Source organism: Pseudonocardia lutea, from assembly GCF_042658055.1.
GTDB classification, from domain to species: Bacteria; Actinomycetota; Actinomycetes; order Mycobacteriales; family Pseudonocardiaceae; genus Pseudonocardia; species Pseudonocardia lutea.
This window is the reverse complement of sequence record NZ_JBHSQK010000011.1, coordinates 114274-171117: the sequence shown is the minus strand read 5'-3', so window position 1 is coordinate 171117 and position 56844 is coordinate 114274. Positions and strand designations below refer to the sequence as shown.

Sequence of the window (56844 nt, the reverse complement as noted above, 5' to 3'; positions counted from 1 at the left end):
ACCTCCCAGTCCACCCGCGCCTGCCCCGGCGGGTCGAGCACCTTGCGGCCGAGCTGCACCCGGCGGTCGGTGTTGGTGTAGGTGCCGTCCTTCTCCAGGTACGACGACGCGGGCAGCACGACGTCGGCGAACTCGGCGGTCTCGGTGAGGAAGATGTCCTGCACGACCAGGAAGTCCAGCGCGGCCAGCGCCTTGCGCACCTTGTTGATGTTGGGGTCGGACAGGAACGGGTTCTCGCCGAGCATGTACATGCCCCGCACCCCGCCCGGCTCGAGCACCGAGCCGATGATCTCGGTGACCGTCAGGCCACGGTTCGGGTCGAGCTCCGTGCCCCACGCCTCCTCGAACCGGCGGCGCGGGCCGTCCTTGTCCACGCCCTGGTAGTCCGGATAGAACATCGGGATCAGGCCGGCGTCCGAGGCGCCCTGCACGTTGTTCTGCCCCCGCAGCGGGTGCAGGCCGGTGCCCGGGCGCCCGACGTTCCCGGTGATCGAGCACAGCGCGATGAGGCAGCGGGCGTTGTCCGTGCCCGTGGTGTGCTGGGAGATGCCCATCCCCCAGTAGACGACCGCGGCGCCCGCCTCGCCCCACACCCGCGCGACCTCGCGGATCAGGTCCGCGTCCACGCCGGTGATCTGCGCGGCCCGCTCGGGCGGGTAGTCCGCGACCGTCCGGGCCAGCTCCTCGTAGTTGGTGACCCGGGCGGCGACGAACTCCCGGTCGATCAGCCCGAGCCGGATCACCTCGTGCATGAGCGCGTTGTAGAACGCGACGTCCGTGCCCGGCTTGACCTGGCAGTGGTAGTCCGCGTGCTCGGCCACCGTGCTCGCCCGCGGGTCGACGTAGACGATCTTCGTGCCGCGCCGCCGGGCCTGCTTGAAGAACGAGCTGGCCACCGGGTGGTTGGCCGTCGGGTTGGAGCCGGTGATGATCACGACGTCGGCGTTGGCGACGTCGCCGTAGGTGGTCGACACCGCGCCGGAGCCGACGCCCTCGAACAGCGCGGCGACCGAGGAGGCGTGGCACAGCCGGGTGCAGTGGTCGACGTTGTTCGTGCCGAACCCGGCCCGGATCAGCTTCTGGAAGAGGTAGGCCTCCTCGTTGGAGCACTTCGCCGAGCCGAAGCCGGCGATCGCGCCGGGCCCGCCGCGGGCGTGGATCTCCTTCAGCCGGGTGGCGACGAGGTCGAGGGCCTCCTCCCAGGTCGCCTCGCGGAAGTGCGGCAGCACCTCGTCGTAGTCGACCAGCCCGCCGGGCTTGCGCTTCCGGTCCCGGCGGTTCTTGCTGAGGGGCTCACCCCGGCCGCCGCCGCTGCGGCTCCCGCCGGCTCCCGCGCGGCCCCGGTCGTTCCCGGCACCGTCCGCCGCGTCGCCGCGCACGTCGGCGGACAGCGGGCCCTTCGGGTACGACGAGTCCTTGCGGATCAACGGCACGGTGAGCCGCTGCGGGGAGGCGGCGTAGTCCCAGCCGTAGCGGCCCTTGACGCACAACCGGCTCTGCGAGCCCGGCTGGTCGCGTCCCTCCGCGAACGCGATCGCCCCCCGCTCCCGGTCGACGTGGTAGGTCAGCGCACACCCGACGCCGCAGTACGGGCAGACGGTGTGCACGGAGTCGAGCTCCTCGCGCGGGCGGATCGGGATGCCGTTGATCGCCTTGTTGGTGATCGCCCCGGTGGGGCAGGCCTGCACGCACTCGCCGCAGGTCACGCAGGAGCTCGCGCCCATGGGGTCGTTCAGGTCGAACGCGATCCGGGTGGAGTGGCCCTTGCCGGACCGGCCGATGACGTCGTTGCCCTGGATGTCGTCGCAGGCCCGGACGCAGCGGTCGCAGAGGATGCAGGCGTCGTGGTCGACGGCGATCACCGGGTTCGACGTGTCCGTGCCGCGGCCGGACCCGCACGGCAGGCCGGTGGTCTCCCGGGCGACGCCGTACCGGTCGGCCAGGGCCAGCAGCAGGTTGTCCCCGGTCGTCGTCTGCTTCGGGTCCTCGGCCCGCGGGGGTTGGTCGGAGAGCAGCAGCTCGGTCAGCGTGGCCCGGTTGCGCTCGAGCTCGGGGGTGGAGGTCGTGATCTCCATGCCGTCCTCGCACGGGCGCACGCAGGCCGCCGCGAAGGCCCGCCCGCCGGTGTCGACCACGCACATCCGGCACACGCCGACCGGGTCGTAGCGCTCGTCGTGACACAGCACGGGGATCTCGACACCGACCTGCCGGGCCGCGTCGTAGATGGTCGTGCCCTCGGGCACCTGGACGGTGCGGCCGTCGATCTCGGCCGTGACGGTCCGCGTGGTCGCGACCGGTTCCTGCACAGCGGTCATCTCTCGCCCTCGCCGTTGAGAGTCGTGACCCGCACCACCCTAACCGAGCGCGGCGGCGGGGAGGAGCCGCGGCTCGGCTCTCCAGCAGGCTCAGCTCTCCAGCAGCAGATCCGGGAGGTCCTCCGGCCGGACGCGACCGGCCTCGTCGAGGCCCCGCCCGGCGTAGTAGCCCGCGATCATGCCCTGCAGCCGGTCGGCGGTCAGCGTGGCGGTGCGCCCCGAGCCCAGCGCCAGCGGGGTGTCCAGCAGGCGGGCCGGCAGCCGGTCGTCCGCCGCGCTCGCGCCCTCCCGGAGGTTGAACGCCCGCTTGGCCCGCACGATCCGCCGCGCCGCCGCCCCCAGCTCCTCGCCCGTGACGTCCCACCCGGTCACCGCGGCGAGCAGCGCGGCCCACTCGGCGAAGGGGTCGGTGAACACCCCGCGCAGGAACTTGCAGAGGATCATCGAGTCCATGACCGCAGCCCGGTCCTCGGTGCCGATCGCGGCCGCGACGTGGGCCGCGCCGCCGGCGAGCCGGTCCAGCTCCCCGGACAGGTCCGCCTCGTACGCGCCGGAGCGGTTGTGGTCGGCGCCCCGCGCGTTCACGGCCAGGCCCAGCGCCATCGCCTGCAGGGTCCGCGGCTCGTAGCCGGGCAGCTCCAGCCCCTTGACCTGCGGGGCGAAGTCGATCGAGCCATGGCCGACGACCTCCGCCGCGCGCCGAGAGCCCCGGGCCAGCAGCTCCCCCAGGCCCGGCTCCGCGGCGCCGATCGCGTCGAGCGCCCGCAGCAGCGCCGACCCGTCGCCGAACCGCAGCCAGGGCGCGTCGAGCAGGCCACGCTCCACGCACTCCATCGCCCAGGCGATCGTGCCGCCGGCGGAGATGGTGTCGATCCCCAGCTCGTCGCAGCGGGCGCTGGCCGCGAACACGTCGTCCGGGTCGGACACCCCGCACAGCGGGCCGAGCGCGAACACGTTCTCGTACTCCATGCGCTGCCGGCCGCCGCCCTTGCGCGAGTAGATGTGCTCGCAGCCGATGGAGCAGGACGCGCAGCTGTTGCGGGCCACCCCGCGCAGCTCGTGCAGCTCCTCCGCGGCGAGCCTCGGCGCCCCCTCGAAGGTAGCCGCGGTGAAGTTGCGGGTCGGCAGGGTGCTGACGGCGTTGAACGCCAGCAGGTTGGCCAGCGTACCGAGCTCCCGGTACTTGGCCGTCGCCGGGCCGAAGCTGCGTTCCCGCAGGTCGCGGGCCGCGCCCAGCACCGCGGCCTGGTCGGCCACGCCGACCCGGGTCGCGGCGCGCACCAGCACGGCCTTGACGTTCTTGGCCCCGAGCACGGCGCCGAGCCCGCCCCGGCCGGCGTGCCGGCCGTCGTGGCTGATCGTGGCGTAGCGGACGCCGCGTTCCCCGGCCGGGCCGATCGCGGCGGTGTTCCAGCCGCGGCCGAACCGGGCGCGCAGCCGCGCCTCGGCCTCGGCCGCGGGCAGCCCGGCCAGATCGGGTGCGGGTTCGAGCCGGGCCCCGGGGCCGTCGACCAGGACGACGGACAGCTCCTCGGCGCGCCCGCGGAGCACGATCGCGTCGTGCCCGGTGAGCTTGCCGGCGATCGCGAACCGGCTCGACGCCAGCGCGTCGGTGAGCAGGCCGGTCAACGGCGACTTGGCCACCACGGCGAACTTCGCGCTGGTGGTGAGGGGAGTGCCGACGAGCGGCGAGAACACGAAGGCCAGGGGCGCCTCCGGGCCGAGCGGGTCCACGCGGGGCGGCGCGAGGCGGTGCAGCAGCCAGGTCCCCAGGCCGACGCCGCCGAGGTACGAGCGCAGCACCTTCTCGTCGAGGTCGACCGGCCTGCTGCGCGCGGCCCGGCCGTCGATCTCGACGAGCAGGGCCCGCCCGAAGTACCCGCCCGGCGTCACACCACGACTGTAGGCGCGGCCACACCGGGTGCGCAGTCAGCCGCCGGCGTCCGCGGACAGGAAGGCGACCTCGTCCCCGCGCACGAGCGGGAGCTGCGGGTCCCGGCTGATCCGGTCGCCGTTCAGCGCCGCGATGACGTGCCGGCCCAGCGTCAGTCCCAGCCCGTCCGCCGCCTCCCCGAGCGTGGCCGCCGCGACGGACCGGCGGCCGCGCCGCCCCGCCGCCGCGAGCGCGCCGAAGCACTCCACGGTGATCTCCGGACCCGGCCGGGCGCGGGCCTCCGCGTAGTCCTCGGGCGTGTTGACGTTGACCACCGAGTCCAGCTCGGGGTCCTGCGCGGCCAGCTCGGGGTCCGCGCGCAGCGCCTCGTCCGCGGGCAGGTCGGTCGCGCAGTGCCTCAGCAGCATGCCGGGGCGGAGGTCGCCCTCGGCGACGAGGCCGGTGATCAGGCCGGCCAGCGCGCTGCGGTACCCGGCGGCCAGGGGCTGGCGGTAGCCGCGGGCGACCGGGAGGACGAGATCGATCCCGGGATCGGCCAGCCCGCGCAGCACCCGCCGGACGAAGGCGGGATGCAGGAACGGCAGATCGGTCGAGCACACGAAGGCCACCGCGGCGCGGTCCGCCACCGCCGCCAGCCCGGCGGCGACCCCCTGCATCGGCCCGAGCCCCTCGCGCGGGTCCTCCACCACCTCGACGCCGCCGGGCAGCGGGGGCAGGTCCTGGCCGGGAGCCCGCACCACCACGACCGGGCCCTCCACCGTGCGTCCCAGCAGGGCGGCGGTGCGGTAGAGCAGCGTGGAACCGTGCCACTCCAGCGCGGCCTTCGGCCGGCCCATCCGGGTCGAGCGGCCCCCCGCGAGCACCACCCCCGCCGCGGTCTCCACGGGGTGAGGCTAGCCCGGGCGACGGTGCGGCGGCACGAGGTCCTGCGGCACCCAGCCGCTCAGACGGCGTCGCGCATCTCGGCGAGCGGGATCACCTGCGCGGTCGCGGGTCGGCGGTGCGTCCAGCGAGTTCGGGTGCGAACGGGCCGGGACGCACGAGCGTCCCGGCCCGTCCCGGCACCATCCCGTCGCCGTCCCCTGGCCCGGCTACCGGGCGGCCGCGGCCTGCGTGTCGGTCAGCCCGCCGCCGGTCCACTCCCACATGGTCCAGCGGTAGCTCCCGTCCTCCTCGACCTCGTACTCGATCACGTTCGCGACCTCGCCGAGTCGCCCGAGCTTCTCCGAGCTCGTCCGTGCGGTGCCGAAGACCCCGTAGCTGGCCTTGAACCCGGGACCGGTCGGCCGGCCGACGCCACCACCGACCCAGTCGACGACGTCACCGCCCGGCGACATCATCAGGACGTGGCCCTCCCCGTAGAGGACACCGCCGGGTCGGATCGTCTGCCGGTACGTGCCGGTGTCCGTGATCTCCTGCCCCAGCAGGTTCCCGCGGCCCTGGAAGGACACCTCGATCCAGACCTGCTCCCCCTCCGAGGGGAGGATGCGGACGCCGGTGATCTTCCCTGCGGACTCGCCCAGCCGGTCACCCAACATCGACGTGCACCTCCTCGTGCTGCGCCCGGTGCCCCGGTCGGTCGGCCGGGGCACCGGACAGGGTGGGCGCGTCGGGAGCGGGTTCCCATACGGAGAGGTACGTACGTCCGGCCCTCCTCAGTCCGCGGGCCAGCGCGGCTGCGCGGCGCCCTGCTGCCGAGGGCGGTCGGCGTCCTGGCCCTGGTGCTGGCCGGGGTCTCGCTCGTCGCCACCCCGGCGATCGGCCTGCCCTCCAGCAGCTCGCTGGTCTTCCCGCTCTTCGCGCTGGTCGCCGGGATCGCGGCCCTGGCGCGCCGGCGCTGACGCCCGGCCCCCGATTCGTGCTCCACGAGGGCGGCGCGGGCCCTTATCGTGCCCATCGTGCCCCCGCCGTCGGCCGAGACACCCGCCGCCGGTCCCGCGGCGGGCGGGTGGAGCTGGGCGCGTGACCTCCTCCGGCTGCGTGCGGGCCGGTTCGCGTGGGCGGACGCGACCCGTGCCGGTGCCTGCGTGGGCGGGTCGGTCCTGGTCGGGTGGTGGCTCGGGGACGTCGAGGCCGGGCTGCTCGCCAGCCTCGGCGCCTTCACCTCGATGTACGGCAGCGGGCGGCCCTACCCGTACCGGGCCCGGCAGCTCGCGCTCATCGCCGTGGCCTTCGCGCTGGTCATGACCCTCGGCGGCCTGTCGGCGGGCGTGCCCTGGACGTCGGCCCTCGTGATCGCCGCGATCGCGATGGCCGCCACCTGGCTGTGCCAGGCGCTCAACACCGGGCCACCCGGCGCCTACCTCTTCGTGCTGGCCTGCGCGATGGCGACCGCCCTCTCGAGCAGCGGGCCGCCGTGGCGGACCGGGCTCCTGGTCCTCGCCGGCGGGGTGCTGTCGTGGCTCGTGCACATGGCCGGGGCGCTCGTCCGCCCGCACGGACCGGAGACGGCCGCGGTGACCGCCCGCGCCGCGGCGGTCGCCCGGCTCCTCGAGGCCGAGGACACCGGACGGGCCGACGACACGAGGCAGTACGTGCACGACCGGGACGAGGCGGCCCGGGCGATGCACCACTGCTGGGTGCAACTGGCCGGCGGCCGCCCCCGCCCCGCCGACCCCGCGGACGTGCTCGCCCGCCTCCGGGCCGTCGCCCTGCGGCTGCACTGCCTGCTCGCCGAGGCGATGCGCGCCCACGACGAGGCCCGGCCCGTCCGTGCGGACACCCTCGCCCGCGCCCACGCCCTCGCCGGACAGGTGGCGGATCCGCCGCCCGCCCCGGGACCGTCGGGCCGGGACGACCTCCCGTGGGGGCGGCCCGGGCCGGTGCGGTCGGCGCGGCAGGTGCTCGCGCCGGGCTCACCGTGGCGGGTCGTCGTCCTCCGGGTCGGCGTGGCCGCCCTCGTCGCGGGCGCGGCCGGGTCGACCTTCGGCCTGGAGCACGCCTACTGGGTCACCGCCGCCGCCGTCCTCGTGCTCCACCAGGGCCTGGGCTGGGCCGGGACCGCCGAGCGGGCCGTGCAGCGGCTCGCCGGGACCTGGCTCGGCCTGGTGCTCACCGCCGTGATCCTGTCGGCGCAGCCCGCAGGCCTCGCACTGGTGCTGACCCTGACCGCGCTGCAGTTCGTCGTCCAGCTGACGATCTCCCGCAACTACGGCCTGGCCGTCGTGTTCGTGACCCCCCTCGCCCTGACCCTCGGCAGCGCGGGGCACCCGCCCGACCTCGGCACGCTCCTGCTCAGCCGGGGCCTCGACACACTGGTCGGCTGCGTGGTCGGCGTGCTCGCCTACCTGCTCGTCGCCCCCGGTCCGGCCGTCCCGCAGCCCCGGCGGGCCGTGGCCGACACGGTGCGGGCCGTGCGGCGCGTGCTCCCGTACGTGGCCGACGGCAGCACGACCGGCGCCGCGGCGCGCGAGGCGCGGGCCGAGCTGGACCGGCTCGCCCTCGCCCTGCCCGAGGTCTACGACAGCGGCGCCGGCGCGCTCACCGCCCGCCGGCGCGGCCTGGTCACGCGCTGGTGGCCGACCCTGGCCGCCGCCGAGCACCTGGCCTACCGGACCCTGTCGGCGTGCTGGCGGGTCGACGCGGCCGGCTCGGCCGCCGACCGCGCGGCGGTGGCCGCGGAGCTGGTGCCGGCCGGGCAGGTCGACCGGCTGACGGCGGAGATCGGCGACCTCGCCGACGCGCTCGACCAGGCCCGCCCGCCCGTCCCGGCGGTCGGTGCCCCGACGGCGGCCTTCCTCGATCCCGAGCTCGACGCCCTCCGGGAGGCCCTGCCCCGCGGAGGCGGGTGAGGGCCGGTGCGCTCAGCGGTCCGCGGCCGGAGGGCTGAGCAGCGTCACCTGCGTCCCCGCCCGGTCGGTCCCGACGGCGTCGACGGAGACCCCGAGCTCGCTCTGCCGGACATCCACCTCGTCCATCAGCTCGGTCATCCGGCGCAGGCCCGCGCCCTCGGAGTGGATCATGCCCAGCGGGTCCCAGGTGCCCTCGTCCTCCACGAGCACCCGCGTCCGGCGCCGACCGTCGACGGCCAGCACCCTGGCGTCGACCCGGACCGAGCCGCCGACCTCCAGCACACCGCCCCCGCCGAGCTCGACGGGCGGGTAGGCGTGCCGGATGGCGTTGACGACCGCCTCGAGGGTGGCCGAGACGATGGCCGACCGCTGCTCCGACGGCCAGCCCAGCACCTCCAGCCACTCGTGCAGCTCGGCACCGATCGCGCCCGCCGCCCAGGGTTCGCTCGGCAGGATCACCGCGAACCTTCGGTCCGCCTCGGTCCCGTCGTCCGGCGATCCGGTCTGCCCGAACATCGTCCGCACCCATCCGCTCGGCCACGGCGCGGCCCCCGGGACGACCGGCGGCACCACGCGCACTGAACGGGGCGCCTCTATCCCGTCGCCCGCCGTCCAAACCCCTCCCGGTGAGCCGTCACCGACCGCCCGCGCGGCCGGTCAGGGCGTGAGCTCGCCGACCGCGTCCCGGGCGGAGGCGGCGGCGGGCACGGTGACCGCGGCCCAGAACGCGCGGAGGGCGTCCTGGTCCATGTCGAGGGTGCGCAGCGCGGTCCACCGGCCGTCCTCGTCGAGGTCGAAGAGGTAGATCGCGCGGTTGTCGAAGACCTGGCCCTGGGCGACGCCGGTCTCCCGCACGACGGCGAGGACCCGGTCGTCCCAGCCGAGCGCGTCGAGGACCTCCTGGCCGAAGGGGCGCTCGTCGAACAGCGCGCAGAAGTCGGCGAAGAAGGCGTAGAACACCTCACGGCCGCGCTGCTCCCGCCACGGGCCCGCGCCGATGTCGTTGCTGTTGACGATGTCCTCGTGGGTGGCCTCGTAGGCGCCGGTCAGGTCCCCGGCCGCGATCGCGTCGAAGATCGCGCGGATGCGCCGGGCATTGGGGTGGTCACGTCGGTCCATGCCGGGGGACGCTAGGCACGCCGCGGGCCGGGAACATCTGCCGCGCGGCAGAGGCGCCGGGGCGCCCGGTGTGGCCGGCCTCGACGGCCCACGCCGCGAGCTCGACGCGGTTGGTCACGCCCAGCTTGGCGAAGACACTGCGCAGGTGGGTGCGGACCGTGCCGGCGGACACCAGCAGCCGGGAGCCGATCTCGGCGTTGGACCGGCCGGTCGCGACCAACTCGACGACCTGCAGTTCGGTGGGCGTGAGGCTCTCCCACCCGCTGCGCGGCCGGCCGCGTCGGCCGCGGCTGCGCAACGCGTACGCGACGGCGCCGCCCGCACCCAGCCGCGCACCCTCGGCCCACGCGCCGGCGGGGCCGCGTTCCGCCTCCGAGGGCGCGAGCAGCTGCGCCAACGGCGTGGGCGGCACGCCGAGGTCCTCGCGGAGCGCGGCGGCCGCGGCGTGCAGTCGCGCCGCCACCGGCGCCCGGCCCGCGTCCGACGCCGACGCCGCGACGCCGTCAACGCCCTCGGCGACCCGGGGTCGGAGCCCCAGGGAGTGCAGGAGGGCCAGGGCCTCGTGGACGGCCCCGCCGGCGTCGACCCCGAGGCATCGGCAGGCGGCCGCCTCGGTCAGCACCGCGGCCGCGCCGAGACCACGGTGCCCCAGCACGGCCGCCCGCTCGGCGCCGGTCCGCGCGGCCTCGCGCGCCCCGTCCGGGTCCTGCAGGCGCAGCCGGGCGACGGCGAGGAGCAGCGCGGCCTCGGCGGCCTGGTGCGGAAGCTGTCCGCCCGCGTCGAGGGCGGAGCGCGCGGCCTGCGCGGCGGCCTCCGGCGGGCCCGTCGAGGCGACGACGGCGGTGGCCAGGTGCCCGGTCTCCGCGCTGCCCAGTCCGGGGTGGGTGTGCAGGAAGAGCAGACCCTCCTCGAGCATCCGCGCCGCCTCGTCGCCCCGGCCCGTCGCGACCAGCGCGCGCAGCAGCGGGAGCAGTGCGCCCCCGGCACTGACCGGTTCGCCGACGGCCACCGCCAGCTCCCAGCCCCGCCGGCCGTGCGCCACAGCCTCGGGGTAGTGCCCGCACGACTCCGCCGCGTCGGCGCGGATCGCCGCGTCCCAGGCCCGCAGCTGCCCGTGGCCCAGGCGGTCGAGCACGGCGACCACACCGTCGGCACACCGGACGGCCTCGTCCGGCTGCCCACGGAACAAGTGGGTGTAGGCCCGGCACTGGACCGCCTCCACCCGGCCCCATTCGTCGCCGGAGGTCGCGGCGGCCCCCGCGGCCTCGGACAGCACCGGTTCCGCGGCGGCGGGATCGGCGAAGGCCTGGACCATCCCGATCAGGATCAGGGAGCGGGCGCGGATGCGGGGGTCGTCGGCCTCCGCCGCCCGGCCCGCCACCGTCAGACTGGTCCCCATGTCTCCCGAGTAGAACGCCAGGAACGCGTGTGCCCAGGCGAGCCCGGGCGGGACCGGGTCGAGCACCGCCGCGAGCCGCTGCACCAGACCCAGTCCCTCGCCGCAGCGCCCCCGCAGCGACCAGCCGAACGCCAGGTCCTCGGCCACCGCCGCCGCGGCCGCCGGATCACCGGCGGGCTCGAGCGCGCCCTCGAGCGCACACCGCAGCGCGGCATCGGCGAGGTCGACGCGGCGCACCGCGGTCTGGTCGCCGTGCTCCAGACCGTCCCGGACCTCCCGCGCGAAGGTCCCCGCCCACCCCAGCAGTCGCCGCCGGGCGGCGTCGGCCTCGCCGGGGCGGCGGTGGGCGGCGGCGTACTCGCGGACGGTGTCCAGCAGCCGGTACCGCCCGTCCACCGGGTCGAACCGGACCAGGGAGTGATCGACCAGTTCCTCCAGCGCGGCCCGGTCGGCCACGGCGGTCGCGGCCGCCAGCGGGAACCGGCCCTCCAGCACCGACAACGCCCGCAACGCCGACCGGGCGCGGTCCCCGACCAGGCCGACGCTCCAGTCCAGCGACACGGCGAGCGACCGGTGCCGGCCGACGCCCGCGGCGTCGGGCCGGGCCAGGAAGCCGATCCGATCGGCCATCCCGTCCCGGATCCCCTCCAACGGCAACGCCCGGGCGTGCGCGGCGGCCAGCTCGATCGCCAGCGGCAGGCCGTCGGCCAGGGTGCAGATCTCGACGGCGACGGCCTCCGTACCGGGTCCGGCGGGCAGGCCGGGCTGCACGCGCCGGGCCCGGTCGAGCAGCAGCACCACGCCGCTCCCATCGGGGTCCAGGCCGGTCAGGGGCAGCACGGCCTCCCCGTCGACGCCCAGGCTCACCCGGCTCGTGGCGATCACCCGCAGTGCCGCGCACCTTCCCAGGAGGGCGCCGACGAGCGCGGCCACCTCCCGGCGCAGGTGCTCACAGGTGTCCAGCACGAGGAGCCCGGCCGCGCCGGACAGCCGGTCGCCCAGCACCTCGAGCGGCGCGCGGCCCGGCTCCTCCCGCAGGCCGCACGCGGCCAGCACGGCGAGGGCGAGATCGGCGTGCCGGCCGACCGCGGACAGCTCCACGAAGCCGTGCAGCGGCCGCCCGCGGACCGCCTCCAGGACCAGCCGGGTCTTGCCGCAGCCGCCCGGCCCGGTCACCGTGACCAGCCGCGCGCCAACGGTGAGCCCGGCCAGGGCCTCGAGCTCCTCGGTCCGCCCGACGAACGAGGACACCGCCGCGGGCACCTCGGCACCGGTCACGGTCCCTCCTCCCGCCGCGTCGCGCGCGTCGCCGCCGGAGGAGTGACCCTACGGACCCGGCGACGCGGGCGCGGCCCGTTGTGGCCGGTATGCGCCGGCCGTCACGTCCGCGCCGGTCACCAGGGACGTCAGTAGGCCCGGCCGATCAGCACGGTGTGCGCCGCGGGCAGGCCCGTGACGAGACAGGTGGGCGCCGGCGGGTCGGCGTCGACGAGGCAGCGGATCGTCGCGCCGGTGCGCTCGCGGAGGATCCGCTCCGACTCCTCGGTGCCGGACCAGGCGGCGAGGAACAGCCCGCCGTCCGCGACGCGCCGGGCGAACTCGTCGAGGTCCGTGACGGGGACGGTGTGCTCCTCCCGGAAGCGGCGCGACGCCGCGAACAGGGCCCGTTGGATCTCGTCGAGGAGCGCGGCGGCGGCGCGGGCGGCACCGTCGAGCGGGACGGCGCTCTTGCTGCGGTCGTCGCGACGGACCAGGGTGGCCCGCCCGCTCGTCAGCTCCCGCGCGCCCAGCTCGATCCGGACGGGCACGCCCTTGAGCTCCCAGTCGACGCTCCGGCGTCCGAACGACGTGTGGGTGCGGGCGTCGAGGTGGGTGCGGACCCCGAGGCCACTCAGCTCCGCCTCGAGGTGACGCGCCGCGTCGGCGGTCCCCTGCTGCGCGTCGATCTGCAGGATCACCACCTGGTGCGGCGCGACCGCCGGGGGCAGGCGCAGCCCGTGGTCGTCGCCGTGCACCATGATCATCCCGCCGATCATGCGAGTGGAGGTGCCCCACGAGGTGGTGGCGGCGTGGCGACTCACCCCGTCGGCGTCGGAGTACCGGATGTCGAAGGCGCGCGCGAAGTTGTGGCCCAGGTTGTGGCTGGTCCCCATCTGCAGCGCCTTGCCGTCGCGCATCAGCGCCTCGCAGGTGAAGGTCTGGTCGGCGCCGGCGAAGCGCTCGCCCGCGGACTTCTCCCCCACCGCGACCGAGATCGCGAGCGTCTCCTCCATGAACCGGCGGTAGACCTCCAGCATGCGCCGGGTCTCCTCGACCGCCTCGGCGTAGGTCGCGTGGACCGTGTGGCCCTCCTGCCACAGGAACTCGGTCGTGCGCAGGAACAGCCGCGGCCGCAGCTCCCACCGCACCACGTTGTTCCAGAGGTTGAGCATCAACGGCAGGTCCCGGTGGGACTGGACCCACCGGGCGAAGTAGTGGTTGACGACCGTCTCGGAGGTGGGGCGCACCACCAGCGGCTCGGCGAGCTGCTCCCCGCCGCCGTGCGTGACCACGGCCAGCTCCGGGGAGAAGCCCTCGACGTGCTGCTTCTCCTTCTCCAGGAAGCTCATGGGGACGAACAGGGGGAACGCGGCGTTGAGCGCGCCGGTCCCCTTGATCCGCCGGTCCATGTCGGCCTGGAGGAGCTCCCAGATCGCGTAGCCCCACGGTCGGACGACCATGCTCCCGCGCGCCGGGCCGTTCTCGGCCAGCTCGGCGCGGGCGACGACGTCCTGGTACCAGGCGGGGAAGTCCTCCGCCTGCGGGGTGAGCACGGCTCGGGTCACGGTGCTGCCTTCTCGTCGAACGGGTCCGACGGCAGCGACGCTAGCGGGGCGGGCGGGCCCTCAGCGCCGGTTTTTCGTGAGCACGCGGGCCTCCACCCGGACCCAGCTGCCGTCCGCGTCCACGTGGTCCGCGGTCTCGTCGTCGAGCCACACGCCGTTCGTGGCGAGGTAGCGGAAGCGGTACTCGCCGGGCGGGAGCACGATCGACACGCTCCGGGTGCCGTTGCGCCGGCGAACCATCTCGTGCCGTCCCGGCTCCCACGAGTTGAAGTCCCCCACCACGCTCACCTGCCCGTCCGGTTCGTGGGCGGGAAGGCTGAACGTGACCCGATTCTTCCCACCGAACAACGGTGCGCGCCTGAGCATCCGACCTCCTGAACCGACGACGCGGAGAACACTAGACGCCGCCCGTGGAGGGGCGTGACCGACACACGGTCCGGCGTGAACATCGGCGCTCGCGGGCCCCGGTGAGCCGATCGCTTGTAGGGTCCACGCACTCGTCGACGTGCGGCGGGGCGGTACGTCGGGCCCGCCCGGTGACGTCCGTCGGCCCGTGCGGAAGGTGGGGGTGTGGCGCAGGCCGAGGAGGCGGCGTGGGCGGGCGTCCTCACGCACGTGATCGACGCGTCGCACCTCGCGACCGGGGAGCAGCTCTCCTCGGTGGTGGACGCGGCGGTGCGCGCGCTGGGCCTGACGGCCGAGGTCCTGCTGGTGGACCTGGCCGAGCGGGTGCTCACCCCGATCGGCCGCGAGCCGGGACCGGCCGTGGACGTCGTCGGCACCCTGCCCGGGCGCGCGTACCAGCACGCGGAGATCCTCTCGGGGACGGACGAGCACGGCCGGGTGCTGTGGCTGCCGCTGCTCGACGGCACGGACCGCGTCGGCGTCCTGCGGATCGGCCTCGGCGCGGGCGCGAGCGTCGGGGACGGCCCGTGGTTGCGGCGCCGGCTGTGGACGCTCTCCGGGCTGATGGGGCACGTCGTCATGGCCAAGGTCCCGCACAGCGACCGGCTGCGGCGCTGGCGCAGCAACGGCCCGCTGTCGCCGCCGGCCGAGCTGCTGTGGCACATCCTCCCGCCGCGCACCTTCGCCACCGAGCGGGTGGTCGTCTCGGCGCTGCTGCAGCCGGCGCGCGAGGTCGCCGGCGACGCCTACGACTACGACGTCCGGGAGGACGTCGTCGAGCTCGCCGTGTTCGACGCCCTCGGGCACGACATCCGCGCCGGCCTCACGACGGTGTCGGCCCTCACCGCCGTGCGCAACGCCCGGCGGGACGGCGTGCGCGACCTCGCGGCGGTGGCGGACCGGGCCGACGCGTTCATCGGCGCCCAGCCCGGCCGGCTGCAGTTCGCCACCGCGGTGCTGGCCCGCTTCGACACGACCACCGGCGTGCTGCACTACCTGCTGGCCGGCCATCCCCCTCCGCTGCTGCTCCGCGCCGGCAAGATCGTCAAGGAGCTCACCGCGCCGCCCCGGCTCCCCCTCGGCGTGACCCGGTTCGGCGGGTCGGCAGCAGGGGCGCGGGGCGTGGTGGCGCGGGAGCAGCTCGAGCCCGGTGACCGGCTCCTGCTCTACTCCGACGGGATCACCGAGGCCCGCGACGCGCGCGGGGAGTTCTTCGGCGAGCAGCGGCTCGTCGAGTTCACCGAGCACGCCGCCGCGGACGAGCTGTCGGCCCCGGAGACGCTGCGCCGGCTGGGGGCCGCGGTCCTGGAGCACCAGGACGGGCGGCTGCAGGACGACGCGACCCTGCTGCTCCTCGACTGGTACACCGCCGGTCACCTGCGCATCTTTCCCACGCTGCCCCCGGACGAGGACCCCGAGGGGCGCCCGCGCGGCCGGTGAGGGTCAGCGGGACGTGTCCGGTGCGGCGCGGCGGGACCCGCTCCACCGGCCGGCGTCGCGCAGCGCGTCCTCGCGCGTGCGGTAGAGCGCCAGGACGTCGTCGAGCCCGGTCAGCTGGATCGGCCGGACGACCGGCCGGCTGTCGTCGACGACGACGCGCAGCGCCGGGGCCGCGCGGTCGCGCTGCGCCCCGGCGGCGTCGACGAGGGCGGCGATCCCGGCCGACCCGAGGAACTCCACCTCGCTCAGGTCGACGATCACGGTGTGGGCCCGCGCGTCGGCGAACGCCTCGCCGAGGGCGCCGCGCATCGTGTGGATCGTCGTGTAGTCCACCGCCCCGGCCAGGGCGACGACGAGCACCTCGCCCTCCCGTTGCAGCGAGCAGCCGAGCCCGTCCTTCTGCGACGTCATCGTGCCTCCCCGGCCGTTCCCTGCTGATCGGGACGATTCCCACGGCGGGGCGGCGGCAAACCGGGCCGGCGGTCCCGCCCGGCGTCACGGCGCACCGGGGTCCTGGAGGGGTCGGGACCGCCCGACCGCGACGACGACCGGGCCGCCGACCGGCGGGACGTCCGGCGCCTCGGGCTCCAGGCAGACGAGCGGGCCGGCCTGGGTGTCGACGTCGAAGCGGGTGGCGGCCCCGAGGCCGACGGCCCGGCGCAGGGTGCCCTCGACCGTGACGCGGTCGTGCACGGGGTCGCGGACGCGGTCGCGCACGGGGTCGTCGGCGGAGCGGCAGGGCCCGCGGAGCAGCCGGCAGTCCTCGGGGCGGGCCGCGAGGGTGTGCGGCCGGCCGGTCAGGACCGGCGGGAGCAGGTTGGTGAAGCCGAGCAGCCTGGCGGTGTCCGCGTCGCGGGGCTGGTCGAGGACGCACCGCGTCGGCCCGTGGTGGCGGACGTGCCCGCCGACCAGCAGGGCGGTGTCGTGGGCGAGGGCGAGCGCCTCGTGCCGGTCGTGGGTGACGAGCACGGTGGCCGCGCCGTGGTGGTCGAGCGCGGCGCGGAGGTCGGCGAGCAGGTCCGCGCGGGTGGCCGCGTCGAGGCCGGTGAAGGGCTCGTCGAGCAGCAGCACGCGCGGGCCGACGGCGAGGGCGCGGGCGATGCTGACCCGCTGGGCCTCCCCGCCGGAGAGGGTGCGGGCGTCGCGCTCCGCCAGGTGGCCGATGCCCAGCACGTCGAGCCAGGGCAGGGCCCGGTCCCGGGCCTCGTGCCGGCCCACGCCCCGGAAACGCAGCCCGCTGGCGGCGTTGGCGGCCACGGTCCCGCGGCGCAGGATCGGGCGTTGCAGGACCGCCGCGACGGCCGCGCGCATCTGCGGCCGGGTGACCGGGCGGCCGTCGAGCAGGACCTCGCCGGTGGTGCGGTGCCCGCCGAGCAGGCCGAGGGCGCGCAGCAGCGTGGACTTGCCGGCGCCGTTGGGCCCGAGCACGGCCAGGGTGCGGCCGGCGGGCACGTCCAGGGTGACGGCGTGCACGAGCTCGCGCCCCGCCGCGTGCACGCTCAGGTCGCGGCAGCCGAGCCCGGTCCTCACCGGTCCGCGGCCCGGCGCTGCTGGACGAGGGTCAGGGTCAGGTTCACCGCGAACGCGATCGCGAGCAGGATCAGCCCGAAGGCGATGGCGAGGGCGAACTGGCCGCGGCTGGTGGCGAGCACGGCGGCCGTGGTCAGCACCCGGGTCTCGCCGGCGAGGTTGCCGCCGACCATCTGCGCCGCCCCGACCTCGCTGACCACGGCGCCGAACGCGGCCATCGCCGCGACCAGCAGCGGGAGCCGGGCCTCGGCGAGCAGCGCGAGGAGCGAGCGCAGCCGGCCCGCCCCGAGGCCCTGCATCTGGATCCGGAACTCGGGATCCACCTGCTGCACCGCGACCGCGGCCAGCGCGACGACGACCGGGGTCGCGATCCCGGCCTGCGCGACCACCATGGCCGTGGGGGTGTAGAGCAGCCCCAAACCGCCGAGCGGACCGCTGCGCCACAGCAGCACGGTGACGAACAGGCCCACGACGACCGGCGGCAGGCCCATCCCGGTGTTCGCGCCGGCGAGCACGACGCGCCGCCCCGGGAACCGGCCCAGGGCGACCACCACGCCGAGCGGGAGCCCGAGCAGCAGGGCCACGGCGGTGGCGGTGAGCGAGACCCGCAGGGTCAGCGCGGTGATCGCCCAGGTGTCCTCGTCGCCGGTGACCAGCAGCCGCAGCGCCTCGCGCAGGCCGTCGAACAGGACGTCCACGGGTCAGCCGCCCACGGTGGCCTCGTCCTTGCCGGCGTCCGGCGTGAACAGGGGCTGACCGAACCTCTCCTTCCCGAACCGGCCGATGAGCTCCTGCGCCGGCGGGGAGACGATCCACTCGGCGAAGGCCGCGGCGCCCTGGGACTGCACGCGGTCGCCGGCCCGCTGCGTCATCTCGATCACGTGGTAGACGTTGAGCAGCCCGGGGTCGCCCTCGCTCAGGATCGTCGACGGCAGCGTGTCGCGCTGCGCGAGGTAGGTCGCCCGGTCGGACAGCGTGTAGCCCTGCTTCTCCCCCGCGACCCGCAGCGTCGCACCCATGCCCTGCCCCGTGGACTGGTACCAGGGACCGCCGGGGGTCACGCCCGCCTTCGCCCAGAGGTCCTTCTCCCGGGCGTTGGTGCCGGAGTCGTCGCCCCGGGAGACGAACACCGCCTGCGCGGCGGCGATCCGCCGCATCGCCTCGACGCTGCCGAGCCCGCGGATCCCGGCCGGGTCGGCCTCCGGCCCGACCAGCACGAAGTCGTTGTGCATCACCAGTAGCCGGTCGCCGGCCGTCCCCTCGGCCAGGAACTTCTCCTCGGCGGCCGGGGAGTGCACCAGCAGGACGTCCGCCTCCCCGCGCCGGCCCAGCTCCAGGGCCTGCCCGCTGCCCACGGCGAGGGTCTTCACCTGCCAGCCGCTGGCCCGGGTGAACTCGGGCAGCAGCACGTCGAGCAGGCCGGAGTCCTGGGTGCTCGTGGTGGTGGCCAGGATCAGCGACTTCTCCGCCGACGGCCCGGCCGGCGGCCCGGACCCGGGACCGGAGGCCGGTGCGCCGCCGCACGCGGCCAGCAGGAGGAGGCCCGCCAGGGCCACGACGACCGGGACGGCTCGACGCATCACCGACTCCACTCTGTGCCAGGTCGCACCGAACCTAGAGGTCGGGAGCGTGATCCGGAACCGAGGTCGTCGGGTCGAGGGTCACGGCGCGGTGGCCCGGTTCCACCCGGACGCCGTCCCTGTTCCGGTTTGACGCGACCGGACGCGGGCAGGCGGTGGCCGCCGACGGACCGGCCGACCTCCCGAGGGCCGGCCCCGCCGCGCGGCCCACGGACGTCGAGGTGAGGAGCGTGCAGTGGCCGAGGCAGGGGCGGGTGACGAGGCGGGCACCACCGCGGACCGGCCGTGCTTCCTGGCGGTCCCGGCCGAGGGCTGGGCGGTGGAGGTGGTGCGGACGGAGCTGACGACCTGGCTGGACGCGGTGGGCTGGCCGCGCGAGGAGCTGGCGGTGGTCGCGGCGGCCGCCGAGGCGGTCGGCAACGCCGTCCGGCACGCGTACCCGCCGGTGGAGGTCCAGGGTCCGCAGCACGTCGTGCGCCTGGGCGGGCCGGTGATGGTGGCGGCCGCCCTGCGGAGGAGCGCGGACCTGCGCCGGGTGCAGGTCGTGGTGCGCGACCACGGCTCCTGGAACCCGCTCAGCGCGTTGAACGTCGAGTCGCGGGGCCTGCGCACGATGCAGGATCTCACCGAGGAGGTGCGCATCCGGCGCGGCGCCCCGGACGCCCTCGGCGACGAGGCGGGCACCGAGGTCACGCTGATCAGCCGCGCGGTCGCCGACCTGGCCGCGTGAGGAGCGCGCGCCCACCCCACCGGACGGGGCCGCCGAGCCCGCGGCAGCGGCCGCCCCTCACCGACAGGCGTCGACGACCGAGTCGTGGAGCGCGAGGTCGCCGACCAGTCGCAGCACGCGCGCCATGACCGGGCCGGACACCACGACCCGCAACCGGCCCCCACGCGCACGCACCGCCTCGTCGGCGGTGCCGAGCCGCCGGGCGGCCCGCGCGGCGAGGAAGCCCACGCACGTCAGATCCACCACGACGGTCGCCTCGCGGGGTGCCTCCACCCACGACCCCAGGTCCTCGCTGGTCGACAGGTCGATCTCACCCGAGAACATCAGCAGCGCCAGGTCCGGGCGCGGACGCACGGCCACCATGTCCATGAGCCCGGCCGTCGCGAACTCCCGTCCCTGGCCGGGGGCCACCTCGAGGCCCCGCTCGACCGGTCCTCCCATGCCACGACCTTCCGACGTACGGCAGTCGCCCTGCCTGCGTTGGGGGGTTCCGGCCGGCTGTTCGACCGAAGACACGCGCCGGCCCGAACTGCCGGTCGCACTCGTGCACTTCACCAGCACGGTGCCCGGATGGCAAGTGCGCCTCGTCCGGTGCCCCGCGGGTGCGGCTCGTCCGTCGCCGCCCCTGCCGTCGTCGCGGCGCGCGGCTCAGCGGCAGGTGTCGAAGAGCAGGCGGACCTGCGCTCCCCCGCCCGCGGCGCGGGTGATGGTGAGCCGGTCGCAGAGCTGGCGGGCCAGCCACAGTCCGGCGCCGACCTGCCGCGGGTTCCCCGGCAGCGGCGCGTCGACGCCGGCCCAGGGGTCGGCGATGCCCGGGCCGTGATCGGTCACGGTGCACAGCCACCGTCGACCGTCGGTGTGCACCCGGAGCCCGACGGGACGACCGCCGTGGCGGAACGCGTTGCCGAGGACCTCGCTGACGGCGGTGACCGTCTCGGCGGGGTCCGCGGCGGCGTCCCGGGCGGGGAGGACCAGGCGGAGGGCCTGGCGACCGGCGACCTCCGTCGGGCAGTCCGGCTGGTCCAGCACGGGAGGCAGGTCCTCCAGCGGGTGGCGCGGGTCGCGCGGGGTCAGCTCGTGGAGGAGCTGCGCCGCCGGGCGCACCTCGGGGTTGGGACGGGCACCCCGCGGGGTGACGACGTGGCGGTGGGTGGCCAGCGCCAGGTCCATGACCTCCGCGGAGGTGCTGCGGGTGTCGTAGCGGCACAGCCCGGTGAAGCGGTACGGGCCGAGCGCCCGGTCGAGCAGCGCCTCGTAGCGCATCCACTCCGCCCGGACGGCGGGATCCTCCCCGAAGGGGACCGGTCCGGTGCTGCGCACCCGTCGCCCGGCGGCGTTCTCCCGCTCGCACAGGCGCTGGTACTCCCCCACGGTGCCCATCATGTGCCGGTAGCGGCCCATGCCGGGTTCGAACCGCACGCGGTCGTCGTCGTCGAACAGCTCCCGCAGGACCTCGACGTCGTGCTCGGAGCCGTAGACGATGACGACGTCCCCGGCGGCGATGCCGTCCGCGACGAACCGCCCGGTGACGGTGCGCAGCTCGGCGTCGGAGCCGAACAGCGCCAGGTCGTGCACGCCAGCGCCCGCGCCGCCCATCAGCCCGGCTCCGTCTCGAACGCCGCGGCGAACCCGGTCGCGTGCAGCACGCGGGCGCCGGCCGCCGACAGCGACCGCAGCCGGACCCGCCCGCCGCGCTCGCGCACCGGTGCCGTCGCCCGCACCACGGCACGCCAGCCGCCCACGCTCATGTGCACGAGCTCGCTGCAGTCCAGGACGAGCCCCGGGCCCGCCTGGCGCGCGGCCTCGGTCACCAGCGCTCCGACGAACGCGTCGTTGGACGTGTCGACCTCGCCCCGCAGGTACAGGAGACCGGGATCGGGGCAGCCCAGGTGGGCGATCCGCTCGGCCCAGCCCGAGGCGTGTCGGCCGATGCCCTTCCGCAGGTCGTCCTCGTCCGTCACGCCGGACGGCGGGTAGCGGCAGAGCGACGTGACCCCGTGCGTCGCCCACGCCTTGGCCAGCATGTGCTCGAACTGCTCGAACGCGGCGGGCTCCAGGACCCGGGCCGCCGAGTCGGGGCCGCCGCAGGTCCGCACGCCGTCCAGACCCTGCCGGCAGGCGTCCTCGACCAGGAGCTCGAAGCCGGTCATCGAGTAGAACCGGGCGTTGTCCACCACCACGAGCCGGCCCCGCGCGGCGGCGTCCGCCGCGTCGGCACGGTCGAGGCCCCCGTCGGCCAGGGTCGTGACGAGGCCGTCGACGTCGGGATGGGCCGGGTCCGCCGCGAACAGCAGTCTCTCCCCGCGCTGCAGGCCCTGCCGGGTCCAGCCCGCCAGCGCCGGGGCCGCCTCCTCCCGCGTGGCGACCAGGAGCTGGTGCCCGTCCCACGTCCCCGGCACCATCGTGCCGTCCGCTCCCGACTCCGCACTCATCCCGGACGACGACCTCATCCCCGTCTGCTCGGGCCCTCGGCAGGCCGCACGGCCCTGCTCCCGCCTGCTCGTCGAGCCCGTGTTCCCCGATGCGCGGCACCCATTCCTGGCGGGACGCCGCTCACCGACCGAGCGCGCGGGCGATCTCCTCGGGCCGCAGGTCGAGCCGCGGGCGCACGAAGCGGACGGGATGGCGCCACCGGTCCTGCTCGTACGCCGCGTCGACCTCGATCTCGACGACGACGGTCGGCTCCACCTGCACGTATGGGACCGGTTCGGCGGGACGCCGACCAAAGCGGCCGGGCGGGAGCACCGGGGGCCACGGATGGTCGGTGCCGGCCGCGGTGAGGACCCGGCGCAGGTGCGCGCGGTCGGCACCGTCCAGCGGCGTCGTCCGGCCGGCCACGCGGAGCCGGCCGTGCGTCCCGAACCGGCCCACGACCAGCGCCTCGGGCTCCGGGAGCGAGCCGAGGACACCCCCGACGACGGCCTCGGCGGTCAGCCGCGTCCGGATCTTCCGCCACGCCCGGGCGCCGGCCCGGTAGGTCTGGTCGACGCGCTTGGCCACGACGCCCTCGATGCCCGAGGCGGTGTGCTCGCGCATCCACAGCCGCCCCACCCCGACGTCGGTCGAGGCCGGCACCAGCACCAGGCCGTGCGGCAGCCGTGTGCCGAGCAGCTCCTCCAGGCGGCGGCGCCGCTCCGCGTACGGCGCGGGCCGCAGGTCGGTGCCTCCGCGGGCCAGGAGGTCGAACACGACGTAGGCCGCCGGCCTGGCCGCGGCGAGCCGGCCCGCCTGGGCGCCCGAGGGGTGCAGCCGTTGCTGCAGCGCCGGGAAGTCGAGCCGGCCCTCGTGCCAGACCACGAGCTCGCCGTCGAGCACCACGTCCTCGCCGAGCGCGGCGACCGCCGCGACGATCTCCGGGAAGTACCGCGTCAGGGGCCGGCCCTGCCGGCTCTGCAGCCGCACCCTGCCGCCCGAGGAGTGGGCGAGGCAGCGGAAGCCGTCGAACTTCGGCTCGTAGGTCCACTTCTCCCCGACCGGCAACCGCTCCGCGCGGACCGCGACCATCGGCTCGAGCGGGTAGGGCACGGGGCTCACCCCCGGACGATAAGCAGATCACCGAGGGTCCCCGACGGCGGACGAACCGTCACTCCACGGCCCGGCGGTCCTCGGGTGCGGGCGCCTCGTGGCGCGGGTCCTGCTGCACCGCGGGCCGGTGGAGCGCGACGGCCACCGTCGGCAGCACCAGGACGGTGAGCACCCCCGCGCCGACGAGCGCGGCGGCGTTCTCGGGCAGCATCGTCCCGTTCCGCAGCCCGATCTGGGCCAGCGCCACCACCAGGGGCAGCGCGGTGGCGGTCACCAGCCCGGTCTGGACGCGCTCGCGCAGCGACAGGACACCGAGGTGGACCAGCAGGGCCGGCAGCCCGCGCACCGCGACCATGAGCGCGAAGAACAGCAGCAGCCGCAGCGGTGCCTCCGCGATCGCGCGCAGGTCGATCGTCATGCCCGAGTAGACGAAGAAGATCGGGATGAGGAAGCCGTGGCCGGCCACGTCGAGCTTCTCCTCCAGCACCGGGGCACTCGGTCCCGCCCACCGCCGCAGCACCATCCCGGCCACGAAGGCCCCCAGCACCGCGTCGAGATGGAACCGCTCGGTCACCGCCAGCAGCAGCACCAGCAGCAGCACCGTGAACCGCAGGGTGATCTGGCTGGTCTCGTGCTGGCGCTCGACGAAGACCGTGGCCAGGCGGTTGCCCGCCCGCATCACCCGCGACGCGACGCCGAGCAGCACCGCGAGCACGACCACGGCGGCGAGCGACAGCAGCGCGACGAAGCGGTTGCCGATGCCGAGGAACACGGCGATCGCCAGGATCGGGAGGAGCTCTCCGGCGGCGCCGCCGGCGACCAGGTATCGGCCGAGCCGGCCGCGCAGCATGTCGTTCTCGCGCAGGATCGGCACGAGGGTGCCGAAGGCGGTGGTGGTCATCGCCAGCGCCACGGGCACGAACGCCCGCACCACCCCCAGCCAGGCGAGCAGCCCGACGACACCGAGCGCCAGGACCAGCGACACCGTCCACGCCAGGAGGGCCCGCCGCCCCGCGTCCTGCCGGTGCAGCCGCTGGTCGATCTCGTAGCCGGCGAGCAGGAACACGAAGCCGAGCCCGAGGTCGGCGAGCGGCTCGACCGCCGCGGGCGTCGCGAGGCCGAGCACCTGCGGGCCCACCACGATCCCGCCGGCGAGCAGCAGCACGACCTGCGGGACGCGCAGCCGGGGGAACAGGCCGAGCAGCAACGGCGCGAGCGCGGCGACGACCGCGATGGCGAGCAGGCTGTCGAGGGCGCTGCCGACGTCCACCTGCGGCACTCCTTCGTCACGGGGAACGGTCCCGCTTCCGGTCGGAGCCGCAGCCCGACTCATTACCCGTCCGCCGACGTGCCGTCCAGGCCCTCGCCCCGGCTCACCGGCTCACCGGCTCACCGGCTCAGGACGGTCTCCCGCTGCATGTGCGACAGCTTCTCCGGATTGCGCACGGCGTAGAGCCCCGTGACGAGGCCGTCGTCGATCCGCAGCGCCACGACGCTGTCGAGCTCGCCGTCGAGGCGCAGCACCAGCGCCGGGCAGCCGTTGACCTCGGCCGGCTCCACCGACGCCGAGGCGCCGACCCGGTTCAACCCGGCGGTCAGCAGGCGCGCCACCTTGTCGGCCCCCACGACGGGCCGAAGCACCGCCTGCTTGACCCCGCCGCCGTCGCCCACCAGCACGACGTCCGGCGCGAGGAGGTCGAGCAGGCCCTGCAGGTCGCCGGTCTCGACCGCCCGCCGGAACGCGTCGAGCGCGTCCCGCGTCTCGGCCGGGGTGACGACCCCGCGCGGGCGGCGCGCGGCGACGTGCTCCCGGGCCCGATGGGCGATCTGGCGGACCGCGGCGGGGCTCCGGCCGACGGCGTCCGCGATCTCGTCGTACCCGAGGTCGAACACCTCGCGCAGCACGAAGACCGCCCGCTCGGTCGGTGTGAGCGTCTCCAGCACCAGCATCATCGCCATCGACACGCTGTCGGCGAGCTCGACGTCCTCGGCCACGTCCGGCGAGGTCAGCAGTGGCTCGGGCAGCCAGGGGCCGACGTAGGACTCCTTGCGCCGGCCGAGCGTGCGCAGCCGGGTGAGCGCCTGGCGGGTGGTGATCCGGACCAGGTACGCGCGCCGGTCCCGCACCGTGTCGAGATCGACCTCCGCCCAGCGCAGCCACGTCTCCTGCAGCACGTCCTCGGCGTCGGCGGCCGAGCCGAGCATCTCGTAGGCGACGGTGAACAGCAGGTTGCGGTGCGCGAGGAACGACGCGGTCGCGGGGCCCGCGGCCGTCCGGTCCTGGCTCATGCTCCCACCCCCGGTGGGCGGGGACGACGTGCCGGCATGGCTGGCTCCTGTTCGCTCTCCACGGACTGTGCCACCCACCAGACGCCGGGCGCCGCCGTTCCGTGACAGCCGACCACGGATGACGGAGATCACACCGCGGCGCTGTCACGCGGACCGGGCCGCCGGCATCTCGTGGTCGTCCAGTGCACACCACGAGGGAGGACGACGTCATGGACGCCCGGATCGACATGTTCCACAACGAGATCGGGGCCGCGTTCGGCAAGCGTTTCGCCAACGCCGCCCTGGTGCTCGACCGGTCCCCGCTGCCGAAGGCGACGCAGGAACTGGTGTCGCTGCGCGCCAGCCAGATCAACGGTTGCGGCTTCTGCGTCGACATGCACACCAAGGACGCCGCGGCCGCCGGCGAGACCCCGCTCCGGCTCAACCTCGTCGCCGCCTGGCGCGAGGCCACCGTGTTCACCGAGGCGGAGCGGGCCGCGCTGGCCTTCGCCGAGGAGGGCACCCGGCTCGCCGACGCCCACCGGGGCGTGTCCGACGAGACCTGGGCCCAGGTGCGGGCGCACTACGACGACGACCAGGTCGCCGCGCTGGTCTGCCTGGTCGCCCTGATCAACGCGGCCAACCGGATCAACGTGATCGTGCGCAACCCGGCAGGGTCCTACGAGCCCGGCATGTTCGCCGCCATGACGGGCTGAGCGCCGCTGGGGCCCGGCCCGGATCCCGACCCGGGTCGGGCCCGCCGCGTGCGCCGCTCACGCCGTGCTCCGGTGTGCCGGCGTCCCTGGTCGTCCGTGGGCGCGGCGGTGGTGTTGCCGCGCCGGGATCCTTCCGGAACTCTCTCGACGGTCGAGGTTCCATCGGGTGCGGGAGGCGGGTGGGTATGGAGCATCTCGACCACAGGAGGCGGCCCGCCCCGACCGAGGGGCCCGGGCCACGCCGGTGGAGAGGACCGCGGAGTATTTGGGGGTCGCTCCGTGGGCGCATGCAGGCGCTCGTGGTGGTCGTGCTGGTCACGTTGTTCGGCCTGCTCGCCGTGGCGGTGGGCAGCATGGCGCAGGCCTCCGCCGCCGACCAGGTGATGATGCAGCGCCTCGGCCCGGCCCTGACCTCGCTCGAGCGGTTGCAGGGCGCCTACGTCGACCAGGAGACCGGGCTGCGTGGCTACCTGCTCAGCGGCGACGAAGGCTTCCTGGAACCGCTGACCGCCGCCGAACCCACGATCGCCGCCGAACAACGACTGCTGGGATCCGTCGTGCCCGAGATGGCCGGCTCCCTGGCCGCGGTGGTGGCCGCCCACGACGACTGGTGGACCGACGCCGCGCAACCGCTGATCGACCTGCGCCGCGCGGGCGACGCCGCACAGGCCTCGACGCTGTCCGCGCAGGGGGCCGGCAAGGACCGCTTCGACGTCCTCCGCCAGCGCATCGACGCCCTCCGCACGCAGATCCGCGGCGAGGCGGACGAGGTCGCGACGGACGCGGCGTCGGCGCACCGCCGCCTGGTCGGCGTCCTCACCGCCGTCGCCGTGCTCGGGGTGGCGCTGGGGGTCGGCGCCGTTCGGTTGCAGCGCCGCTGGGTGCTCGCCCCGCTCGACCGGCTGGGCGACGACGTCGCCGCGGTCGCCCGCGGGGACTTCGCCCACCCCATCCGCGACGACGGCCTGCGCGAGCTGGCCACGGTCGGGCGCGGCGTCGCGACCATGCGCGACCGCCTCACCGCCCACGCCGACGAGACCGCGCGGACCGAACGCCTGCACGCCCGCGTCGACCAGGCCGAACGGATGGCGGACACGCTCCGCGGCGACGTCATCGTCGAGCTCTCCTCGCTGGCCCTGACCCTCACCGCGCTCGCAGGACGCCACCCGCGCGCCGCGGCCGAGCTGCACGCCGTGGTCCGCCGCCTCGACCACGCCGTCGCCGCGATCCGCAAGGCCATCTTCGGCAGCCCGACGCCGGCCCGTCCGCCGAGCTGAGAGCGCCGAACGGGAGGGCGACGTGCTCCTCCGTCCCGTCCCGGCCACCGGACCACGGCGCCCGGACTCGGGCCGCGTCCTCGGCTCCCACGCCGTCATCGAGGGGCTGCGTCGACCGTTCCGCTGCGCCCGCCCTCGCTGGTCTCGGCGCGGATCCCCGGGATCTCCGCGGGGTCGAGCAGCCCGATCGACGCGGCGTGCTCGGCGATCTCCGTGCTGTCGTCCACGGCGAGCATCGGCACCCCCAGCGCGGTCACCCGGTCCGCCAGGGCCCGGACCTCGGCGTCCCGGCGCGGGGTGCGCCCCGGGGGGCGGCGCACGTAGACCGCGCGGATCCGGTCCGGGTGTGCTTCCGCGACCGCCGCGTAGATCTCGGGGTCGAGCTGGCCGGTGTCGCCGACGAGGACCAGCCCGAGCGCCGGGTGCTCGTCCAGGATGCGCGTGATCAGCCCGATCTTGTGCTCGCGGGCGCCGATGCGGAACAGGTTGCCGTGCCCCGGACCCCAGTCGGTGAGCAGCAGCGGACCGAGCGGGAAGGCGCGCAGGGCGATGAACTCGAGCAGCGTGCCGTGCAGGTTCCACGGGCTGGTCGAGACGTAGAAGATCGGCCGGCACACCCCCGACGGCGGCGACACCAGCGCCCGGTACAGCGCCGCCGAGCCGGGTAGCGGGGCGCGGTCCGCGGTCTCGGTCAGCAGGGTCGCCCGCAGGAACGCGAGCCCACGGGTCAGGCCGGTCTCGAGGATGGTGTCGTCCACGTCGCTGACCACGGCCACGTCGGCCCGCGGGTCGACGACCAGTACCTTCGCCCGCGCGGCCGTCCCGTCCTCGAGGCTCAGCTCGGCCTCCTGCCAGCCGGGCTCCAGGCCGGGCCGTTCGACGACGGCGTCCACGTACCCCTCGACGTCCGCCCGGACGTGCCGGACCCCGGAGGGCGTGCGGATGGCGACCCGCACCTCGGGCAGCTCGAGGGTGAAGAACCGGCTGAGGCTCGCGAGGAGCACCTGCCGACGCGAACGCGGGCCGGGCGCGAGGTCGTCGTCGGGGACGGCGTCGGGATGCCCCATCGCCACCCGCGCGCCGATCCGGACGCGTCCGGGGGAACCGTGCCCGACGAACGGGATGACCAGCGGACGGCGCCGCCCGCGGATCACCACGACGACCATGACGAGCCGCCCCAGCACACGCTCCGCCGCGACGGCCAGGCGGACGAGGGCGGCCTTCGCCTGCGCGCGCTTCACGAGCTCCAGCGTGTCGGGAACACGATCAGCGCGCCACCCGGAGGTCGCGGCCGGAGCCTGCCCTCGGGCGTGCGGGCGGCCAGGCGTCAGACGCCGGGGTGGTCGGGGGTGCCACCACCGGAGCGGAGCTTGTCGAGCAGCGCGCAGACCTCGTGGTCACCGTGGTCGGTGAGGCGCTGGTCGAGGTAGTACGTGCCGTCGGGAGTGGCGATCTCCGGCCGGTCCGTGCCGTCGTCCTCGACGACCTCGTCGAGGTTGCGCGCCGGGTCGGCGAGGAGGGGGGCGGCGAGCTCGTCGACCGCGGCCTTCACGTCGTGGATGGCGTGCTGCTCGTCGAACGCGATCTCGCTCAGCAGTCGGCCCACGGTGACCCCTCCGGCGTCGAGCGGCGTGTGCAGCAGGGGCGGTCCGGTTGGTGGCCCGTCACGCCGCGGAGCGGGAGGTGCCCGGTCGTCGTCACGCTCCGGACTGTAGTTCCCTCGATCGGGTCACCCGGCGCACCACGCCGTCCCGTCTCCCCCCGGACGAGCGCCGGCCCGCCACCGAGGGCGCTCGATGACGGGCCGGGCGGGCCCACCTCTCCGGTCCCCCCTGTGCCGCGGAGGAGACGGGCTCACCCTCATGACGAAGTGACCTTGCCGGATGTGACAGGCGACGCCGAAATTCGTCGGGCCGATTCGGTGCCTCGATCACCGCGTTCGGCTCGGCGACGACGCGTCCACCTCCACCGGGTCCAGCGCCAGGCGGTAGCCCGTGGGGGTCGTCGCGATCAGCTCCGGCCCGGTGCGGGCCCGCACCCGGGAGACGACGACCTGCAGGGCCTCGGCCGGAGCGGACGGGCGGGACGAACGAGGAGGGCGGTCGCGGAGCCGCCCGGCACCAGAAGTACCGGTAGTGGTCCGCGGCGCCCGCCTCTCCCGCCGGGGACCAGGTGGCGTCGCGCAATGTGGATCCGTCCATCCGCGGCCCCGCCGATGTGGCCGACCTTCCGTTGTCGGGGCCTGCGATCCCGTTCACAGTGAAACGGTCGGTACGGACGGCGACGGGGTGCCACGCGGTCCATCAAGGGACACCCCCGGGGCTGTCACCCCTGTGCGGCCCCGGCACGACGGGGCCCGGCCGGGGTGTGGGCGCACACCCGGCTCCCTCGCCGCCCGGGCCGTGATCCGCCGCCGGCAGCGACGCCGGCACGACCCGAGGACGCCCATGTCGCTCACCGCAGCCACGGCCCCGATGCGCCTGTTCGCAGGCCGCCGGGGGCTGATGCTCGCCAGCATCCTGCTCCTCAACTTCGTCGTCTGGCTCGACAGCGCGAAGTTCAGCCTGCTCAATCCGTTCTGGTCCGCCGACCTCCACCTGTCGCCCGCGCAGATCTCCGGCGCCACGGCGAGCTACCTGCTCGGGTACTTCCCGCTGCTGCTGCTCGCCGGGATCATGGCCGACCGCGTCGGCGCGAAACTGATGCTGGTCATCTGCATCGTGGGGGTGACGGTGCTGTCGGCGACGATGGCGTTCGTCCACACCTACGAGGAGATGTGGTGGCGCAACTTCTTCTTCGGCATCTTCTTCGGGTTCCTCTGGGCACCGTCGCAACGGCTGCTCTCGGTCTGGTTCCCGGGGGCGCTCAACGCCCGGGCCACCTCGGTCTGGATGAGCTCCTGCCTGGTCGCCGGCGTCATCGCACCGGCGATCGCGCTGCCGCTCGCCAACCACCTGTCCTGGCGTGACGCGTTCCTGATCGTCGCGGCGCTCGGCATCCCGGCGCTGATCATGCTCGTGCTGTTCACCTCCAACAAGCCGGAGAAGCTGCGCGGCATCAGCGCCGCGGAGGTCGCCAGGATCCAGCAGGAGCACCGCGGCGCGACCGTGCGGGAGAAGCTGACCTTCCGCGAGCTGCTGGCCGCACTGAGGAACCGCAGCGTGCTCACCATGATCATCGCCACGGCGTTCGCGACCACCCCGACCTGGCTCTCCGGGCCGTGGCTGCCCTACGGCCTGATCACCCTCGAGAAGGTCGACCCGGACACCGTGGCCTGGGTGAGCCCGCTGATCGCCGCCGTCCCCGTGCTGTTCGGGCTGGTCAACGGCTCGCTGGTGGCCCGGTTCTTCGGCGGCCGGACCCGGCCCTGGCTGGTACTCGGGCCGGCCTGCGGGGCGATCGGCTTCGCGCTGGGTGTGGTGCTGCACGACTCCAGCTGGATCCTGTGGGGCTTCTTCATCGGCGCCTTCGCCTTCCTCTGCGACCCGATGTTCTGGGGCACGGTGAACAGCTACTGGTCCGGCATCGCCCGTCCGGAGGTCACCGGGACGCTCAACGGCGCCTCGGCGGCGATGCAGGTCGCGGTGGGCTGGATCCTCACCGACCAGAGCGGCAGGTGGATCGACTCGGCGGCGGAGGGTCGCGCCCAACTCGACACCGTGTGGATCGTGGGCGCGATCGTGTTCGCGATCGCGATCATCCCGGTCCTGCTCTCCCGCGAGGTGCGGGTGCACCAGGCCGTGGCGGCCGAGGCGGCGCCGGCCACGCCGCCGTCGATGACCACGGGCGGAGCCGTGGAGACCCGTCCCTGACGTCGGCCGGCGAGGTGGGACGCACCGGTCGTCCCGCCTCACCGGTCCACCCGGGACCCGGTGCCCGGTGCGGCGGACCTCCGTCCCTGGTCAGCGCGCCGGAGCGATGTTCTGGTTGAGGTGGAACAGGTTGTCCGGGTCGTAGGTGGCCTTGATCGCGCGCAGCCGGTCGTAGGTGCGGCCGTAGTTCTCCGGGGCGCGCTCGGCGTCGTCGGCGGACGTGAAGTTCACATAGCCACCCCGCGTGCCCGTGTAGGGCTGGATCGCGTCGTGGTACTCGCGCGGCCAGCGGGAGTTGACCTCGTCGTCGGCCGGGTCGGGCCAGGCCGCCAGGATGACCATCGCGTACTGCGCGTCGCGGTGGCCGAACGCCGTCTCCTCCGGGCCGACCCGGGAGACCGCACCGTTGAGCGGATAGAGGTGCATCGTCGAGGAGACGGTGGGCACGCGCAGGCCGAGCTCGGCATGGACCGCGATGGCCTCGTCCGGCAGGTCCCGAACGTAGCTGGCCTTCCAGTACTGCCGGATGCCCTTCGGGAACAGGCCGTCGAAGGCCGAGTTGAGCGCGGGGTACGGCATCGGCCCGACGAGTTCGGCCTTGACCTCGGCGACGTCGCGGAACGGCTTGATCGCCTGTTCACCCTGCTCCGCTCGCCCGCTCCAGCAGGTGACCATGACGCAGAACAGGTCCCCGTGACGGTCTTCCGGGATGAACGGCAGCGGCGGGGCGATCTGCCAGCCGAAGTACGCGCCGAGCTGCTCGGGCGCCTCCCGGATGTAGTCGTCGTACGCCCGCATGACCGCCGGCGCGTCCGCCACCTCGTAGAGCAGGGGGCCGCCGTAGATCGTCCCGACGTCGTGCAGGGTGAACTCGAGGGAGGTGACGACCCCGAAGTTCCCGCTGCCGCCGCGCAGCGCCCAGAACAGGTCCTCGTTCTCGTGCTCGCTCGCGGTGAGCAGGCGGCCGTCGGCGGTGACGACCTCCGCGCCGACCAGGTTGTCGCAGGACAGGCCGCAGCCGCGGGCGAGGTACCCGATGCCGCCGCCCAACGTCAGGCCGCTGACGCCGGTGGTCGAGATGACGCCGCCCGTGGTGGCGAGGCCGTAGGCATGGGTGGCGTGGTTGAAGTCGCCCCAGGTCGCGCCGCCGCCCACACGGGCGGTCTTCCTGGTCCGGTCGACGAACACGTTGTTGATCAGCCCGAGGTCGAGGACGACCCCGCCGTCGCAGGTGCCGAACCCCGGGCCGCTGTGGCCGCCGCCGCGGACCGCGAGGTCGAGGCCGGCCTCGCGGACGTGGTCGACGACGGCGACGACGTCCGCCGCCGCGGTCGCCCGCACGACGAACGCGGGCCGCCGGTCGTGCATGCCGTTGTGGACCGCGCGGAGCTCGTCGTAGCCGTCCTCGCCCGGCTCGACGACGGGGCCGCGCACCTGCTCACGCAGGTCGGCGATCGTGGTCATGTCCCCTCCTTCGCTGGTGGCGCGGACGACCGTCCCGGACGGGCGTTCCGGGAGCGTTCCCGATCACCCACCCCCGGCAGGGCCGACAGCGTGGCGAGCGCACGGTCGCGCAGCCACGGCGACTTCATCTCGACCGCCGTCCGGACGGCTTGCTCGACCCGGTCGACGGCACCGCCCGGGTCACCGGAGGAGGCGAGCAGCTCCGCGTCGATGCGGAGGAGCTCGGCCAGCAGGTAACGCTGGCCGGTGCGGTTGGTCAGGGCGAGTGCCTCCGCCACGACCGCCCGGCCGGCGGCCGGGTCGGCGCACCGGTGGTGACCGCGGGCCAGCAGGCTGAGCCCGAACGTCAGGTGCAGCGGCTGGTCACCGCGCATGCGGTCGGTCGCCCGCCGAAGGGTGGTGAGGCCGCGGTGGTGACCGGCGAGGAGGTCCGACCAGCCGACCAACAACTCGGCGATCACGGCGAAGAAGCCGATGTGCATCGCCGAGGTCACGCTGTCCAGGGCCGCCACCGCCGCGCCGAGGTCGTGGCCGACGGGCTCGAGCGCGGCGAGCTCCGCCTCGAAGGCGCGGACGTACCCGGTGGTCATCGGATGGTCGAGCTCGGTCGTCACCCGCAGCGCCTCGCGCATCGACCGGTCGGCCCGCGCCGGGTGTCCGCGGAAGAGCTGGGTGAGCGCGAGCCGGGACAGGCACACGGCCAGGGGATCCTGCGCGTACCGCGCGATGTGCTCCGGGGCGTCCTCGCGGCGGTACCGGGCGATCGCCTCGCCGAAATGACGCTCGGCGGCGGCGAACTCACCGCGCCAGAAGGACGTCACGCCGAGGACGTAGTCGCCCTCGACGCGGGCGGTGCGATCGACCTGCCCCGCGGCGATCAGGGCGTGCCCGTTCTCCTCGGCCCGGTCGAACCGGCAGCGGACGAGCGCGTGGAGCGCCAGCCCCCGCAGCAGCGACGGATCGGGACAGCGGCCCAGCCTGCGGTGCAGCGTGAGCGCGCGCTCGTGGCAGGGCCTGACCTCCGCCGCCCCGTACCCCCGCCGCGCGACCAGCGGCACGCCCATCGCGGTGAGCAGCCGCAACTCGGTCTCGTCGCGGACCGCACTCCGCGGCAGGTCCTCCAGCAGCCGCAGCGCCCGTCGGAGCAGCGCGATGCAGGCGTCGAGAGCGAAGACCTGGTAGGCGTGCCGGGCTGCGCGTTCGTAGGCCTCGACGGCACGGGATGCCAGACCAGCGCCGGCGAGGTGGAACGCGAGGCGCGCGCCGACGGGACCGAGATCCGCGGCGTGCTGCGTCTCGATCGCCTCGGCGACCCTGCGGTGCAGCGTGCGCCGGCGGGCCGGGCTGATCGAGTCCAGGGTCACGTCGCGCAGCCGGTCGTGGCTGAAGTCGTAGGCGGTGCCCCGCGCGCGGACGATGTGCCTTTGCCACAGCTCGTCGAGGTCGTCGGTCAGGTCGTCCTCGCTGCGGCCGGCCGCGGCGGCCAGCGTGGGCACCGTGAACTCGCGACCGATGGTCGCGGCGACCTCCGCCAGCCTCCGGGCCTCCGGCGTGAGGCGGTCGAGCCGGGCGCCGATCACGGCCCGGACGGTGGGCGTCATCGCGACCGACCGGGAGGCGCACGTCCCGAACCCGGCCCGTACGGCCTCGACGACGAAGAGCGGGTTGCCCTCGGTCTCCTCGTGGAGCCGCGCCACCACCTCCGCGGACATCTCCCGCTCTCCGACGAGGGTCGCCACGTCCGCGGTCGACTGCCTGTCGAGCGGCCCGAGGGGGATCACGGACAGGGTGCCGGCCCGGGCGAGCCGGCCACGCAGCAGCGTGACCGGGTGCGCCTCGCCCACTTCGTCGTCCCGGAGCGTGCCGGTGACGAGAACCGGAGCCGACGGTGCGCTCTGGACGAGGTAGCCGCACAGGTCCAGCGTGTCGGCGTCGCACCACTGCAGGTCGTCGACGACCAGCAGCAGCGGACGGCGCACCGCCGTGAGGCCGCGGACGACGGCGTCGAGGAGATGGCGGCGCCCACCCACCTCGGCGGACGGCAGGACCTCCGGGAGGTCGGGGCGCTCGGCGCGGAGCTCGGGCAGCAGGCGGGCGAGCTCGACCAGGGAGGCGGTGTCGAGGGCGTGCAGGTGTGCCGACACCGGCCCGGAGCGCAGCCAGTCGATCACCGGGCCCCACGGCGGCCGGCCCCCGGCCTCGTAGGCGCGCCCGGCGGCCACGACGTGGCCGTCGGCGGTGACGTGCCTGGCCAGTTCCTCGACGAGCCGGGACTTCCCGATGCCCGCCTCGCCCGTCACGAGCAGTAGCCGTGCCCGGCCGTGTGCGGCCTGCTCCCACGCGGTGAGCGCCGCGTGCCACTCGGCCCGCCGCCCGACCAGTCCGGATCCCGGGGAGGCGCGCCGCAGCTCCTCGGCCAGGCCGAGGGTCGCCGGTTCGGGCGGGACGGCGAGCTCCCGCTCCAGGCAGTCCCGGAGGCGCTCGTACGTCCGCAGTGCCTCGCTCCGCTCGCCCTGCCGGGCGTGTGCGCGCATCAGCAGCCGGCCGGCCGGCTCGTGGAGGGGGTCGAGCCGCAGCAGACGCCGGGCGTGCCCGATCACCTCGTCGTCCCGCCGTTCTGCCTCGGCCGCCGCCGCCAGGCGGGCGAGCGCCTCAACGGCACGCCGGCGCAGCCGCTCGCGCTCCGCGACGACCCAGTCGTCCTCGACCGCCGGCAGCAGATCGCCCCCGTAACTGTCCGCCGCCTCGACGAGGTCCCCGCGGGCGACGGCGTCGGTGAACGCCACGACGTCGAGCCGGGCCGCCGGTCCGGCGCTCCATCGGACCGCGCCGTCACGGGTGTCGACGAGTGCCGGCACGCCGGGGGTCGAGCAGCGGAGGTCGTGGAGGAGCTTGCGGAGGTTCGTCCGTGCCTGCGGCGCACTCGAGTCCGGCCACAGCTCAGCGGCAAGACGGTCCCGCGGCACGCCGGCGCCCCCGGCGAGGGCCACCCGCGCCAGCAGCCGCTGCATGCGGGGGGTGGTCAGCGTCGGGGCGCTCTCCCCGCGCACGCTCGCGCTGACCTCGCCGAGCAGCCGGATCACCACCGGTGTGCTGCCGTCCCCGGGGCGCCGGACCACCGTCGCGTGCACGCTCTCGCCCCTCCATGGTGAGCCGACTCCACCGAGTGGACTGCTGAGCCCGGACCGCGCACAGGGCCGTTCAGCCCGAATCCCGACGTCGGCGTGCCGGAGCCCCTCGGGCGCCCGGCGCCTTGTGCCGCACCACCAGCGCGGGATCCGCCGGTCCGCGTCGCGCACCTCGGTCCCGGGCCGGCCGCCGGCTCGCGGAATGACCGGTGGACGTCGATCGTTGCCGTGACGAGAATCGCCGATCTCGCGCAACACGCTGTCGAACGCCGCGTCGGCGTCGAGGCACCCGCGCGGAGCGACCTCAGCGACCCGGAACAGGAGCACTGTCAGCGTGAGCGATCCCCTCGCCCGCGTGCCGGACCCGGCGCCGGCGCAGGGCCCGGCGCCCGACCCCCCCGGGGTGTCGGACTGCGGCGGGCTGTGCGATCCGGGCCGGCTGGCGGCTCTGGCCGAGACCGGGCTGCACGCCGCACCGGACCCGGCCCTGGAGGCGCTCGTCGAGCGGGTCCGGCACCGCGTGCAGGTACCGGTGGCGTTGGTGTCGCTGGTGACCCCGCACCAGCAGATGTTCCCCGGGATGGCCGGCCTGCCCGAGCCGTGGGCGTCCAGACGCTCCACCCCGCTGTCGCACTCGTTCTGCCAGCACGTGGTGGCCACTGCCGCTCCGCTGGTCGTCGACGACGCCCGCGATCATCCCCTGGTTCGGACGAACCTGGCGGTCGCCGAGCTCGGCGTCATCGCCTACGCGGGCATGCCGCTGACCGACGAGGCCGGGCACGTCCTGGGCTCGCTGTGCGCCATCGACACCCGCCCCCGCCGATGGACGCCCGAGCAGGTGGAGATGCTGGCGGACCTGGCCCGGGCCTGCTCGGCCGAGCTGCGGCTGCGCCTGGCGAAGGCCGAGGCCGAGCGGGAACGCCGACGCCGCGACGACGTCGACGCCCAGCTGCGCCGGGCGTTCGACCGCTCCCAGACGCTGCTGTCCGCCTCCCAGGCCTTCGCCGAGACCGTCACCGTCGGCGACGTACGGGACAAGATCGGCGAGATCGTGCACAGCGACCTCCGGGCGCACTACGTCGGACTGACCCTGCTCGACGAGGCGGACCGGCTCCACCGGCTGCACGACCTGCGATTCCCCGTCGGTGCCGAGCAGCAGGCCCCCTGGGTCGACTACGACCTCGACACCCCGCTGCCGTCCGCCGAGGCCGTGCGGACCGGGCGGCTGGTGCACTATCCCGACCGCGCCGGCTTCGACGCCGCGCACCCCGAAGCGGTCCGCCGTCTGCACAGCGAGCTCGGGCTGCAGGCCCTCGTCGCGGCCCCGCTCCCCGGACCGACCGGTCCGATCGGCGCGATCGTGCTCGGCTGGGAGCACTCCCGGCCGCTCGACGCGGCCGACCTGGTCACGATCACCACCCTCGCCGGGTACGCGGCCCAGGCCCTGGCCCGGGCCCGCCACCGCCACGACGAGCAACGTCGGGTGACCGCCACCCGCGAGCTGCTCGAAGAGCTGCAGCGCACCCTGCTCACCTCGCCCTTCGAACCCGACCACCTGCAGCTCGCCGTCCGCTACCTGCCCGCCACGAGCGAGACCGCCCTCGGCGGGGACTGGTACGACGCGTTCATGCTCCGCGACGGCGCGTTGTGCGTGGCCATCGGTGACGTCGCCGGGCACGACCGCGTCGCCGTCGCCGCGATGGGGCAGCTGCGCAACCTGCTCCGTGGCATCGCCTACACCGCCCACGGCACCCCCGCCACGGTGCTCACCGAGCTCGACGGCGCCATCACCGACCTCGCGGTGGGCACCCTCGCGACCGCGGTGTTCGCCCGGATCGAGCAGACGCCCGAGCTCGCCGCCCGCGGGCTGCGCCGGCTGCACTGGTCCAACGCCGGCCACCCGCCGCCGCTGCTGATCGAGACGCACGGACGGCCCCGGCTCCTGGCCACCCGACCCGACCTCCTGCTGGGCACCGCGCGGGCCACGGAACGCACGGACCACGCGGAGGAGCTCGAGCCCGGCGTCACCCTGCTGCTCTACACCGACGGGCTCGTGGAGCGCCGCGGGCACGACCTGGACGACGGGCTGGCCTGGCTCACCGAACGCGCGGCGCAACTGGCCGGCGCACCCCTCGAGGACCTCTGCGACGGCCTGCTCGACGGGATCACCGAGCACACCGACGACATCGCCCTGCTCGCCATCCGCGCCCACCCCGAGGACCGCCCGCGCCCCGCCGCGTAGCCGATGGGCGCTGGCGACCCCGTCGGAGGTCGGGCTCGCGTCGCGGGTCGTCCCGGTACGGACTAGGCCCAGCGGAACTCGCGTAGCCCGTCGGCGGTGACCAGCCGACCGAAGGACAGGCCCGGAAGGTGTGCGGGGGCGAACAGGTCGCCCATCTCCGCGAGCTCGTCGGCGAGGCGCGCACGCAGGGCGTTGGCGGCGGTCCGATCGACGTCGAACATGCCCTCCCACTCGGGATCGGTCAGCTCGTTCACCGTGTGCACGACATCGCCGAGCAGCAGCGCGCGTTCACCGCCGTGGCTCACGACGAACACGGTGGATCCCGGTGTGTGCCCCGGTGCGGGCCGCGCACGCAGGCCCGGTGCCAGGTCGACCTCCTCGTCGAAGGTCTCCAGCTGCGCCTCGATCGGGGACAGTGCCTCCAGCATCGTGGGCTCGGCCGCGGGGCCGGTCATGAAGTACGCCCAGTCCGCCGCGTGCACCCGGTACGTCGCGCGCGGGAAGGTGGTCTCGCCGCGCGTGGTCGACCAGCCGACGTGGTCCACGTGCATGTGGGTGAACACCACGTCGGTGACGTCCTCCGGCGCGACGCCGAGCCGCGCGAGGTTCGCCACCAGCCCGCCCGTGTCGAAGGCCTCGTGGATGAACCCGTTGCCGGCTCCGAGGTCGACGAGGATCGTCCGGCCCCCGGTGCGGAACAGGAACGAGCCGATGTCCATGGCGATGCGGCCCTGCTCGTCGAGCGGCTGGTGCGGGCAGTCCCAGGCCGATCCGCGGACGTGGCGTACGGCCATGTCCAGCGGCAGCCGCGCGGTGCCGTCGAGCACGGGGACGATCTCGAGCGCTCCGATCTTCACTTCTCCCCCGGCCTCAGCACGACCTTCCCCACGAACCCCTCCTCCACGCGATCGTGCGCGGCCGCCACCTGCGCCAACGGGTACCCCACCACCGGCAGGGCGGTGAGGCCGCCGACGGCGAGGGCGTCGGAGGTCCAGCGGACCGCCGACGCCAGCTGCTCGGCCGCCAGCCCGTAGAGCAGCACGAACTGCAGCGTGACGTTCCCGCTCATCAGTGGCCCGCCGGCCAGGCGCAGCTCCGGCTCCGCGGCGTAGGTCGAGATCGTCCCGCCGGGGGCCAGGACCGCCAGGTCCAGCTCCATGTTGGCCGCCGGGGCGACCTCGACGACGCGGTCGACGCCTCCCACGAGGTCACCGATGCGCCGCGCCACGTCCGGCTCGGTGTGGAGCACCACGTGATCGGCCCCCGCTTCGAGCGCGAGCGTCCGCTTCTCGTCGGAGCTCACCGTGGCCACGACCTCGGCGCCGGCGTGCTTGGCCAGCTCGATCGCGTAGTGGCCCACCGCCCCCGCCCCGCCCGCGACGAGGACGGTCCGCCCCTTCACCGCCTCCGGGCTCCCGCCCAGGCAGTGCGCGGCGGTCAGAGCGGGGACGCCGAGGCACGCACCGAGGTCCGCCGACGCGCCGTCCGGCAACGGGACCGCCTGAACGGCGGGCAGGACGGCGTACTCGGCCGCGGTGCCGTAGCGGTTGCGATAGGCCGCCAGGTAGGTCCAGACCCGCTGTCCCACCGCGAGGCCGGCGACGTCGCTCCCCACGGCGTCGACCACGCCCGCGCCGTCGTGGTGCGGGACCTGGAACCCGTCCGGCCGGCGGCGGGTGAGCCCGGCGCGGGTCTTCCAGTCGGTCGGGTTGATCCCCGAGGTGACCATCCGGAGCCGTACCTCGCCCGGCCCCGGCTCCGGCACGTCGAGCTCGACGATCTCGAACACCTCGGCCGCCGGGCCGGGCCGCCGGTACACCGCCGCCCGCATCACGACCGCCGCTCCCGCACGAGCCCGTGGTAGTGGCGGACCGCGCGCTCCGGGTCGAAGCGGGCGCGCCAGCCCAGCTCCGTCTCGATGCGAGTGGGGTCGAGCACCATGTACGCCGGCTCCGCGGCACCCATCGGGTTCAGTCCCGGGCCCACCCGCAGCTCCGCGTCCGGGACGACCCGCCGGATCACCTCGGCGAACTCGGCCAGCGAGAGAGCGCGGCCGCTCGACACGTTGTAGGCCCGATGCCGGAGCGGTCCGGGGGCCTCGGCGACGGTGGCGATCGCGTCGGCGACGTCGAGGACGTAGAGCAGGTCGTCCCGCTCCTCGCCGCCCTGCTCCAGCGCGAACGGACGGCCCGCGGCAGGCAGCTCGATCATCGCGCTGTACACCGACACCAGGCCGATGCCCGTGGCCGCGCCGTGCCGTTGGAGCTTTCCGGGCCCGTAGATGGTCGAGAACCGCAGGCCGACGCACTCGACCGGGGTCATGCGGCCGTACCAGTCCAGCACGTCCTCGGCCGCCGTCTTGGTGATGTCGTACATCCCCCGTGGCAGCCGGGTGTCGTCCTCGGTGATCGGCTCGTAGGTGGGGTGTCCGCGCTTGCCCGTCGTCGGCCCGTAGACCGCCTTGGAGCTGGTGAAGACCACGCGCCGGACGCCCGCCGCGGCCGCCGCGGCACAGACCTGCGCGGTGCCCCCGATGTTCACCTCGATCGCCGTGTGGGGGTCCCGGTCGCAGTCCACGAAGGCCGCGAGGTGGACGACGCACTGCGCCCCGCGCATCGCGGCGGCCAGCGCCGCTCCGTCCCGGACGTCGCCGACGACCACCTCGATCCGCTCCGCCACGTCCTCGACCAGGGACAGGTCCTCGCGGTTCTCGAACACCACGACCTCGTGTCCCCGGCCCAGGAGCTCCCGGACGACCCAGGCCCCGTTCACCCCCAGCCCACCCGTCACCAGCACACGCATCGGGTCATCCTTCCTCGGCGAGCCGTCGGAACGACGGGACCATGGGCGCGTACGCGCTCATCCCACCATCGACGACGAGCACCTGGCCGTTGATGAACGCGGCCTCCGGCGAGGCGAGGAACAGCGCGGCCAGTGCGACGTCGTCCGGTCGCCCGAGCCGGGGGGCGGCGACGTGTTCCACGAGCACCTCGGTCTGCGCCGCGGAGTACATCGCCTCGGTGCCGGGCGAGATGATCGGCCCCGGTGCCACGACGTTGCACCGCACACCCTGTCTGCCGTACTCCACGGCGATCGACCTGGACAGCCCGATCACCCCGGCCTTCGCCGTGGCGTAGGCCGGGCGGGCCTCGAGCGAGAGCCAGGCGACGAGCGAGGATGCGTTGACGATGCTCCCCCCACCGGCCCGCAGCATGTGCGGCACCGCGTGCTTCGCGGTGAGCACGCAGCCCATCAGGTCCACGCCCAGCTGACGCGCCCACACCGACGGGTCGCTGTCGGCGACGGGGCGGTCCTCCGGGACCACCCCCCGGTTGGACGCGTAGTTCTGCAGCACGTCGACGCTGCCGAAGGTCCGGACGGTGAACGCGACCAGCTCCTCGACCTCGCTCTCGTCCGAGACGTCCGCGACGAACGGCTCGGCCACCCCGCCCTCGTCCCGGATGCGGTCCACCGTGGCCGCCGCGCCCGCCTTGTCGACGTCGGCGACGACGACCCGGGCCCCCTCGCGGGCGAACAGCTCCGCCGTCGCCGCACCGATCCCGGAGCCCGCCCCGGTGACCAGCGCGGACTTCCCGGTCAGCCGTCCGGGCCTCATGCCGGTCATGTCGACGCCCGCCGGACCGACGTCGACGCGAGCACGACGACCAGTGTCACGAGCCCGGCCGCGGACATGTACCAGGCGGGGGCGATCCTCTCCCCCGACAACTCGATCAGGAGCGTCGCGACGAACGGGGTGGTGCCGGCGAACAGCGCCGAGCCGAAGCCGTACGCGATGCCGAACCCGGAGACCCGGACCTGCGTCGGGAAGAGCGCGGCGAACAGGGCCGGGATGGCGCCGCCGAAGGCGGCGACCGGGACCCAGAGAATCAGCTGACCGAGCAGGACCGACCCGAAGCCGCCGAGCCCGATGATCAGCAGACAGGGATAGGGAAGGACCACGGAGAGGACGCACGCGAGGACGAGGACCGGCCTGCGTCCGTACCGGTCCGAGAGGTGCCCGAACAGCAGGACCATCACAACCCCGACAGTCGTCGAGAGGACCACCGTCGTCAGAGCCGGGACGGCGGACATGCCGAGCACGGACCGGATGTAGGTCAGCACGAACGCCTGCAACGTCGCAGCCGCGATGTTGAACCCGAGGCAGATGCCGAGCACGGTCAGGAAAGCGCGCCAGTGCTCCCGGAAGAGGGTGCGCAGCGGGCTCCTCGCCCGCGCGTTCTCCGCCTCGACCTTCTCGAACTCCGGCGACTCCGCGATGCGGTACCGCAGGTAGAGCCCGATGGCCAGCAGCGGGAAGCCGAGCAGGAACGGCACCCGCCAGCCCCAGCTGTTCAGCGCGTCCACGCTCAACGAGAGGGTGAGGAGCAGGACCACGAACGCACCGAGCACGCTGCCCGCGGTGGAGGAGAAGAACGCGTAGGAGCCGTAGAGCCCGCGGCGGCGCCGGGGAGCGTGCTCCACGAGGAAGCTCGCGGACGTGCCGAACTCGCCGCCCACGGAGAGCCCCTGCAACAGCCGGGCGACGCAGAGGAGCAGCGGCGCGAGGACGCCGGCCCGGTCGTAGGTCGGCATCACCCCGATGAGCACGGTGGTCACGCCCATGATCAGGACGGCGACGGCGAGCGGCAGCCTGCGCCCGCGCCGATCCGCGAGGCGGCCGAACAGGATGGCGCCCACCGGCCGCATCACGAATCCGACGGCGAAGAGGGCCAGAGTGGACAGGATGGCCACCAGCGCGTCGCCGGCCGGGAAGAACAGCTGCGAGATGACCGGGGTCAGCGACGCGAAGATCGCGAAGTCGTAGAACTCCAGGGCGTTGCCGGTGCCGGCGGCGACGACCGACCGCCGCGAGAGGGTGGTGACGTCGGGCGGTGCGGGCGCCGGGCTCGTCGCGTCCGGCGGGGATGACTGGGACATCGTTGTCTCCGATCGTCGGGGGTGGTCAGACCGTGACCCCGTCGGTCACGCGGTCGAGCCGGGGGACGACGTCCTCGGCGAAGCGTCGCAGGCCCCGCACCGTCTCGTCGTGCCCCAGGTGTCCGGCCTGCCCCATGAGCAGCAGGTGGCCGAACCCGCCGACATGGTCGTAGAAGCGCTCGATCTGGCCGGCGACGGTGCTCGCGCTTCCCGCGAAGACGATCCCCTGCTCGATGAGCTCGTCCAGCGACATCGACGCCAGGTCCTTCTTCGCCGGTCCGCCCTGGTCCCGGAGCAGCGCCGGGTCGTGCACGGCGCCGTGGGCGCGGAGGCCGGCGGCCCGCAGCTGGTACGGGATGTAGCCCGGCGGGTAGAGGAACTCCGTCGCGACCTTGTTGGAGTGCAGGTACCAGAGCAGCGTGCGGGCGCCCTCGAGGCCCTCCTCGTCGGTCCGTCCGGTGTAGACCAGGGCGGCGTAGCCGAACCGGTCGTCGCCGGGCGTCGGCAGGCCCTGCTCGGCGCAGCGGTCGCGGTACACCTGGTAGACCGCGCGCGTGCCCTCGTACCCGGTGAGGAACGTCCCGAGTCGGTAGCCGTGATCGGCGATCCGGGCGGCGCTGGTGGGGCTGACCGCGGTGACCCATACCGGCGGGGTGGGCTCCTGGTAGGGGCGCGGCCAGATGTTGACCTGCCGGTGGTGGAAGAACTCGCCCTCCCAGTTGAAAGGCCCGTCGTGGGTGGACCAGGCCCGGGTGATGAGCTCGATCGCCTCCCACATGCGCTCGGTCATCCGGATGGGCTTGCTGTTCGTCGCCGAGATCTCGTAGGGAACCCCGCGCACGAACCCGACGTCGAGGCGACCGTGGCTCAGCAGGTCGACCAGTGCCATCTCCTCGGCGATCCGGACCGGGTCCCTGCGGTTCGCGACGGGGTTGCCCAGCAGGAGGATCCGCGCCCTGGTCGTGACCCGCGCGAGCACTCCCGCGACCACCGGCGCGACGGAGTTCATGCAGGTCGCGGTCGAGTGGTGCTCGTTCACCATCACGTTCAGCCCGCACTCGTCCGCGACCTGCCACTCACGGATGTAGCGGTCCCACAGACCGGCCGCCCGCTCGGGGTCGATCACCCCGTTCGGCAGCGTCACCCGGATCGACTCGTAGCTCTCGGGGTCCGGCAGGTAGGGGTAGGCCGTCTCGCTGAAGTGCCAGTGCTGCACGGTTTGCTCCTCTCCTGTGACGTGCGGTCAGACGGCGGACTTGGCGACCAGGCGGGCCACGTCCTCCGGGCACTCGGCCTGGGGGCGGTGCCCGGCGTGCTCGACCAGCTCGAACCGTGCGCCGGGAATCCGACCGGCGAGGCCCCGCCCGTACTCGGGCCGCACGATGCCGTCGCGGTCGCCCCAGACGACCGTGGTCGGCACGGAGATGCGCCAGGTCCAGTCGAGCAGCCGCGGGTTGTGCATGTAGGGCTCCCAGCCGTAGGTCACGAGGGCCTCCTCGTTGCGGGCCATCTCGAGGACCGCGCCCACGTCCGCCCGCCCGAGATCGCCCAGGCCACGGGCCGCGTCGGCGTAGAGATGCCGGTCCAGCTCCGCGTGCGGCGTGGCGAAGAGGTCGACCACCTCGCGTTCGAGGGGTCCGCCGAGCTTGACCCCGAGCGAGTCGACGAGCACGAGGTGGGAGATCCGCGCGCAGCTCCGCACCGCCATCTCCATCGCGACCCACCCGCCGAACTGCAGGCCGACGAGGGTCACGTCGGTCAGCCCGGACCGGTCGAGCCACTCGAGGTAGAGGTAGGCGAGGTCGTCCACGGAGCGGCACCAGTCCGGGCGCGGAGACCGGCCGAAGCCCGGGTGGCTGGGCGCGACGACGGAGAACTCCTCCGCCAGGGCGGCCAGGAAGGCGGCGTCCTCCTCGGCGCGCTCGGCGCCGGGGAGCACCAGGGCGACCCGCTCCCCGTCGCCGTCGACGCGGGTGTCGAGGTGCACACCGTTTCCGAACTCGACGCCGCTGCGGGCGTCCACGAGATCCAGCGTCTGCACGATGCCTCCAACGGGGCTCGACGGCCCCACGAGTTGCTGCGGTCCGGGTCGGCGCCTCGCGGGAAGCGCCGTCGCGTCCGGTGTCAGGAAGTCTCGCGCCCCGTCGCCGCGATGACTGTGACCTGGATCCGGCGACTCCTCACCGCGCGCTCGTGGGCGCCGCGGTGCCCGTCGCGCTGCGGCCGCCGTCGACCACGTACTGGGCGCCCGTGGTGTTGGAGGCCAGGTCGGAGCAGAGGAACAGCACGACGTTGGCGACCTCCTCGGGGGTGGAGTAGCGGCCGGTGGGCTGGGCTGCGCGGTTCCGCGCGGTGAGCCCGTCGGGGTCCTCGGGCGCGATCTGCTCCTCGAGCCGGCGCATCGCGACCGTGTCGACCGGGCCGGGGCACACGGCGTTGACCCGCACTCCCTGGCGCGCGACCTCACCCGCCGCCGCCTTCGTCAGCCCGATCACCGCGTGCTTCGAGGCGACGTAGGCGGGCGCGCCGGGGGTGGCGACCAACCCCGCCACCGAGGCCGTGTTCACCACCGCGCCGCTCCCCTGCTCGATCATGAGCGGCAGGACGTGGCGCAGGCCCAGGAAGGCACCCTTCACGTTGACCGCGATCACGGCGTCGAAGTCCGCCTCGTCGTACGCGGCGGTGGGCGCGACGGTGCCCCCGATGCCTGCGTTGTTGACGAAGCAGTCGATCCGGCCGAACTCCTCGAGCGTGGTCCGGACGTAGGCCTGCACGTCGGTCGTGCTGGTGACGTCCGCGGTCACCGCGAGCGCCTTGCCGCCCTCCTCCCGGATGCTCTCGACCGTGCGTTCCGCGGCCGCCGCGTCGCGGTCGACCGCGACGACGGCGGCGCCGTACCGGGCGAACGCCAGGCACGCGGCGCGCCCGATCCCGCTGCCGCCGCCGGTAACCAGCGCGACCTTGCCGGTGAAGTCCATCGTCGACTCCCTTCAGTAGTGGACGGCGCCCCGGTTCCCTCCCGCGACGCTGATGCCGTCGCCGGTCACGGCGGCCACCCGGGGCGAGCAGAGGAAGACCACGACGTCCGCGACCTCCTCGGCGGTGACGAGCCGACGCAGGCTGGTCGTCTCCGCCAGCACGGCCCGCACCTCCGGCGGTTTCGGCTCGACCGGGCCGGGGTGTACCACCGTGGCGCTGACCCCGTGCGGCCCGAGCTCGTCCGCGAGGTTCGCGGTGAGGGCGGCGACGGCGACGTTGCGGATCGTGCCGGACATCGATCCGGTGCGGCGGGCGTTCAACCCGGAGACGTTCACGATCCGCCCCGCGCCCTGCCGGACCATGTGCGGCGCGACCGCGCGGGCGCACCGCAGGTAACCGAGGACCTTGGTGTCGAAGTCCGCCGCCACCTCGCGGTCGGTGAGGTCGGCGAGCGCCGCGGGCGCCCCACCGGACGGGGTGGCAGCGGCGTTGACCAGCACGTCCACGCCACCCCACTCCGCCACCACCGCATCGACCATCGCGCGGACCGCTGTGTCGTCCGTGGTGTCGGTGGAGATCGGGAGCAGGTCCGCTGTCCCGAGCCGGCGCGCGGCGTCGCGGAGGCGTTGCGTGTTCCGGGCGACGAGCGCCACGCGGGCCCCTTCGGCGAGGAGCCCGCGGGCGACGGCGAGCCCGATGCCCCCCGATCCGCCCGTCACGATCGCCCGCGCGCCCTTCAGCTGCAGGTCCACCGCTCTACCCTGCCGCCGTGGCTGCCGCAGCCCGGAGGGCCGCCGCCGTCGCGCCGACCGCCGCCGCGGACGCACCGCGCAGTCCGGCGAGGATCCGTTCGATCGCCGCCTCCGTGGCCTCGGTGCACCGGTCGACCAGCCCGTGGACGACGGCCTCCTGCGCCGCCCAGATCTCCCCGCCGTAGAGCAGCAGCCCGGCCGGACCGGGGCCCACGACCTGCACGAGACGCTGCACGTGGACCGGCTCGTACACGATGCCGTGGCGCAGCGCGGGGATGCCGAACCGCGAGCGGGGCGAGCAGATCCGCACGTCGCAGGCGAGGGCGAGGCTGCAGCCCGCCCCGAGGCACGGACCGTCGATCTCCGCGAGCGTCGGCAGGGGGAGGTCCCGCATCCGCAGGACGGTCGCCTCGGCGAGCTCCTGGATTCCGCCGACGTGATCGGGTTCCGCGCTCCGCAGCTCGCCCAGGTCGGCGCCCGCCGAGAAGCTCCCGCCCGCGCCGCGCAGCACGACCGCGACCAGGTCCCGGGTGCCGTCGAGCGCGTCGAGGTGCCGGTGCAGGGTCGCCCACATCTCCCCGGTCAGTGCGTTCCGCTTCGCCGGTCTGTCGAGCGTCAGCCGCGCGACCCGGTCGCGGAGCTCGAGCCGGACGGTCATCCGCCCACCACGTGGTCATGCCGCAGGTCCTCGATCTCCGCACCGTCGAGCCCGATCTCCTCGAGCAGCGCCACCGTGTCCTCCCCGACGGCGGGCGCCCGGCGCCGGGCGCGCGGGGCACCGTCGGCGATCAGCGGCGTGTTCACGATCCTGCGGTGACCGAACCGCGCGGGGTCGCTCGGGAACATCCCCCGCGCGGCGTACTGGGGGTCGTCCAGCATCCGGGGGACGTCGTTGACCGGCCCGCACGGCACCCCGGCCGCACGCAGGCGCTCGATCCAGGAGTCCCGCGGCGCGGTGGCGAACCGGGCCTGCAGCAGCGAGGCGAGCTCCTCGCGGTGCACGAAGCGGGCGTACTCGCCCTCGAAGCGGCTGTCGCCGGCGAGGTCGATGTCGAGGACGGCGCACAGGTCCTCCCACGAGCGTTCGGTCGCGCCGATCACGAGCACCGCGTCGTCGCCGCACGTGAACGCCTCGTAGGGGGCCGTGAGCCGGTGCGCGGTCCCGAGCGGGCCGGGTGCGGTGTCCGTCCCGACGAAGTCCGCGACCTCCCAGAGCGACCATCCGGCGATGGTGTCCGCCAGCGAGACGTCGATGTGCGCCCCGCCGTGGCCGTCCCGCACCCGGCGCAAGGCCGCCAGCACACCGATCGCCCCCCACATCCCGGTGCCGAGGTCGCCGATGGGGTAACCGGCCTTCGCCAGCTCCCCGCCCGCACTGCCCGTCACGCTCAGCAGACCGCCGTACGCCTGGGCGACCAGGTCGATCCCCTTCGCGTCCCGCATCGGTCCGAACTGCCCGAACCCGGAGATCGAGCAGTAGACGAGGTCCGGGCAGTCGCCCTTGAGGTCGTCGTACGAGAGGCCCTGCCGGGCGAGCGCACCGACCCGGAAGTTCTCGACCAGCACGTCCGACCGCGCCGCCAACGCCTTCACGACATCGCGACCCCGATCGGTCTTGATGTCCACGGCGATGCTGCGCTTGTTGCGGTGGACGAGGTCGAACGGCAGCGGCGCCTGCTCCTCGCCGACCAGCCGGCGCCGGAGCGGGTCGCCCTCGACCGGCTCCACCTTGACGACCTCGGCACCGAGGTCGGAGAGGATCGTGGTGCAGTAGGGGCCGGCCAGGGCACCGGTGATGTCCAGCACCCGGACCCCACCCAGGAAGTCAGGCATCGGATCCCACCCCTCTCATGACGCTCCTCAGCACGGCGATCTCCTCGGCCAGTTGACGTTCACTCACCGCGGCACCTCGGACCGCCAGGGACCCGTGGTAGGTGCCCGGGAACAGGTGCACCTCGACACCGACACCGGCGACCAGCAGCGACCGCGCGAAGTCGATCGCCTCGTCGCGAAGCGGATCGAACTCGGCCGCCGAGATGTAGGTGGGCGGCAGTCCCGTCAGATCCGTGGACCGCCCCGGCGCGGCGAGCGGCGGGACCCCGCCGGTGCCCCGCTCGACCGGTCCGAGGTAGGCCGACCAGCAGATCTCCACGTCTCGCCTGGTGAGGGCCGGGGTGTCGGTGAACCTCCTGCTGCTGACGGACTCGAGGCGATCGTCCAGCACCGGCGAGGCGAGGAACAGGAACCGGACCGGCGGCCCGCCCCGGTCCCGGGCCAGCAGCGCCGTCGCGGTCGCCAGTGCCCCGCCCGCGCTCACGCCGTGCAGGACGACGAGAGCGGGGTCGATCCCCAGCTCGCCGGCGTGGTCGTGCAGCCAGACGAGTCCGCTGTAGACGTCCTCCACCGGCGTGGGGAAGGGCCACTCCGGCGACAGGCGGTAGCCCACCGAGACCACGACGCTCCCGACCTCGCGCGCGATCTCCACGTTCCGCGCGTGGGTCGCGTCGAGGTCGCCCAGGATGAAGCCTCCGCCGTGCACCTGGACGACGGCGCCCCGGTTGCGACGGCGGTCCGGCCGGTACACCCGCAGCCTGACGACGTGCCCGTCGGCTCCCGTGCAGGTGCGCTCCTCGACCGTCACGCCCGTCTCCGCGGTAGGTCGCGGTGGTACCCGGCTCGCTGCGATCCGGCGGGCTGCCGCGACGTCCGCGCGGTCCACGTGCGGCAGTGCGGCGGCGGATGCGACCAGGTCCTCGTCGATGCGGTACGGGCTCACTCGTCCCGCACCCCGCTCCAGCCGCCCAGCGGCGTGGACGCGAGCGACCGCAGGAGCCCCGGGTCCTCGATCCAGATCTGCCGGCGCGAGCGGCGGATCGCGCCGGTGTCGCTCAGCTTCTTGAGCGTGCGTGCGACGACCTCCCGCACCGAGCCGATCGCGCTCGCGAGCTCCGCCTGGTCCGTCTGCACGAGCAGCCCCTCGACCGTGGGGGTGGCCATCTCGAGCAGGTGCCGGCTGACCCGCTGCTGGACGGAGCCGAAGAGGTTGTCCTCGAAGTAGGCCACGGTCTCGTAGGTGGACTCCGCGAGGTACACGGCCACCTGGTAGCTCAGCGCGGCGTGGGTCCGCATCAGGCGCCGGAAGGTGTTCGGGTTCAGCAGGGAGACCTCGCAGGTGGTGACCGCGTGCAGGGACGCGGGCGCGCCGTGCGTCAGCATGGCCGGAACCGCGGTGATCTGGCCGACCGTCATGTACCGCGTGGTGACCTCGCGCCCGTCCCAGGAGGTGATCTGTGCCCGGATCCGACCACTGTGGATCAGCGCGACGAGGTAGTCGCCCTCGGTCGCCCGGCAGATGCACGCTCCGGCGGGGTAGGTCACGATCCGGCTGTCCGCCAGGAGCGCGTCCCGGATCTCCGGGTCCTGCCCGGACAGGAAGCTCCTCGACCACGCCTCCAACGCCGCCGACGCGCTCATCCCTCGCCTCGCCTCGTCTCCGCACACCCTGTCGTCCCTGGGAACGGGGACCCTCCCGACGAGGCCGCTACCCGGCAACAGACTCGGCCCGATCGAGGTCGAACTGCAAGGTGGTCCTCGATCTGGGATCCCGGGCGGGCCACGTGCCCGCCTCGACGCGCTGCACGAACCGACGGACGAGGTCGTTGAACAGCCGGGGGTCCTCCAGGTTCGGCACGTGCCCGCTGTTCGGCAGCACCTGCAGCCCGCACGCCGGGACGGTCCGCTTGAGCAGCAGCCCGGTGGACAGGCAGGCCTCGTCCTCGTCCCCCGTGACGACGAAGAGGGGAATCCTGAGCGCGCGGAGCTCGGCGGTCAGGTCGTGCAACGCCGGACGCCGCCCTTGGACCTCGGCGATCGTGTGCGCCAGTCCTTCGACCGAGTGCTCGGCGAACTGGTCGACCATCTCCTGCCACGCGGCCGGGTCGCGCGCCTTCAACTGCAGGCGGCTGGGCCCCTCGGCCATCCGGTTGCCGACGGCGGCCGCGCCGTGGGCCCGGAGCTCCTGCGCAACGGTGTGGGTCTCGGCGAGGTAGGCCGCCCGCGTCTCCGGGTCGGAACCGGAGCCGACGCTCGCCGCCAGGATCGACCGCACCCGGTCCGGGTGCTGCAGACCCAGCTGCAGCGCGGTGTACCCGCCCATCGAGAGCCCGACGACGTGTGCGCTCTCGACCTCGAGGGCGTCGAGCACCGCGACGGCGTCGGCCACCGCGCGTCGCCAGGAGTACGCCGACGGGAGGGCCGGCACGTCGGACGGCGGGTAGCCGCGCGCCGCGTACGTGAGGCAGCGGTGGTCGGCGCCGAGGTCGGCGACCTGCCGGGCCCAGCTCCGGTGGTCGCCCGCGTACTCGTGGAGGAAGAGGACCGGGACCCCGCGCCCGCTGTCGGTCACGTGCAGTCGGACCCCGTCCGACGTCTCCACCCCGCCTTGTGTCGCATCCACGTCGATGCTCCTCCCAGCCGTTCCTGCGCTACGGCCATCCTGGTGCGGGCCGGGGCCCGGGTCTGTGACCCAGGTGCGCTCAGAACCGCGCCGCCTCCGGGATGATCCGCTCGCCGAAGAGCTCGAGCGGCGCGATCTCCGCCGCGCCCGGCACCCGGGTGTGCGCGTGCGCGATCCCCAGCCCTGCCAACCGCTGCAGCTCGCCGAGGATCGCCTCGACGTTCTCGCCGTCGGGACCGGGGTCCATCGGCAGCACCACGGTCTTCTCGATGTCGTCGTAGTCGCGCCCGACGGCCGCGCAGTGCTCGCGGAGGACGTCGAGCTTGCGCTCCAGCTCGGGGGACGCGAACAGGTTGCAGGCCTGCGCGTACTGCGCGACCAGCCGCAAGGTCCGCCGCTCGCCGCCCCCCGCGACCAGGATCGGCGGATGCGGTCGCCGCAGCGGCTGCGGTGCGTTGAGCGCCCGCTCGAGCGTGTGGTGCTCGCCGTCGAAGCGCTCGTCCTCGTCCGACCACATCTGCAGGCAGATCCGCAGGGTCTCCTCCAGCCGCGCGAAGCGCTCGGCCGTCGGCGGGAACGGCAACCCGAGCCCCCGGGCCTCGTCCTCGAACCACCCCGCCCCGACACCCAGCCAGGCCCGCCCGCCGCTGAGCACGTCCAGCGTGGTGACGCATTTCGCGAGCAGCGCAGGCGCGCGATAGGTCGCCGCTGTGACCCAGGTCAGCAGCTCGACGCGGGAGGTGCACGCCGCGAGGTAGCCGAGTGTCGTGTACGCCTCGAGCATCGCGCTCTCCGGCCCACCGTTGGCAGGGATCTGCCACAGGTGGTCCGCCACGGCGACACGCGCGAACCCGGCCTCCTCGGCGGCCACCGCGACCCGCCGCAGGTCCGCGGCGAGTGTGGGCGCACCGCCCGGCCAGGTGAAGTCAGAGACCTGCAGACCGATCTTCATACGCGAGCCAATCTCGAGGCGGGCCCCTAGGTGAGCGGTGCCCGTCGTGCTGCCGCTGCCAGGTGCCGGAGTGTCGCGCGAGTACCCCGGGTGTGACTGTGACCTGGATCCAGGGGCGTGCAGGACGACGAGCCGGTCGAACCACGCGCGGGCGAACAGGGGGTCGTGGTCGGCCCGGAGGAGTCGGCGGCGCGCGGAGTTACCGGCGGTGTTCTTCGGCCGTCCGGCGGCCGCACAGGGGCGAGCGTCGCTCGCAGGGCCCCGGATTCCACCCCGGTCGGATCGACGCTTCGTACTTCCGCGCTCCCGCGGCGGTGTGCTGCGTGGCTACGCGGAGCCCGACCCAGCGAGCGGTCGCACGACCGCCAGCTGTGAGCGGCACCACTGATCTCCCTCTTTCCAGCGCCCCTCGGGCGCCTCTTCACTGGGATCGGGTCGCCGGAGGGAAGGAGCGAGGCAGTGTCTGAAGCAACGGAGGACGCTCCTCACGAGATGCTGCAGACGCTGGGCCTCCAGCGCATCGTGGCGTTGGGCGGTGGTCGCGCCAGCCTGGAGTTCCTCGCCGGCATGCACATGTGCCACTCGGGGGGTGTGGTGCAGGGCGGGTTCGTCAGCGGCTGGATCGACGCGGCGATGGCGCACGCGGTCATCGGGCTGCACGGCGAGCGTGGCGACCACGACGTCTCCCCGATCTCCCTCGAGCTCAAGATCAGTTTCTTCGCTCCGGCGCGTCCGGGCCTGGTGACGGCGGAGGGGTGGATCGAGCTGAGCGGCCGGTCCACCTGTTTCGCCGAGGGTCGCCTGCTCGACGCTGCGGGCCAGGTCGTCGCGAAGGGGACCTCCACCATTCGGCTCCTCTCCCGGGCCCGGGTCGAGGCGGCCTCGCGCGCCACCGCCGCGCTCGCGGGCGACCTCGACCCACAGGCGGAAGTCCGAGACCTCGATCCTCTGCGACGGTGATGCCCCGCCGGCTGGCGATCCCGGCCGGCGCGTCACGATCGTCGAACACCTGTCCGCAGCTCGGCGTTGTGCTGGTCAGAGCTGTGGAGCGGGCGACGGGAATCGAACCCGCGTAGCCAGTTTGGAAGACTGGGGCTCTACCATTGAGCTACGCCCGCGTGCCCGCGGATCTCTCCGCGGACGGGCCCAAGCCTAGCGGATCGATCGCCCCGGCCCGGGGCACCCCGCCCCTCCCCTTACACTCTGGCCTGACGGGGTGTGGCGCAGCTTGGTAGCGCACTCGCTTTGGGAGCGAGGGGCCGTGGGTTCAAATCCCGCCACCCCGACCAGGTCGGGCCGGGTGTCCTGTGCGTGCGCCCGGTCCGACGGCCGGCCGATCAGCGCGGATCAGAACCGGTCCAGGTTCATCACCTTGTCCCAGGCCTTCACGAAGTCGCGCACGAACTTCTCCCCCGCGTCGTCGGCGGCGTAGACCTCGGCGAGGGCGCGCAGCTCGGAGTTCGAGCCGAAGACGAGGTCGACGCGGCCGGCGGTCCACCGGAGCTCGCCCGTGGCGCGGTCGCGGCCCTCGTAGGTCTGCCCGGAGCGGATCGGCGTCCACTCGACGTCCATGTCGAGCAGGTTGACGAAGAAGTCCGTGGTCAGCGCGCCCGGCCGCGAGGTGAACACCCCCAGCGGGGAGCGCCCGAAGTTCGCGTCCAGTACTCGCAGGCCTCCCACCAGGACGGTCATCTCCGGGGCGCTGAGGGTCAGCAGGTTGGCGCGGTCGACCAGCAGGTGTTCCGGCGGCACCCGGTTGGCCCGGCAGCAGAAGTTGCGGAACCCGTCCGCGACCGGCTCGAGCGCGGCGAACGACACGACGTCGGTCTGGTCCTGGGAGGCGTCCGTGCGGCCGGGGGTGAACGGGACTTCGATGTCGTACCCGGCCTCGTGGGCGGCCCGCTCGACCGCCGCGCACCCGCCGAGCACGATCAGGTCGGCCAGGGAGATCCTCGTGTCGTCGGACCGGGAGTCGTTGAAGGACCGCCGGATCTCCTCCAGCGTGCCCAGCACGCCGTCGAGCTCCTCGGGCTCGTTGACCTCCCACCGCCGCTGCGGCTCGAGGCGGATCCGGGCCCCGTTCGCCCCACCGCGCTTGTCGCTGCCGCGGAAGGTCGAGGCGGACGCCCACGCCGTGGCGACGAGCCGCGACACCGAGAGGCCGGAGGCCAGGACCTGCTCCTTGAGCCGGGCGACGTCGTCGGCGCCCACGAGCGGGTGGTCCACCTCGGGCACCGGGTCCTGCCAGATCAGCGGCTCGGCCGGGACCAGTGGCCCGCGGTAGCGCCGGATCGGCCCCATGTCGAGGTGCGTGAGCTTGAACCACGCCCGGGCGAAGGCGTCCGCGAGCAGCTCCGGGTCCTCGAGGAACCGCCGCGAGATCGGCGCGTAGCCCGGGTCGAACCGCAGCGCCAGGTCCGTCGTCAGGAACGTCGGGACGTGGGTCCTCGACGGGTCGTGCGCGTCCGGCACGGTCCCTGCCCCGGCTCCACCCGACGGAACCCACTGCCACGCGCCGGCCGGGCTCAGGACCGCGTCCCACTCGAACTCGAACAGGGTCTCCAGGTAGCTGTGGTCCCACCTCGTCGGGGTCGGCGTCCACGTCCCCTCGAGCCCGCTGGTGATCGCGTCCGCGCCCTTGCCGGTGCCGAAGCTGCTCCGCCAGCCCAGGCCCTGCTCCTCCAGTGCCGCACCCTCGGGTTCCGGGCCGAGGTGGTGTTGCGGGGCGGCGCCGTGGGTCTTGCCGAACGTGTGGCCGCCCACGATCAGCGCGACCGTCTCCTCGTCGTCGAAGCCCATGCGCCGGAACGTCTCGCGGATGTCCCGGCCGGACAGGACCGGGTCCGGCACCCGGTGCGGACCCTCCGGGTCGACGTAGATCAGCCCCATCTCGGTGGCGGCCAGGGGGCTCTCCAACTCGCGGACACTGATGTGGCGCTCGTCGCGCAGCCACGCGCGCTCCGGCCCCCAGTAGACGTCCGCCTCGGGCTCCCAGACGTCCGCCCGGCCGCCGCCGAAACCGAACGTCCGGAAGCCCATCGACTCCAGCGCCACGGTGCCCGCGAAGATCGTGAGATCGGCCCAGGAGATCTTGCGCCCGTACTTCTGCTTCACCGGCCAGAGCAACCGGCGGGCCTTGTCCAGGCTCTTGTTGTCCGGCCAGCTGTTCAGCGGGGCGAAGCGGAGCATGCCGGTGCCGGCGCCGCCCCGGCCGTCCTGGATGCGGTACGTCCCGGCCGCGTGCCACGCCATGCGCACCATCAGCGGGCCGTAGTGGCCGTGGTCGGCGGGCCACCAGTCCTGCGAGGTGGTGAGGACCTCCTCGATGTCCCGCCGGACCGCGGCCAGGTCGAGGGTCTCGAACTCGGCGGCGTAGTCGAACTCCGCGCCCAGCGGGTTCGCCGCGGGGTTGTTCTTGGCGAGGACCTTCAGGTTCAGCCGGTTCGGCCACCAGGAGCTGTTGACCTCGCCGTGCGTCGGGTGCGGGGCGCCGGCGTTCTTCCGGCTCCTCCTCTTGACGACCGTGTCGTAGGTGGCCGTCACGTCGTAGGTGGCTGACACGCGAATCCCTCGGACGTGATCACGACATGGCCGGGGCGGCTCCGGGAGCCGGCCTCGGCGTCTTCTGGCCGCCCAGCATGCGCTCCGGCACATCCCGTGGACAAGGGCCCGACGGGCATGGCCCGCCCACCGCCGTTCGCCCGCCGGACCCGGCCGCTCGTGCGCGACGAGGCGCCGCCCGCACTACTCCGGCCCCAGGTCGCCGGGCTTGCGGTCCGGACCCGATCACGACGAGCATCGGGGCGTGGTCGACGCGCAGGGCCTGGGTCGTGAGCTGCTCGGCGACCCGGTGACGGGCTGGAGCATGGGACCGCCGGGAGCGATCGCGGAGTTCGCGCGGGACCCGGACGAGCCCGCGGAGACCGGCGCCAGCGCGGTCGTCACCGACCGCGGGGGGATCCTGCTGGACCTGCCACCGGACGTCCGCCCGGTCGCCTACGAGACGCCGGCGGGCCGCGGCCTGCACTGGACCCAGGCGGTCGCCTTCTGCCTCCCGCCCGAGCGGGCCCGCCGCGCGGGCCGGGCCGTGATCACCGAGCTGGGGCCGGACGCCGGCGCGCTGCGCCCCGACGACCGCGGCGCCGTGCTCGTCGACCTCGGACTGGGGACGCCGACCCTCGACGCCTGCGTCCGGACCGCCGATCTCGAGCTGCTGGCGCTGCTCCGCGCGCACGCCGGGCAGCCGTTGTCCGCCACGCCCGTCGGCGCCGAGCTCGTCGCCCGCAGCCCGCACCGGGTCTTCCTGACGGCGGTGGGGCGGGTCGAGGTCTACGCCCCGATCCCCGCGCCGGACGGGCGGTCCCCGCTCGGCCCGCACACCCATCTGCTCCCGCACCTGCTCGGCCGCGGGCCCGCGCCGACCGTGCCGATCCCGGCCGGGCAGGTGGCCGTCGCGCACGCCTATCCCGCGCACCCCGCGGCGGACCACCTCGGGCGGCCGCAGGCCTTCGACGCGGGCCGGCTCGCCCGGTTCGACGCCCTGCTCCGGCTGGTCGGGGATCCGCGCCTGACCGCGCTCAAGGACACGGTGCGCAGAGCGGTGCGGACCGGGCAGGAGCCCCTCGAGCCGCCGCAGGACCCGGCCGACCGGGCGGTCGTCGCCGTCGTGCTCCGGCAGCTCACGCACACCGAAGGGCCGACGCCGCCGGCCTGGGAGCCCTACCGCGACCTGCCCGCGGACCTGCTCGACCCCGCGGGCGACCCGAACGCGGGCTGAGTCAGGCGGCCTCGGGCGACCGGTCCTCCCAGAACCACTGGGCCGTCATGGGCCGCCGGCAGTCCGGACAACCGATGTCGAAGCCCTCGGACTCCTCGGCGGGGAGTTCGGCGTAGGAACCGCAGTCGGCGCAGCTCCACCACAGGGTGTCGCTCATGGCGCCGAGAGTAATCACAGGGGTGTGGTTCGCAAGCACCACCCGCCCGGCGTGCCCGTCGCGGCGGGCCGAGCACCCGGGGCCGGGAGGCCGCGCCGGCACGACGGACCGCGCGCCGCCGCTACACGACCACCGGACTGCGGGGGATCACCAGGCCGCGCGGCTCCGGCTCCTCCGTCGTCATCTCGGGCCGGGGACCGTCCTGCCCCGCGGCCGGCTCGGCGACGATCGGGGCGATCAGGGTCTCCGTCCGGGTCGGGCAGCTGGTCCCCGGGGCCGACGAGAACAGTCAGAGAGGCTGACCAAGTGCAGCGGACCGCCGATAGGTGCGTCCCGCCGTGAGGGAACTACGTATCGTTCCCACACCGTCCTG

At 74.6% G+C, this 56844-nt stretch carries 49 protein-coding genes and 2 tRNA genes (1 of these 51 only partly in view); 10 read left to right on the top strand and 41 right to left on the bottom strand.

From position 1 onward, the window contains the following. From fdhF to ACFQH9_RS07090, 4 genes are all read right to left on the bottom strand, one after another. A protein-coding gene (gene fdhF / locus ACFQH9_RS07105) for a formate dehydrogenase subunit alpha (protein ID WP_379565097.1) crosses the window boundary here: on the bottom strand, positions 1 to 2315 show its 5' portion. Its footprint begins 628 nt before the window's first position; 2315 of the gene's 2943 nt are visible here — the first part of the coding sequence; its start codon is at positions 2313 to 2315; the stop codon falls past the left edge of the window. 90 nt (positions 2316 to 2405) lie between these two features. Beyond that, the gene (locus ACFQH9_RS07100; protein WP_379565096.1) at positions 2406 to 4208 is read right to left on the bottom strand and encodes an aldehyde ferredoxin oxidoreductase family protein; all 1803 of its coding nucleotides are present in this window, start codon (positions 4206 to 4208) and stop codon (positions 2406 to 2408) included. 36 nt (positions 4209 to 4244) lie between these two features. Next, complete coding sequence (locus ACFQH9_RS07095) at positions 4245 to 5093, bottom strand: NTP transferase domain-containing protein (RefSeq protein ID WP_379565095.1); 849 nt, start codon at positions 5091 to 5093, stop codon at positions 4245 to 4247. A 207-nt stretch (positions 5094 to 5300) separates the two neighbouring features. Beyond that, positions 5301 to 5747 (bottom strand): hypothetical protein, encoded by a 447-nt coding sequence (locus ACFQH9_RS07090; protein WP_379565094.1) that lies wholly within the window; start codon positions 5745 to 5747, stop codon positions 5301 to 5303. Positions 5748 to 6107: 360 nt separating this feature from the next. On the opposite strand from ACFQH9_RS07090, the gene ACFQH9_RS07085 reads away from it, so the two are divergent. After that, on the top strand, positions 6108 to 8000 hold the full coding sequence (locus ACFQH9_RS07085; RefSeq protein WP_379565093.1) for an FUSC family protein: 1893 nt from the start codon (positions 6108 to 6110) through the stop codon (positions 7998 to 8000). A 12-nt stretch (positions 8001 to 8012) separates the two neighbouring features. On the opposite strand, the gene ACFQH9_RS07080 is transcribed toward ACFQH9_RS07085, so the two are convergent. From ACFQH9_RS07080 to ACFQH9_RS07060, 5 genes are all read right to left on the bottom strand, one after another. Continuing rightward, positions 8013 to 8516 carry an ATP-binding protein gene (locus ACFQH9_RS07080; RefSeq protein WP_379565092.1) on the bottom strand — a complete coding sequence of 168 codons (504 nt, stop codon included), beginning with the start codon at positions 8514 to 8516 and terminating at the stop codon, positions 8013 to 8015. Positions 8517 to 8657: 141 nt separating this feature from the next. Beyond that, on the bottom strand, positions 8658 to 9119 hold the full coding sequence (locus ACFQH9_RS07075; RefSeq protein WP_379565091.1) for a nuclear transport factor 2 family protein: 462 nt from the start codon (positions 9117 to 9119) through the stop codon (positions 8658 to 8660). After that, positions 9106 to 11796, bottom strand: a complete 2691-nt coding sequence (locus ACFQH9_RS07070) for a LuxR C-terminal-related transcriptional regulator (protein ID WP_379565090.1) — start codon at positions 11794 to 11796, stop codon at positions 9106 to 9108. Before ACFQH9_RS07070 ends, ACFQH9_RS07075 begins: the two co-directional genes overlap by 14 nt. A 128-nt stretch (positions 11797 to 11924) precedes the next feature. Next, the gene (gene proS / locus ACFQH9_RS07065; protein WP_379565089.1) at positions 11925 to 13343 is read right to left on the bottom strand and encodes a proline--tRNA ligase; all 1419 of its coding nucleotides are present in this window, start codon (positions 13341 to 13343) and stop codon (positions 11925 to 11927) included. A 60-nt stretch (positions 13344 to 13403) separates the two neighbouring features. Next, positions 13404 to 13709 carry an isoamylase early set domain-containing protein gene (locus ACFQH9_RS07060; protein WP_379565088.1) on the bottom strand — a complete coding sequence of 102 codons (306 nt, stop codon included), beginning with the start codon at positions 13707 to 13709 and terminating at the stop codon, positions 13404 to 13406. A 204-nt stretch (positions 13710 to 13913) separates the two neighbouring features. Between ACFQH9_RS07060 and ACFQH9_RS07055 the strand changes: the two genes are divergently transcribed. Next, positions 13914 to 15188 (top strand): PP2C family protein-serine/threonine phosphatase, encoded by a 1275-nt coding sequence (locus ACFQH9_RS07055; RefSeq protein ID WP_379565087.1) that lies wholly within the window; start codon positions 13914 to 13916, stop codon positions 15186 to 15188. Positions 15189 to 15191: 3 nt separating this feature from the next. Here the strand turns inward: ACFQH9_RS07055 and ACFQH9_RS07050 are convergent, their stop codons facing one another. The 4 genes from ACFQH9_RS07050 to ACFQH9_RS07035 form a co-directional block, all read right to left on the bottom strand. Next, the gene (locus ACFQH9_RS07050) at positions 15192 to 15599 is read right to left on the bottom strand and encodes an STAS domain-containing protein (RefSeq protein WP_379565086.1); all 408 of its coding nucleotides are present in this window, start codon (positions 15597 to 15599) and stop codon (positions 15192 to 15194) included. A gap of 84 nt (positions 15600 to 15683) precedes the next feature. Then, positions 15684 to 16718: an ABC transporter ATP-binding protein gene (locus ACFQH9_RS07045; RefSeq protein WP_379565085.1), complete on the bottom strand. Its 1035-nt coding sequence runs from the start codon at positions 16716 to 16718 to the stop codon at positions 15684 to 15686. Next, a complete protein-coding gene (locus ACFQH9_RS07040; RefSeq protein WP_379565084.1) occupies positions 16715 to 17416 on the bottom strand; it encodes an ABC transporter permease in 702 nt (233 codons plus the stop codon). The genes ACFQH9_RS07045 and ACFQH9_RS07040 overlap by 4 nt, the downstream gene beginning before the upstream one ends. A 3-nt stretch (positions 17417 to 17419) precedes the next feature. Continuing rightward, positions 17420 to 18298, bottom strand: a complete 879-nt coding sequence (locus tag ACFQH9_RS07035; RefSeq protein WP_379565083.1) for an ABC transporter substrate-binding protein — start codon at positions 18296 to 18298, stop codon at positions 17420 to 17422. 235 nt (positions 18299 to 18533) lie between these two features. Between ACFQH9_RS07035 and ACFQH9_RS07030 the strand changes: the two genes are divergently transcribed. Then, positions 18534 to 19028: an ATP-binding protein gene (locus tag ACFQH9_RS07030; RefSeq protein ID WP_379565082.1), complete on the top strand. Its 495-nt coding sequence runs from the start codon at positions 18534 to 18536 to the stop codon at positions 19026 to 19028. 57 nt (positions 19029 to 19085) lie between these two features. Here the strand turns inward: ACFQH9_RS07030 and ACFQH9_RS07025 are convergent, their stop codons facing one another. The 6 genes from ACFQH9_RS07025 to ACFQH9_RS07000 form a co-directional block, all read right to left on the bottom strand. Continuing rightward, a complete protein-coding gene (locus ACFQH9_RS07025; protein ID WP_379565081.1) occupies positions 19086 to 19469 on the bottom strand; it encodes an STAS domain-containing protein in 384 nt (127 codons plus the stop codon). Between the two features lie 207 nt (positions 19470 to 19676). Further along, the gene (locus tag ACFQH9_RS07020; RefSeq protein WP_379565080.1) at positions 19677 to 20624 is read right to left on the bottom strand and encodes an MEDS domain-containing protein; all 948 of its coding nucleotides are present in this window, start codon (positions 20622 to 20624) and stop codon (positions 19677 to 19679) included. Next, positions 20624 to 21460, bottom strand: a complete 837-nt coding sequence (locus tag ACFQH9_RS07015; protein WP_379565079.1) for an MEDS domain-containing protein — start codon at positions 21458 to 21460, stop codon at positions 20624 to 20626. The genes ACFQH9_RS07020 and ACFQH9_RS07015 overlap by 1 nt, the downstream gene beginning before the upstream one ends. 121 nt (positions 21461 to 21581) lie before the next feature. Beyond that, a complete protein-coding gene (locus ACFQH9_RS07010; protein ID WP_379565078.1) occupies positions 21582 to 22562 on the bottom strand; it encodes an ATP-dependent DNA ligase in 981 nt (326 codons plus the stop codon). Between the two features lie 49 nt (positions 22563 to 22611). Then, positions 22612 to 23823: a cation:proton antiporter gene (locus ACFQH9_RS07005; RefSeq protein ID WP_379565077.1), complete on the bottom strand. Its 1212-nt coding sequence runs from the start codon at positions 23821 to 23823 to the stop codon at positions 22612 to 22614. A gap of 119 nt (positions 23824 to 23942) precedes the next feature. After that, complete coding sequence (locus ACFQH9_RS07000) at positions 23943 to 24842, bottom strand: RNA polymerase sigma-70 factor (protein ID WP_379565076.1); 900 nt, start codon at positions 24840 to 24842, stop codon at positions 23943 to 23945. Positions 24843 to 25051: 209 nt separating this feature from the next. Here ACFQH9_RS07000 and ACFQH9_RS06995 point away from each other — a divergent pair, with 209 nt between their 5' ends. Both ACFQH9_RS06995 and ACFQH9_RS06990 read left to right on the top strand, forming a co-directional pair. Then, the gene (locus ACFQH9_RS06995; RefSeq protein ID WP_379565075.1) at positions 25052 to 25537 is read left to right on the top strand and encodes a carboxymuconolactone decarboxylase family protein; all 486 of its coding nucleotides are present in this window, start codon (positions 25052 to 25054) and stop codon (positions 25535 to 25537) included. Positions 25538 to 25824: 287 nt separating this feature from the next. Next, entirely contained in the window at positions 25825 to 26814 is a 990-nt protein-coding gene (locus tag ACFQH9_RS06990) for a CHASE3 domain-containing protein (RefSeq protein WP_379565074.1), read from the top strand. 95 nt (positions 26815 to 26909) lie between these two features. Here the strand turns inward: ACFQH9_RS06990 and ACFQH9_RS06985 are convergent, their stop codons facing one another. Together ACFQH9_RS06985 and ACFQH9_RS06980 are read right to left on the bottom strand one after the other, a co-directional pair. Beyond that, complete coding sequence (locus tag ACFQH9_RS06985; RefSeq protein ID WP_379565073.1) at positions 26910 to 28055, bottom strand: App1 family protein; 1146 nt, start codon at positions 28053 to 28055, stop codon at positions 26910 to 26912. A gap of 86 nt (positions 28056 to 28141) precedes the next feature. Then, complete coding sequence (locus tag ACFQH9_RS06980) at positions 28142 to 28420, bottom strand: hypothetical protein (RefSeq protein ID WP_379565072.1); 279 nt, start codon at positions 28418 to 28420, stop codon at positions 28142 to 28144. Between the two features lie 841 nt (positions 28421 to 29261). On the opposite strand from ACFQH9_RS06980, the gene ACFQH9_RS06975 reads away from it, so the two are divergent. Further along, positions 29262 to 30626 carry an MFS transporter gene (locus ACFQH9_RS06975; protein ID WP_379565071.1) on the top strand — a complete coding sequence of 455 codons (1365 nt, stop codon included), beginning with the start codon at positions 29262 to 29264 and terminating at the stop codon, positions 30624 to 30626. 90 nt (positions 30627 to 30716) lie between these two features. Here ACFQH9_RS06975 and ACFQH9_RS06970 read toward each other — a convergent pair whose 3' ends face one another. Further along, positions 30717 to 32090: an FAD-binding oxidoreductase gene (locus ACFQH9_RS06970; protein ID WP_379565070.1), complete on the bottom strand. Its 1374-nt coding sequence runs from the start codon at positions 32088 to 32090 to the stop codon at positions 30717 to 30719. Continuing rightward, a complete protein-coding gene (locus ACFQH9_RS06965) occupies positions 32087 to 35221 on the bottom strand; it encodes an ATP-binding protein (RefSeq protein ID WP_379565069.1) in 3135 nt (1044 codons plus the stop codon). Before ACFQH9_RS06965 ends, ACFQH9_RS06970 begins: the two co-directional genes overlap by 4 nt. Before the next feature lie 331 nt (positions 35222 to 35552). On the opposite strand from ACFQH9_RS06965, the gene ACFQH9_RS06960 reads away from it, so the two are divergent. Further along, positions 35553 to 37460, top strand: a complete 1908-nt coding sequence (locus ACFQH9_RS06960) for a SpoIIE family protein phosphatase (protein WP_379565068.1) — start codon at positions 35553 to 35555, stop codon at positions 37458 to 37460. A 62-nt stretch (positions 37461 to 37522) separates the two neighbouring features. Here ACFQH9_RS06960 and ACFQH9_RS06955 read toward each other — a convergent pair whose 3' ends face one another. The 15 genes from ACFQH9_RS06955 to ACFQH9_RS06885 all read right to left on the bottom strand — a co-directional run bounded on the left by ACFQH9_RS06955 (position 37523) and on the right by ACFQH9_RS06885 (position 51537). Continuing rightward, entirely contained in the window at positions 37523 to 38317 is a 795-nt protein-coding gene (locus ACFQH9_RS06955; protein WP_379565067.1) for an MBL fold metallo-hydrolase, read from the bottom strand. Further along, a complete protein-coding gene (locus ACFQH9_RS06950) occupies positions 38314 to 39291 on the bottom strand; it encodes an NADPH:quinone reductase (protein WP_379565066.1) in 978 nt (325 codons plus the stop codon). The genes ACFQH9_RS06955 and ACFQH9_RS06950 overlap by 4 nt, the downstream gene beginning before the upstream one ends. After that, positions 39291 to 40262 carry an NAD-dependent epimerase/dehydratase family protein gene (locus ACFQH9_RS06945; protein WP_379565065.1) on the bottom strand — a complete coding sequence of 324 codons (972 nt, stop codon included), beginning with the start codon at positions 40260 to 40262 and terminating at the stop codon, positions 39291 to 39293. The genes ACFQH9_RS06950 and ACFQH9_RS06945 overlap by 1 nt, the downstream gene beginning before the upstream one ends. A gap of 4 nt (positions 40263 to 40266) precedes the next feature. Further along, positions 40267 to 41085 carry an SDR family NAD(P)-dependent oxidoreductase gene (locus tag ACFQH9_RS06940; protein WP_379565064.1) on the bottom strand — a complete coding sequence of 273 codons (819 nt, stop codon included), beginning with the start codon at positions 41083 to 41085 and terminating at the stop codon, positions 40267 to 40269. Next, on the bottom strand, positions 41082 to 42398 hold the full coding sequence (locus ACFQH9_RS06935; RefSeq protein WP_379565063.1) for an MFS transporter: 1317 nt from the start codon (positions 42396 to 42398) through the stop codon (positions 41082 to 41084). The genes ACFQH9_RS06940 and ACFQH9_RS06935 overlap by 4 nt, the downstream gene beginning before the upstream one ends. Positions 42399 to 42423: 25 nt before the next feature. After that, positions 42424 to 43614 (bottom strand): LLM class flavin-dependent oxidoreductase, encoded by a 1191-nt coding sequence (locus ACFQH9_RS06930; protein ID WP_379565062.1) that lies wholly within the window; start codon positions 43612 to 43614, stop codon positions 42424 to 42426. Positions 43615 to 43641: 27 nt separating this feature from the next. Beyond that, positions 43642 to 44439 (bottom strand): alpha/beta fold hydrolase, encoded by a 798-nt coding sequence (locus ACFQH9_RS06925; RefSeq protein WP_379565061.1) that lies wholly within the window; start codon positions 44437 to 44439, stop codon positions 43642 to 43644. Between the two features lie 139 nt (positions 44440 to 44578). Then, entirely contained in the window at positions 44579 to 45376 is a 798-nt protein-coding gene (locus tag ACFQH9_RS06920) for an SDR family NAD(P)-dependent oxidoreductase (protein WP_379565060.1), read from the bottom strand. A 12-nt stretch (positions 45377 to 45388) separates the two neighbouring features. Further along, the gene (locus ACFQH9_RS06915; protein WP_379565059.1) at positions 45389 to 46129 is read right to left on the bottom strand and encodes an SDR family NAD(P)-dependent oxidoreductase; all 741 of its coding nucleotides are present in this window, start codon (positions 46127 to 46129) and stop codon (positions 45389 to 45391) included. A gap of 4 nt (positions 46130 to 46133) precedes the next feature. Further along, on the bottom strand, positions 46134 to 46787 hold the full coding sequence (locus ACFQH9_RS06910) for an enoyl-CoA hydratase/isomerase family protein (protein ID WP_379565058.1): 654 nt from the start codon (positions 46785 to 46787) through the stop codon (positions 46134 to 46136). After that, positions 46784 to 47962, bottom strand: coding sequence for a CaiB/BaiF CoA transferase family protein (locus tag ACFQH9_RS06905; RefSeq protein ID WP_379565057.1), 1179 nt, complete (start codon positions 47960 to 47962; stop codon positions 46784 to 46786). The genes ACFQH9_RS06910 and ACFQH9_RS06905 overlap by 4 nt, the downstream gene beginning before the upstream one ends. Further along, a complete protein-coding gene (locus tag ACFQH9_RS06900; protein ID WP_379565056.1) occupies positions 47955 to 48770 on the bottom strand; it encodes an alpha/beta hydrolase in 816 nt (271 codons plus the stop codon). Before ACFQH9_RS06900 ends, ACFQH9_RS06905 begins: the two co-directional genes overlap by 8 nt. A 131-nt stretch (positions 48771 to 48901) precedes the next feature. Next, entirely contained in the window at positions 48902 to 49603 is a 702-nt protein-coding gene (locus ACFQH9_RS06895) for a Crp/Fnr family transcriptional regulator (protein ID WP_379565055.1), read from the bottom strand. A 67-nt stretch (positions 49604 to 49670) separates the two neighbouring features. Further along, a complete protein-coding gene (locus tag ACFQH9_RS06890) occupies positions 49671 to 50585 on the bottom strand; it encodes an alpha/beta fold hydrolase (RefSeq protein ID WP_379565054.1) in 915 nt (304 codons plus the stop codon). Between the two features lie 79 nt (positions 50586 to 50664). Further along, positions 50665 to 51537 carry an LLM class F420-dependent oxidoreductase gene (locus ACFQH9_RS06885; RefSeq protein ID WP_379565053.1) on the bottom strand — a complete coding sequence of 291 codons (873 nt, stop codon included), beginning with the start codon at positions 51535 to 51537 and terminating at the stop codon, positions 50665 to 50667. Between the two features lie 459 nt (positions 51538 to 51996). Here ACFQH9_RS06885 and ACFQH9_RS06880 point away from each other — a divergent pair, with 459 nt between their 5' ends. Beyond that, positions 51997 to 52497 carry a PaaI family thioesterase gene (locus tag ACFQH9_RS06880; protein WP_379565052.1) on the top strand — a complete coding sequence of 167 codons (501 nt, stop codon included), beginning with the start codon at positions 51997 to 51999 and terminating at the stop codon, positions 52495 to 52497. An 84-nt stretch (positions 52498 to 52581) separates the two neighbouring features. Here the strand turns inward: ACFQH9_RS06880 and ACFQH9_RS06875 are convergent. Then, positions 52582 to 52655, bottom strand: a tRNA-Gly gene (locus ACFQH9_RS06875). 94 nt (positions 52656 to 52749) lie between these two features. On the opposite strand from ACFQH9_RS06875, the gene ACFQH9_RS06870 reads away from it, so the two are divergent. Beyond that, positions 52750 to 52826: transfer RNA gene (locus ACFQH9_RS06870), tRNA-Pro, on the top strand. A 58-nt stretch (positions 52827 to 52884) separates the two neighbouring features. On the opposite strand, the gene katG is transcribed toward ACFQH9_RS06870, so the two are convergent. Then, complete coding sequence (katG, locus tag ACFQH9_RS06865; protein ID WP_379565205.1) at positions 52885 to 55080, bottom strand: catalase/peroxidase HPI; 2196 nt, start codon at positions 55078 to 55080, stop codon at positions 52885 to 52887. Positions 55081 to 55342: 262 nt separating this feature from the next. Here katG and ACFQH9_RS06860 point away from each other — a divergent pair, with 262 nt between their 5' ends. Next, positions 55343 to 56314 (top strand): DUF6925 family protein, encoded by a 972-nt coding sequence (locus ACFQH9_RS06860; protein WP_379565051.1) that lies wholly within the window; start codon positions 55343 to 55345, stop codon positions 56312 to 56314. 1 nt (position 56315) lies between these two features. Here the strand turns inward: ACFQH9_RS06860 and ACFQH9_RS06855 are convergent, their stop codons facing one another. Then, positions 56316 to 56471, bottom strand: a complete 156-nt coding sequence (locus ACFQH9_RS06855; protein ID WP_379565050.1) for a hypothetical protein — start codon at positions 56469 to 56471, stop codon at positions 56316 to 56318. Between the last annotated feature and the right edge of the window lie 373 nt (positions 56472 to 56844).

What these genes read in the sequence shown, in the direction of transcription:
- ACFQH9_RS06975 (WP_379565071.1), top strand. Translation starts at nt 29,262, where the DNA reads ATGTCGCTCACCGCAGCCACGGCCCCGATGCGCCTGTTCGCAGGCCGC.
- ACFQH9_RS07025 (WP_379565081.1), bottom strand. Translation starts at nt 19,469, where the DNA reads ATGGGAGGACCGGTCGAGCGGGGCCTCGAGGTGGCCCCCGGCCAGGGA.
- ACFQH9_RS06920 (WP_379565060.1), bottom strand. Translation starts at nt 45,376, where the DNA reads ATGGACTTCACCGGCAAGGTCGCGCTGGTTACCGGCGGCGGCAGCGGG.
- ACFQH9_RS06945 (WP_379565065.1), bottom strand. Translation starts at nt 40,262, where the DNA reads ATGCGTGTGCTGGTGACGGGTGGGCTGGGGGTGAACGGGGCCTGGGTC.
- ACFQH9_RS07080 (WP_379565092.1), bottom strand. Translation starts at nt 8,516, where the DNA reads ATGTTCGGGCAGACCGGATCGCCGGACGACGGGACCGAGGCGGACCGA.
- ACFQH9_RS06990 (WP_379565074.1), top strand. Translation starts at nt 25,825, where the DNA reads ATGCAGGCGCTCGTGGTGGTCGTGCTGGTCACGTTGTTCGGCCTGCTC.
- ACFQH9_RS06940 (WP_379565064.1), bottom strand. Translation starts at nt 41,085, where the DNA reads ATGACCGGCATGAGGCCCGGACGGCTGACCGGGAAGTCCGCGCTGGTC.
- ACFQH9_RS07035 (WP_379565083.1), bottom strand. Translation starts at nt 18,298, where the DNA reads ATGCGTCGAGCCGTCCCGGTCGTCGTGGCCCTGGCGGGCCTCCTCCTG.
- ACFQH9_RS07060 (WP_379565088.1), bottom strand. Translation starts at nt 13,709, where the DNA reads ATGCTCAGGCGCGCACCGTTGTTCGGTGGGAAGAATCGGGTCACGTTC.
- ACFQH9_RS07090 (WP_379565094.1), bottom strand. Translation starts at nt 5,747, where the DNA reads ATGTTGGGTGACCGGCTGGGCGAGTCCGCAGGGAAGATCACCGGCGTC.
- ACFQH9_RS06910 (WP_379565058.1), bottom strand. Translation starts at nt 46,787, where the DNA reads ATGACCGTCCGGCTCGAGCTCCGCGACCGGGTCGCGCGGCTGACGCTC.
- ACFQH9_RS06935 (WP_379565063.1), bottom strand. Translation starts at nt 42,398, where the DNA reads ATGTCCCAGTCATCCCCGCCGGACGCGACGAGCCCGGCGCCCGCACCG.
- ACFQH9_RS06970 (WP_379565070.1), bottom strand. Translation starts at nt 32,090, where the DNA reads ATGACCACGATCGCCGACCTGCGTGAGCAGGTGCGCGGCCCCGTCGTC.
- ACFQH9_RS06905 (WP_379565057.1), bottom strand. Translation starts at nt 47,962, where the DNA reads ATGCCTGACTTCCTGGGTGGGGTCCGGGTGCTGGACATCACCGGTGCC.
- ACFQH9_RS07015 (WP_379565079.1), bottom strand. Translation starts at nt 21,460, where the DNA reads ATGAGTGCGGAGTCGGGAGCGGACGGCACGATGGTGCCGGGGACGTGG.
- ACFQH9_RS07075 (WP_379565091.1), bottom strand. Translation starts at nt 9,119, where the DNA reads ATGGACCGACGTGACCACCCCAATGCCCGGCGCATCCGCGCGATCTTC.
- ACFQH9_RS07050 (WP_379565086.1), bottom strand. Translation starts at nt 15,599, where the DNA reads ATGACGTCGCAGAAGGACGGGCTCGGCTGCTCGCTGCAACGGGAGGGC.
- ACFQH9_RS06995 (WP_379565075.1), top strand. Translation starts at nt 25,052, where the DNA reads ATGGACGCCCGGATCGACATGTTCCACAACGAGATCGGGGCCGCGTTC.
- ACFQH9_RS06895 (WP_379565055.1), bottom strand. Translation starts at nt 49,603, where the DNA reads ATGAGCGCGTCGGCGGCGTTGGAGGCGTGGTCGAGGAGCTTCCTGTCC.
- ACFQH9_RS06855 (WP_379565050.1), bottom strand. Translation starts at nt 56,471, where the DNA reads ATGAGCGACACCCTGTGGTGGAGCTGCGCCGACTGCGGTTCCTACGCC.
- ACFQH9_RS07020 (WP_379565080.1), bottom strand. Translation starts at nt 20,624, where the DNA reads ATGGGCGGCGCGGGCGCTGGCGTGCACGACCTGGCGCTGTTCGGCTCC.
- ACFQH9_RS06885 (WP_379565053.1), bottom strand. Translation starts at nt 51,537, where the DNA reads ATGAAGATCGGTCTGCAGGTCTCTGACTTCACCTGGCCGGGCGGTGCG.
- ACFQH9_RS07000 (WP_379565076.1), bottom strand. Translation starts at nt 24,842, where the DNA reads ATGAGCCAGGACCGGACGGCCGCGGGCCCCGCGACCGCGTCGTTCCTC.
- ACFQH9_RS06950 (WP_379565066.1), bottom strand. Translation starts at nt 39,291, where the DNA reads ATGCGGGCGGCGGTGTACCGGCGGCCCGGCCCGGCGGCCGAGGTGTTC.